This window comes from Cupriavidus sp. FW306-1B-F12B (genome assembly GCF_058781795.1).
Map to the genome: position 1 here is coordinate 1 of NZ_JBYSXC010000022.1, position 56189 is coordinate 56189.

General features: G+C 66.7%; 51 protein-coding genes (1 of these 51 running past the window's edge). 16 read left to right on the forward strand and 35 right to left on the reverse strand.

The window, feature by feature from the left end:
- From AC3WLE_RS28075 to AC3WLE_RS28085, 3 genes are all read right to left on the reverse strand, one after another.
- On the reverse strand, positions 1–840 hold an 840-nt coding region (locus AC3WLE_RS28075), incomplete at its 3' end, for a CheR family methyltransferase (protein WP_492363607.1).
- Positions 837–1313 (reverse strand): chemotaxis protein CheW, encoded by a 477-nt coding sequence (locus tag AC3WLE_RS28080; protein ID WP_492351581.1) that lies wholly within the window; start codon positions 1311–1313, stop codon positions 837–839. The genes AC3WLE_RS28075 and AC3WLE_RS28080, both read right to left, overlap by 4 nt.
- Positions 1314–1331: 18 nt before the next feature.
- Entirely contained in the window at positions 1332–2987 is a 1656-nt protein-coding gene (locus tag AC3WLE_RS28085) for a methyl-accepting chemotaxis protein (RefSeq protein ID WP_492317312.1), read from the reverse strand.
- 245 nt (positions 2988–3232) lie between these two features.
- Between AC3WLE_RS28085 and AC3WLE_RS28090 the strand changes: the two genes are divergently transcribed.
- Both AC3WLE_RS28090 and AC3WLE_RS28095 read left to right on the forward strand, forming a co-directional pair.
- A complete protein-coding gene (locus AC3WLE_RS28090; RefSeq protein WP_492356072.1) occupies positions 3233–4561 on the forward strand; it encodes a putative bifunctional diguanylate cyclase/phosphodiesterase in 1329 nt (442 codons plus the stop codon).
- A gap of 288 nt (positions 4562–4849) precedes the next feature.
- Positions 4850–7615, forward strand: a complete 2766-nt coding sequence (locus AC3WLE_RS28095) for a DUF6600 domain-containing protein (RefSeq protein ID WP_492356036.1) — start codon at positions 4850–4852, stop codon at positions 7613–7615.
- A 103-nt stretch (positions 7616–7718) separates the two neighbouring features.
- Here AC3WLE_RS28095 and AC3WLE_RS28100 read toward each other — a convergent pair whose 3' ends face one another.
- The 7 genes from AC3WLE_RS28100 to AC3WLE_RS28130 form a co-directional block, all read right to left on the reverse strand.
- On the reverse strand, positions 7719–8891 hold the full coding sequence (locus AC3WLE_RS28100; RefSeq protein ID WP_035824303.1) for an ABC transporter substrate-binding protein: 1173 nt from the start codon (positions 8889–8891) through the stop codon (positions 7719–7721).
- A 114-nt stretch (positions 8892–9005) separates the two neighbouring features.
- Entirely contained in the window at positions 9006–9713 is a 708-nt protein-coding gene (locus AC3WLE_RS28105; protein WP_112776469.1) for an ABC transporter ATP-binding protein, read from the reverse strand.
- Positions 9700–10464: an ABC transporter ATP-binding protein gene (locus AC3WLE_RS28110; protein WP_492317315.1), complete on the reverse strand. Its 765-nt coding sequence runs from the start codon at positions 10462–10464 to the stop codon at positions 9700–9702. Before AC3WLE_RS28110 ends, AC3WLE_RS28105 begins: the two co-directional genes overlap by 14 nt.
- The gene (locus AC3WLE_RS28115) at positions 10457–11488 is read right to left on the reverse strand and encodes a branched-chain amino acid ABC transporter permease (protein WP_492356035.1); all 1032 of its coding nucleotides are present in this window, start codon (positions 11486–11488) and stop codon (positions 10457–10459) included. The genes AC3WLE_RS28110 and AC3WLE_RS28115 overlap by 8 nt, the downstream gene beginning before the upstream one ends.
- Before the next feature lie 13 nt (positions 11489–11501).
- The gene (locus AC3WLE_RS28120; RefSeq protein ID WP_492317317.1) at positions 11502–12365 is read right to left on the reverse strand and encodes a branched-chain amino acid ABC transporter permease; all 864 of its coding nucleotides are present in this window, start codon (positions 12363–12365) and stop codon (positions 11502–11504) included.
- 847 nt (positions 12366–13212) lie between these two features.
- Entirely contained in the window at positions 13213–15201 is a 1989-nt protein-coding gene (locus AC3WLE_RS28125) for a thioredoxin domain-containing protein (RefSeq protein WP_492317318.1), read from the reverse strand.
- 212 nt (positions 15202–15413) lie between these two features.
- Complete coding sequence (locus AC3WLE_RS28130; RefSeq protein WP_492317437.1) at positions 15414–16181, reverse strand: ParA family protein; 768 nt, start codon at positions 16179–16181, stop codon at positions 15414–15416.
- Between the two features lie 255 nt (positions 16182–16436).
- Here AC3WLE_RS28130 and AC3WLE_RS28135 point away from each other — a divergent pair, with 255 nt between their 5' ends.
- Together AC3WLE_RS28135 and AC3WLE_RS28140 are read left to right on the forward strand one after the other, a co-directional pair.
- Positions 16437–17384: a pseudouridine-5'-phosphate glycosidase gene (locus AC3WLE_RS28135; protein ID WP_492351576.1), complete on the forward strand. Its 948-nt coding sequence runs from the start codon at positions 16437–16439 to the stop codon at positions 17382–17384.
- 167 nt (positions 17385–17551) lie between these two features.
- On the forward strand, positions 17552–17890 hold the full coding sequence (locus tag AC3WLE_RS28140) for a penicillin-binding protein (RefSeq protein WP_492317320.1): 339 nt from the start codon (positions 17552–17554) through the stop codon (positions 17888–17890).
- Positions 17891–17986: 96 nt separating this feature from the next.
- On the opposite strand, the gene AC3WLE_RS28145 is transcribed toward AC3WLE_RS28140, so the two are convergent.
- From AC3WLE_RS28145 to AC3WLE_RS28155, 3 genes are all read right to left on the reverse strand, one after another.
- The gene (locus AC3WLE_RS28145; protein WP_492317321.1) at positions 17987–18427 is read right to left on the reverse strand and encodes a hypothetical protein; all 441 of its coding nucleotides are present in this window, start codon (positions 18425–18427) and stop codon (positions 17987–17989) included.
- A gap of 177 nt (positions 18428–18604) precedes the next feature.
- Positions 18605–18808, reverse strand: a complete 204-nt coding sequence (locus tag AC3WLE_RS28150) for a cold-shock protein (RefSeq protein ID WP_010812734.1) — start codon at positions 18806–18808, stop codon at positions 18605–18607.
- A 249-nt stretch (positions 18809–19057) separates the two neighbouring features.
- On the reverse strand, positions 19058–19432 hold the full coding sequence (locus AC3WLE_RS28155) for a PHA-granule associated protein 4 (RefSeq protein ID WP_492317322.1): 375 nt from the start codon (positions 19430–19432) through the stop codon (positions 19058–19060).
- Positions 19433–20452: 1020 nt separating this feature from the next.
- On the opposite strand from AC3WLE_RS28155, the gene AC3WLE_RS28160 reads away from it, so the two are divergent.
- Positions 20453–21022 (forward strand): phasin family protein, encoded by a 570-nt coding sequence (locus tag AC3WLE_RS28160; protein WP_492317323.1) that lies wholly within the window; start codon positions 20453–20455, stop codon positions 21020–21022.
- Between the two features lie 75 nt (positions 21023–21097).
- Here the strand turns inward: AC3WLE_RS28160 and AC3WLE_RS28165 are convergent, their stop codons facing one another.
- Positions 21098–21406: an EthD family reductase gene (locus AC3WLE_RS28165; RefSeq protein WP_492317324.1), complete on the reverse strand. Its 309-nt coding sequence runs from the start codon at positions 21404–21406 to the stop codon at positions 21098–21100.
- A 142-nt stretch (positions 21407–21548) separates the two neighbouring features.
- Here AC3WLE_RS28165 and AC3WLE_RS28170 point away from each other — a divergent pair, with 142 nt between their 5' ends.
- The gene (locus tag AC3WLE_RS28170) at positions 21549–21752 is read left to right on the forward strand and encodes a hypothetical protein (RefSeq protein ID WP_010812739.1); all 204 of its coding nucleotides are present in this window, start codon (positions 21549–21551) and stop codon (positions 21750–21752) included.
- A 75-nt stretch (positions 21753–21827) separates the two neighbouring features.
- On the opposite strand, the gene AC3WLE_RS28175 is transcribed toward AC3WLE_RS28170, so the two are convergent.
- The 11 genes from AC3WLE_RS28175 to AC3WLE_RS28225 all read right to left on the reverse strand — a co-directional run bounded on the left by AC3WLE_RS28175 (position 21828) and on the right by AC3WLE_RS28225 (position 33671).
- Positions 21828–22418 (reverse strand): helix-turn-helix domain-containing protein, encoded by a 591-nt coding sequence (locus AC3WLE_RS28175; protein WP_492317325.1) that lies wholly within the window; start codon positions 22416–22418, stop codon positions 21828–21830.
- 57 nt (positions 22419–22475) lie between these two features.
- On the reverse strand, positions 22476–23792 hold the full coding sequence (locus AC3WLE_RS28180; RefSeq protein WP_492317326.1) for a M20 family metallo-hydrolase: 1317 nt from the start codon (positions 23790–23792) through the stop codon (positions 22476–22478).
- A gap of 15 nt (positions 23793–23807) precedes the next feature.
- The gene (locus tag AC3WLE_RS28185; RefSeq protein ID WP_492356034.1) at positions 23808–25112 is read right to left on the reverse strand and encodes an amidase; all 1305 of its coding nucleotides are present in this window, start codon (positions 25110–25112) and stop codon (positions 23808–23810) included.
- Between the two features lie 15 nt (positions 25113–25127).
- Entirely contained in the window at positions 25128–25841 is a 714-nt protein-coding gene (locus tag AC3WLE_RS28190) for an ABC transporter ATP-binding protein (RefSeq protein WP_492317328.1), read from the reverse strand.
- Positions 25838–26620 carry an ABC transporter ATP-binding protein gene (locus tag AC3WLE_RS28195; RefSeq protein WP_492317329.1) on the reverse strand — a complete coding sequence of 261 codons (783 nt, stop codon included), beginning with the start codon at positions 26618–26620 and terminating at the stop codon, positions 25838–25840. Before AC3WLE_RS28195 ends, AC3WLE_RS28190 begins: the two co-directional genes overlap by 4 nt.
- Positions 26617–27828 (reverse strand): branched-chain amino acid ABC transporter permease, encoded by a 1212-nt coding sequence (locus AC3WLE_RS28200; RefSeq protein ID WP_492356033.1) that lies wholly within the window; start codon positions 27826–27828, stop codon positions 26617–26619. The genes AC3WLE_RS28195 and AC3WLE_RS28200 overlap by 4 nt, the downstream gene beginning before the upstream one ends.
- Positions 27815–28744: a branched-chain amino acid ABC transporter permease gene (locus AC3WLE_RS28205; protein WP_492356032.1), complete on the reverse strand. Its 930-nt coding sequence runs from the start codon at positions 28742–28744 to the stop codon at positions 27815–27817. The genes AC3WLE_RS28200 and AC3WLE_RS28205 overlap by 14 nt, the downstream gene beginning before the upstream one ends.
- An 81-nt stretch (positions 28745–28825) precedes the next feature.
- Positions 28826–30001, reverse strand: coding sequence for a branched-chain amino acid ABC transporter substrate-binding protein (locus tag AC3WLE_RS28210; RefSeq protein ID WP_492317331.1), 1176 nt, complete (start codon positions 29999–30001; stop codon positions 28826–28828).
- A gap of 432 nt (positions 30002–30433) precedes the next feature.
- Entirely contained in the window at positions 30434–31381 is a 948-nt protein-coding gene (locus AC3WLE_RS28215; protein WP_492356071.1) for a tripartite tricarboxylate transporter substrate binding protein, read from the reverse strand.
- Positions 31382–31434: 53 nt separating this feature from the next.
- The gene (locus tag AC3WLE_RS28220; RefSeq protein ID WP_492356031.1) at positions 31435–32445 is read right to left on the reverse strand and encodes an NADPH:quinone oxidoreductase family protein; all 1011 of its coding nucleotides are present in this window, start codon (positions 32443–32445) and stop codon (positions 31435–31437) included.
- Positions 32442–33671 carry a CaiB/BaiF CoA transferase family protein gene (locus AC3WLE_RS28225; protein ID WP_492340408.1) on the reverse strand — a complete coding sequence of 410 codons (1230 nt, stop codon included), beginning with the start codon at positions 33669–33671 and terminating at the stop codon, positions 32442–32444. Before AC3WLE_RS28225 ends, AC3WLE_RS28220 begins: the two co-directional genes overlap by 4 nt.
- 89 nt (positions 33672–33760) lie before the next feature.
- On the opposite strand from AC3WLE_RS28225, the gene AC3WLE_RS28230 reads away from it, so the two are divergent.
- Positions 33761–34735: a LysR family transcriptional regulator gene (locus tag AC3WLE_RS28230; protein WP_492340409.1), complete on the forward strand. Its 975-nt coding sequence runs from the start codon at positions 33761–33763 to the stop codon at positions 34733–34735.
- Positions 34736–34764: 29 nt separating this feature from the next.
- Here AC3WLE_RS28230 and AC3WLE_RS28235 read toward each other — a convergent pair whose 3' ends face one another.
- The gene (locus tag AC3WLE_RS28235) at positions 34765–35739 is read right to left on the reverse strand and encodes a Bug family tripartite tricarboxylate transporter substrate binding protein (RefSeq protein WP_492351572.1); all 975 of its coding nucleotides are present in this window, start codon (positions 35737–35739) and stop codon (positions 34765–34767) included.
- 332 nt (positions 35740–36071) lie between these two features.
- Between AC3WLE_RS28235 and AC3WLE_RS28240 the strand changes: the two genes are divergently transcribed.
- Entirely contained in the window at positions 36072–36374 is a 303-nt protein-coding gene (locus AC3WLE_RS28240; RefSeq protein ID WP_492317333.1) for a DUF1330 domain-containing protein, read from the forward strand.
- A 132-nt stretch (positions 36375–36506) separates the two neighbouring features.
- Here the strand turns inward: AC3WLE_RS28240 and AC3WLE_RS28245 are convergent, their stop codons facing one another.
- Positions 36507–36998 carry a polyhydroxyalkanoate granule-associated phasin gene (locus AC3WLE_RS28245; RefSeq protein WP_492317334.1) on the reverse strand — a complete coding sequence of 164 codons (492 nt, stop codon included), beginning with the start codon at positions 36996–36998 and terminating at the stop codon, positions 36507–36509.
- A 364-nt stretch (positions 36999–37362) separates the two neighbouring features.
- Between AC3WLE_RS28245 and AC3WLE_RS28250 the strand changes: the two genes are divergently transcribed.
- Entirely contained in the window at positions 37363–37842 is a 480-nt protein-coding gene (locus AC3WLE_RS28250; RefSeq protein ID WP_492356030.1) for a carboxymuconolactone decarboxylase family protein, read from the forward strand.
- Between the two features lie 4 nt (positions 37843–37846).
- Positions 37847–38257, forward strand: coding sequence for a cupin domain-containing protein (locus AC3WLE_RS28255; protein WP_492356029.1), 411 nt, complete (start codon positions 37847–37849; stop codon positions 38255–38257).
- A 72-nt stretch (positions 38258–38329) separates the two neighbouring features.
- Here AC3WLE_RS28255 and AC3WLE_RS28260 read toward each other — a convergent pair whose 3' ends face one another.
- The 3 genes from AC3WLE_RS28260 to AC3WLE_RS28270 form a co-directional block, all read right to left on the reverse strand.
- A complete protein-coding gene (locus AC3WLE_RS28260; protein ID WP_492356028.1) occupies positions 38330–38830 on the reverse strand; it encodes an Ohr family peroxiredoxin in 501 nt (166 codons plus the stop codon).
- Between the two features lie 17 nt (positions 38831–38847).
- Positions 38848–39606 (reverse strand): SDR family oxidoreductase, encoded by a 759-nt coding sequence (locus AC3WLE_RS28265; RefSeq protein WP_492356070.1) that lies wholly within the window; start codon positions 39604–39606, stop codon positions 38848–38850.
- Positions 39607–39750: 144 nt separating this feature from the next.
- Positions 39751–40767 (reverse strand): GlxA family transcriptional regulator, encoded by a 1017-nt coding sequence (locus AC3WLE_RS28270; protein ID WP_492356027.1) that lies wholly within the window; start codon positions 40765–40767, stop codon positions 39751–39753.
- A 371-nt stretch (positions 40768–41138) separates the two neighbouring features.
- On the opposite strand from AC3WLE_RS28270, the gene AC3WLE_RS28275 reads away from it, so the two are divergent.
- On the forward strand, positions 41139–42158 hold the full coding sequence (locus tag AC3WLE_RS28275; RefSeq protein ID WP_492317440.1) for a LysR family transcriptional regulator: 1020 nt from the start codon (positions 41139–41141) through the stop codon (positions 42156–42158).
- Between the two features lie 37 nt (positions 42159–42195).
- Here AC3WLE_RS28275 and AC3WLE_RS28280 read toward each other — a convergent pair whose 3' ends face one another.
- Positions 42196–43131 (reverse strand): LysR substrate-binding domain-containing protein, encoded by a 936-nt coding sequence (locus tag AC3WLE_RS28280; RefSeq protein ID WP_492317338.1) that lies wholly within the window; start codon positions 43129–43131, stop codon positions 42196–42198.
- A gap of 119 nt (positions 43132–43250) precedes the next feature.
- Between AC3WLE_RS28280 and AC3WLE_RS28285 the strand changes: the two genes are divergently transcribed.
- On the forward strand, positions 43251–46817 hold the full coding sequence (locus AC3WLE_RS28285) for an indolepyruvate ferredoxin oxidoreductase family protein (RefSeq protein WP_492356026.1): 3567 nt from the start codon (positions 43251–43253) through the stop codon (positions 46815–46817).
- A gap of 39 nt (positions 46818–46856) precedes the next feature.
- On the opposite strand, the gene AC3WLE_RS28290 is transcribed toward AC3WLE_RS28285, so the two are convergent.
- On the reverse strand, positions 46857–47474 hold the full coding sequence (locus AC3WLE_RS28290; RefSeq protein ID WP_492317340.1) for a LysE family translocator: 618 nt from the start codon (positions 47472–47474) through the stop codon (positions 46857–46859).
- Between the two features lie 52 nt (positions 47475–47526).
- Positions 47527–48150 (reverse strand): FMN-binding negative transcriptional regulator, encoded by a 624-nt coding sequence (locus AC3WLE_RS28295; protein WP_492317341.1) that lies wholly within the window; start codon positions 48148–48150, stop codon positions 47527–47529.
- A gap of 83 nt (positions 48151–48233) precedes the next feature.
- On the opposite strand from AC3WLE_RS28295, the gene pdxR reads away from it, so the two are divergent.
- Positions 48234–49808, forward strand: coding sequence for a MocR-like pyridoxine biosynthesis transcription factor PdxR (gene pdxR, locus AC3WLE_RS28300; protein ID WP_492356025.1), 1575 nt, complete (start codon positions 48234–48236; stop codon positions 49806–49808).
- Here the strand turns inward: pdxR and AC3WLE_RS28305 are convergent.
- Positions 49786–51885: a TonB-dependent siderophore receptor gene (locus AC3WLE_RS28305; RefSeq protein WP_492340411.1), complete on the reverse strand. Its 2100-nt coding sequence runs from the start codon at positions 51883–51885 to the stop codon at positions 49786–49788. The genes pdxR and AC3WLE_RS28305 overlap by 23 nt on opposite strands.
- A gap of 203 nt (positions 51886–52088) precedes the next feature.
- On the opposite strand from AC3WLE_RS28305, the gene AC3WLE_RS28310 reads away from it, so the two are divergent.
- The 3 genes from AC3WLE_RS28310 to AC3WLE_RS28320 all read left to right on the forward strand — a co-directional run bounded on the left by AC3WLE_RS28310 (position 52089) and on the right by AC3WLE_RS28320 (position 54931).
- Complete coding sequence (locus AC3WLE_RS28310) at positions 52089–53015, forward strand: IclR family transcriptional regulator (protein ID WP_492317344.1); 927 nt, start codon at positions 52089–52091, stop codon at positions 53013–53015.
- Positions 53016–53047: 32 nt separating this feature from the next.
- The gene (locus AC3WLE_RS28315) at positions 53048–53860 is read left to right on the forward strand and encodes an SDR family oxidoreductase (protein ID WP_492317345.1); all 813 of its coding nucleotides are present in this window, start codon (positions 53048–53050) and stop codon (positions 53858–53860) included.
- 96 nt (positions 53861–53956) lie between these two features.
- Positions 53957–54931 carry a Bug family tripartite tricarboxylate transporter substrate binding protein gene (locus AC3WLE_RS28320; protein WP_492317346.1) on the forward strand — a complete coding sequence of 325 codons (975 nt, stop codon included), beginning with the start codon at positions 53957–53959 and terminating at the stop codon, positions 54929–54931.
- A 66-nt stretch (positions 54932–54997) separates the two neighbouring features.
- Here the strand turns inward: AC3WLE_RS28320 and AC3WLE_RS28325 are convergent, their stop codons facing one another.
- Positions 54998–56189, reverse strand: the 3' portion of a protein-coding gene (locus AC3WLE_RS28325) for an MFS transporter (protein ID WP_492353288.1). 200 nt of this gene lie beyond the right edge of the window; the window shows 1192 of its 1392 coding nt (coding positions 201–1392); the start codon falls outside the window, past its right edge; it ends in the stop codon at positions 54998–55000.

Sequence of the window (56189 nt, forward strand, 5' to 3'; positions counted from 1 at the left end):
GGCCGCGTGCACGGGCGCACGCGGCGCCGCCCTGGCGGCGGGCACGGCGGACGGCTTGCGGAAGGCAAAGGTCAGCGGCAGGCCGACTGGCTCCAGGCCCTGCGCGCTCAGCACGCTGGCCTCGGCCGGCCCGACAAAGAGAATGCCGTCGGCAGCGGCCAGCCGCGCCAGCGTCTGCACCGCATGCCGCTGCCCCGGCGCGTCGAAGTAGATCAGCAGGTTGCGGCAGAACACGAAGTCATAGGGCGGCTCGCCGGCCAGCAGGCCGGGATCGACCAGGTTGCCCTGCAGCAGCCGCACCTGCGCGCGCACGCGTGCATCCAGCACATAGCCGCTGGGCGTGGCCGTGAAATAGCGGTCGCGGAAATCCAGCGGCGCGCTGCGAAAGGCGTTTGCGCCGTATTCGCCCTGGCGTGCGCGGGCCAGCGCGCGGGCGCTGATGTCCACCGCATCGATGGCAAAGCGGCCCGCCGGCACGCCCGCATCGAGCATGGCCATGGCGATCGAGTAGGGCTCTTCGCCGGTGGAGCAGGGCAGGCTCAGCACGCGCAGGGTGCGCCTGCCGTCGGCAAAGGCGCGCTCGGCGGCAAGGCGGCCCAGCGCCAGCAGCGCTTCGCGATGCCGGAAGAACCAGGTCTCGGGCACCACCACGGCCTCGATCAGGGCCTGGAATTCATCGGCGGTGCCGTGCAGCAGGTCCCAGTAGGCCTGGGTGTCCGGCGCCTGCCGTGCCTGCTGGCGCTCACGCACGGCGCGTGCCACCGCGCCAGTGCCGATGGCGCCCGCATCCAGGCCGATGCGGGCCTTGAGCAGGGCCTCGATGTGCGTGGCAGTGCTCATGCCGCGGCCTCCCCGGAGGTGTCGGCAAACAGCATGGCATGGACGTCGTCCGGCAGCAGGGCATCGACCTGCACCCACTGCAGCAGGCCGCGCGCGTCGTGCCGCACCGGCCCAAGGTAGCGCGGGCTGGCTCCGGCGATGCCGCCGTCGACAAACGATTCCACCGGGCAGCGCAGCGTCTGGGTGGCCGATTCCAGGCGCAGGCCCAGCAGCCGGCCGGCCTCGCCGCCATGGCGGCGGTAGTGGACCAGCACCGTGCGCGTGCTGGTGCGCAGCGCCGCCGGCACGCCGGTGGCCAGCGCCGGCAGGTCGATCACCGGCACCGGCTGGCCGCGGCGCTCCATCAGGCCCGCCACCCAGGCCGGCGTGCCGGGGATCTGCTTGAGCCGCGTGAGCGGCAGCACCTCGGCCACCTCGGCGGCATCGAGCGCATAGTGGTCAGCGCCGAGGCGGAACAGCAGGAAGAGTTTCATGGCGGCGGGGCGCAGGCCCTAGACCTTGAAGCGCGAGACGCCGCTGCGCAGGTCGTTGGCCACCAGCGTCAGTTCGTCGATCGCCTGGCTCGACTGGCGCAGCGACTCCACGGTCTGCTGCGCGGCCTCGGACAGCTGCATCAGCGCCTGGTTGATCTGCTCGGCGCCGCCGGCCTGGGCCTGCATGCCTTCATTGACCATCAGCACGCGCGGCGCCAGCGACTGCACCTGCGCGATGATCTGCGACAGCTGGTCGCCCACCTGCGTGACCTCGGACATGCCGCGGCGCACTTCCTCCGAGAACTTGTCCATGCCCATCACGCCCGCCGACACCGCCGACTGGATCTCGCGCACCATCTGCTCGATATCGTAGGTGGCCACCGCGGTCTGGTCGGCCAGGCGGCGGATCTCGGTCGCCACCACGGCAAAGCCGCGGCCGTATTCGCCGGCCTTCTCGGCCTCGATCGCGGCGTTCAGCGACAGCAGGTTGGTCTGGTCGGCCACCTTGGCGATGGTGGTCACGACCTGGTTGATATTGCCGGCCTTTTCGTTGAGCGTGGCCAGCTTGGCATTGACCGAGCCGGCGGCGTCCATCACATGCTGCATGGTGCCTTCCATGCGCGACAGCCCGACCTGGCCGGTGCCGGCCAGCCCGGCCGCCTGCTCGGCGGCGCTGGAGACTTCATGGATGGTGCGCACCAGGTCGCGCGCGGTGGCCGAGATCTCGCGCGAGGTCGCGCCGATCTGGGTCGTGGTGGCGGCGGTTTCGGTGGCGGTGGCCTGCTGCTGGCGCGCCGTCGCGGCGATCTCGTTGACCGAGGTGGTGACCTGGATCGCGGTACGCTGGGCCTGGCCCACCAGCGAGGTCAGCTCGCCCGTCATCTGGTTGAAACCTGCCTCCACTTCCTGGAATTCGTCCTTGCGGCGCAGCGCCATGCGCAGGCGCAGGTCGCCGCCGCGGATGCCGGACAGCAGGCTGACGATCGACTGCATCGGCACCGTGATCGCGCGCAGCAGCAGGTAGCCGCAGACGATGGCGACCACCAGGGCCACGATCAGTGCCGCTTCGATGCCGATCTTGGCCGCATTGACGGCGTCGTCGATGCCGCGCGCCGCCCGCGCATTGACCGCGCTGTTGTCGTCCACCAGGTGCTGGGCCGCCTTGCGCGCCTCGACCCAGCGGTCATGCGCTTCGCCGCGCAGCGCTGCCGCGGCTGCGGCGCCGTTCCACTCGCCCTGGCGGGACAGCGCCTGGGCGGCCTGTTCGTAGCGCGCGCGCACGTCCCGATAGGCCCTGAAGGCGGCGCGGTCTTCGTCGCGCGTGATCGAGGTCTCGTACTGCTGCTCGACCTTGTCGAGCCGGCTTGCCGCGTCCTGGCCCTGTTGCTGGAAACTGCGCCGCTCGGCCTCGTCGGCGGCATTGATGGTCTGCCACGCCAGCACGTACCGCTCGCCCCAGATGCCGCGGATGCCGGTGCTGTGGTTCAGTCCGGGCAGCGCGTCCTTCAGCATCAGCGTGGTTTCGCGCTCAATGGCGCTCAGGCGGGTGTAGGAGACAACGCCCATCAGTGCCATGACAAGCAGGATCAGCGAGAAGCTTGCCAGGATGCGCGTGCGGATGGTCCATTCGTTCACGGTGTGGTCCCGGTGATGTTCTTGTTCAGGAGCGGCCATTCCCCGCAAAGCCGCCTCAGGGGCGCCTCTCGGGGTAGCAAGGGGCAGCGCGGCGGCGGCGGGCGGCCTCGATGCGCGGTAGGGTACTGTAAGCCGGGAGCCGATTCAACGCGCAATGCGGCGCCGTTGCGCGGGCGCATAGCCATTCCCGCCACAATCGGAACTGCTTGATTTTTTCCAAGTTTTCGTCACACTTGCTAAATTGCTAGCGGGTAACAATGTCGACAATTACAGATGGGGCAGGGATGGTGGCCAAGTCGGGGGCGAAGGCGACTGGCGCCTCGCCAGGCTCGGATCTCGATCCGCTGACCGGCGTTGACAATCGCCAGGGATTTCTGAAGCGGCTGGAGGCACGCCTGCAGAGCGAGGCGGTGCCCCGCTGTGCTTTGCTGTTGATCGGCATTGACGATTTCCGCGCCTTCAACGACATGCACGGGCATGCCGAAGGCGACCTGATCCTGCAGCGCGTGGCCCGCCGCCTGCGCGACGCCTCGCCGCGCGACGCCGCCATCGGCCGCATTGGCAGCGACGAGTTCGGTGTGCTGCTCCCCTCCATTGCCGATCCCACGCTGGTGCGCCATGTCGGTGCGGCGATCCTCTCGATGCTGTCCTCCCCGCATGAGAACGCGGGTGGCCGCCACCATGTGCTGGCCAGCATCGGCGCCTGCGTGATCCCCGCCGCCGGCGAACAGGGGTCAGACGTGCTGGCCGCGGCCAGCCTGGCGCTGGCCCGCGCCAAGCACGACGGCGGCCGCACCATCCGCTTCTTCAAGCCGCAGATGCGCTCGGACGTGACCACGCGGCTGTCGCTGGTGCAGGCATTGCACGAAGCCTATGCCCAGCGCCAGTTCGAGCTGCTGTACCAGCCGCAGGTCGACCTGCGCGACGGCCGCGTGCACGGTGCCGAGGCGCTGATGCGCTGGCGCCATCCGACCCGCGGGCTGCTGGCGCCGGCCGCCTTCATCGACGCCCTGGCCGGCAGCAGCATCGCCAGCGATGTCGGCATGTGGCTGCTGCAGACCGCCTGCGCCCAGGCGCGCGCGTGGTCGCTGGCCTTTCCCCAGCCGCCGCGGGTGGCGATCAACCTGTTCGCGGCCCAGCTGTCCGAAAGCCGGCTGCTGACCGAGGTGCGCCACGTGCTGCGCGCGCTGGAACTGGCCCCGGGCTGCCTGGAGATCGAGATCACCGAAACCATCGCGCTGCAGCAGGGCGACGAGGTCGCGGACCAGCTGCAGGCGCTGCGCCGCGACGGCGTGACGCTGACCTGCGATGACTTCGGCACCGGCTATGCCTCGCTCAGCTTCCTGAAGTCGTTCCCGGTGGACCGGCTCAAGATCGACCAGTCCTTTATCCGCAACGTGACCGAAGACCCGGTCGATGCCGCAATCGTGCGCTCGGTGATCAACGTGGGCGCAAGCCTGCACATTGGCGTGGTCGCCGAAGGCGTGGAAACGCCCGAGCAGCGCGACTTCCTGCTGGCCAACGGCTGTCATGAGGCGCAGGGCTACCTGTACGGCCGCCCGATGCCGGCCGAGCGCCTGACCGAAATGCTGCGCCAGCAGTCCGGCCGCTGAGCCGCTTCCGCCCCCGTTTTGCCCCCCGCCCTGTCAGGGAAGTTGTTTCCACCTTTGACGGCGAGCCTGCCCGTCCCGGGCACCCGCTGACCCCCCGCCCGCCCGCAGCCTGCCTGGGATAGCGGTCCTGCCTGCGCGGCATGGCCGCATGGCGAAATACGAACTTACAAAGTCTGCCGCGCCGGGCGTGCCGCGGCTTCCGGGGCAATGTATGGTGACATTAGGGTTGCCGCTGACATCGGCCGGCCGCTCCGGTGCGTTATGCGTTTTGTCCTGGTCCTGACTTCCATGTTCGATCCTTCCCAATCTGTCCCCCCTGCTCGTGGCCAATTCCGTGGCAGGCTGGCGCTGACGGCCCTGGCCGCCGCCGCCGGCCTGGCGGTGGCGGCTGCTGCACTGGCCCAGGTGCCGGCCGGCCCCCCCGGCGAGGCCTATCTTGATGCGCCGGCGACTGACGGCCAGTACCAGCAAGCCGATCCTTCCTCGCGCATTGCCACGCTGACCGCCGTCGACGGCAACCTCAGCTTTGCGCCGGCAGGCTCGGATGACTGGGCTGCCGCCGGCCTGAACCGGCCCTTCACCACCGGCGACCGGCTCTGGCTGGACTACGGCGGCCGTGCCGAGCTGCATGCCGGCACGGTGGCGGTCCGGCTGGGCGGCGCCACCGCGGCCAGCATCCTGAACCTGGACGACAGCGCCACGCAGGTCAAGCTGACCCAGGGCACGCTGCAGCTGCGCGTGCGCGCGCTGCCGCCGGGCCAGACGGTCGAGGTCGACACCCCCAACCTGGCCTTCGTGCCGCGCGAGCCGGGCGACTACCGGCTGGACGTGGCGCCTGACGGCAGCACCACCACCGTGACCATGCGCCACGGCAGCGCCGTGGTCTACGGCGACAGCCGCTCGATCGAGCTGCAGCGCGGCGACCGCATGCGCTTTGCCGGCACCGACCTGGCCGACGCCGGTGGCGGCGGCGCGCCGGAAGACGCCTTCGACCGCTGGACCGCGGCCCGCGACGCGCGCGAAGACGCCTCGCAGTCCGCCCGCTATGTGCCGCGCGAGATGCCGGGCTACGCCGCGCTGGACGGCTACGGCGACTGGCAGGAAGACCCCGGCTACGGCGCGGTCTGGTTCCCGCGCGTGGTCAGCGCCGGCTGGGCGCCCTACAGCGTCGGGCACTGGGCCTGGATCGCGCCGTGGGGCTGGACCTGGATCGATGACGCGCCCTGGGGCTTCGCGCCCTCGCACTACGGCCGCTGGGCCTATGTGGGCTCGCGCTGGGGCTGGGTGCCGGGCCCGCGCGTGCGCCCGTGCTACGCCCCCGCGGTGGTGGCCTTCGTCGGCGCCAGCGGGCCGAACTGGAGCGTGCGCATTGGCAGCGGGCCGGGCGTGGCCTGGTATCCGCTGGGGCCGCGCGACGCGTACCGGCCGGTCTATCGCGCCAGCCCGACCTATGTCGCCCGCATCAACCGCGTCACCGTCAACAACATCGTGATGGGCGACCGCCGGCCGCCGCCTTACGCCAACCGCAACGTGCCCGGCGCCATCACCGGCATGCCGGCACGCAATTTCGTCGAAGGCCGCCCGGTGCGCGGCATGCATCGCGACGAATGGCGCAACCTGCCGGCAGGCGAGGCCAGGGGGGCGCCGCCGGTGGCACCGGTCAAGGGCAGCCTGGTGGGATCGGCCCCGATGCGGCCGCTGCCGCCGCAGGCCCGCCCTGGCTTCGAGCGCCAGGCCATCGCCGCCCGCCCGCCGGGGCGGCCCGCCACGGACGACCTGGCCCGCCGCTTCGCGCGCGAGGGCGGGGTGGTGCCCGGCGCCGGCCCGGCCTGGCGTGGCGGCAATGAACGGCGGCCCGGGCGCGAGGTGCAGCGCGCGCCCGATGTGCGCATGAGCCAGGCAGCCATCGCCGCGCGCGACCAGGCATCTCCGCAGCCGCGCGCCGGCCGCGGCGATGCCGATGGTCCCGCGCGTGGCGATCGCGGCGATCGCAACTATTCGAACGCCCCGGGCGAACCCTGGCGCGGCAACGGCCGCGGCCAGAGCAGCCGGCCCGACGAAGCCCGCGGCTTTGTTGGCCAGCCTGGCCAGCCGGGCGGACCGGCCGACCCGCAACGGCAGGCGCAGGGCATGCAGCGCGAACAGCAGCAGGCTTTGCAGCGCCAGCAGATGGAACAGCAGCGGGAACAGCAGCGCGCGCTGCGCGAGCAGCAGCGGCAGGGGCCTGATCTGCAGCGGCAACAGCAGGAGGAGGCGCGGCAACGCGACGCCCAGCAACGGCAGTGGCAGGACCAGGCCCGCGACCAGCAACGCCAGCAGGATCAGCAGCGCATGCAGCAGCGCCAGTGGGCGGATGGACAGGACCGTCCCGATCCGGCGCGGCAATCGCAGGAAATGCAGCGGCAGCGCTTCGAGCAGCAACGGCAGATGCAGGAAGCCCAGCAACAGCGCCAGATGCAGGAAGGCCAGCAGCAACGTCAGATGCAGGAGTCGCGGCAGCGCCAGGCGCAAGACGCCCAGCGCCAGCAGATGGAGCAGCAGCGCCAGTCCGAAGCCCAGCAACGCCAGGCCGCCGACCAGCAGCGCCAGCAGGTGGAGCGCCAGCGCCAGATGGCCGAGCAGCAGCGGCAGGGCCAGGAGATGCAGCGCCAGCGTTTCGAGCAGCAGCGGCAAATGCAGGAGGCGCAGCAGCGGCAGGCCGAGGCGGCCCAGCGCCAGCAGATGGCACAGCAGCGGCAGATGCAGGAGCAGCAACGCCAGGTGCAGGAGCAGCAACGGCAGCAGGCCATGCAGCGCCAGCAGGCGGAACAGCAGCAGCGTCACATGCAGGAGCAGCAGCGTGCCGCGCAGGAGCAGCAGCGTGCGATGCAGGAGCAGCAGCGGCACCAGCAGGACCAGCAACGGCAGATGCAGGAGCGCCAGCGGCAGCAGATGGAGCAGCAGCGCCAGCAGCAACAGCAGCAGCAACAGCAACAGCAACAGCAACAGCGCGCCCAGCAAGAGCGCGGCCAGATGGAGGCGCGCAACGGGCGCGACGGCGATCGCCGGCAGTAGCACGGCCCGCTTGACGGAGCGCGGAAGGCAAAAACCCCGGCAGGCCTCGCGGCCTGCCGGGGTTTGTTCTTGCGCGGTGCCGCGCGCGGCGCCGCGGCCTGGCTTACTTCGCCAGTTCCGACAACCGGACCTGCGAGATCTTGCCGTTCTGCACCCAGCCGACGATGGTGTCGGCCATCGACCCGCCCTTGGCGTCGATGCCGTCGACTTCGTTGGGGTTGACCTCCTTGGCCAGGCCCTTGACCGCGTCGGGCATTTTCGCCCGGATCGCGGCCGCGTCGCTGGTGGTGCCGGCCAGCTTCATCGCACCGGCCAGCGCGTACACCATGGTGTAGTTCAGCGACATCTCGGTGGTGGCATCGCGCCCGTCATGCAGCTTCTTGTACTTGGCGTTGAAGTTCTGCGCGGCGGGGCGGCTGTCGTTGACCAGCGGCAGCACGCCGATGGAACCCTCCAGCATGCCCAGGCCGTTGGTGACCTTGGCCATTTCATCCATCTTGGCCTGGTCCATCACGATAAAGCCGCCCTTGAAGCCCAGCTCGCGCGCCTGCTTGACCACCAGTGCGGTCGGCTCCGACGGGCCGCCGACGAACATCACGTCCGGCTTCTCGCTCATCGCGCGCGACACGCCGCTGTAGAAGTCGGTGGCCTTGGTGTATGACATCGGGTTGTTGGCCACCACCTTGCCGCCGGCCGATTCCCACGCCGGCACGAAGGCCTGCACCCAGGCCTTGGCGTAGTCGTGGTCGGCCGGGGCCAGCGCAACGTTCTTGCCGTAGCGCTTCATCTGCGCCTTGACGAAGGGCTCGATATAGCCGGTGTACGCGGGCGGGATGCGGATGGTCAGCTTGTTGCCGGCGTCGGTGATGCGCGGCACGCTGGAGTAGGCCATCACCAGGAACTTCTCCTGCTCATTGAAGGCCTGCAGGGCGAAGATGCCGCCCGAATGCGGGACGAACACCGCCGGGGTCTTGTGCTGCTGCACCAGGCGGCGGCCGTTGATGGCGGCCTCGGCGGGCGAGTACTTATCATCCAGCGCCACCACCTCCAGCTTGACCTTCTTGCCCTTGACTTCCAGGCCGGACGCATTGATCTCGTCCACCGCCATCTGCACGCCCGACAGCACGTTCTTGCCATACAGCGCGGCACCGCCGGACAGCGGGCCGGTATAGCCGATCTTGACCACTTCCTGTGCCAGCGCGGTGCCAGAGGCGAGCATGGCGGCCATTGCAGTGGCGGCCAGCGGGAAGATACGGCGCATGATGTTGTGTTGCATGTGTTGTCTCCTGAAAGTACTGCGCTTGTTATGTCTGCTATCCGTTGACGACCGCTCGGCTTGCTCCCCTCTCCCGCAAGCGGGAGAGGGGGCACACAGTCGGTGATTCCGGTGCTACCCCCCGATATACGCCTTCCGAATCCCCTCATCCTTCAGCAACGTATCCCGGTCCCCTTCCATGACGATGCGCCCGCTCTCGATCACATAGGCGCGGTGGGCGATCCCCAGCGCCGCGTAGGCGTTCTGCTCGGCCAGCAGCACGGTGGTGCCGGCGCGGTTGATGCGCTGGATGATCTCGAACATCTGCTTGACCACCAGCGGTGCCAGGCCCAGCGACGGTTCGTCGAGCAGCAGCGCGCGCGGGCGGCTCATCAGTGCGCGTCCCAGCGCCACCATCTGTTGCTGCCCGCCGGACAGCGAGCCGGCCGCATCGTCCTTTTTCTGCCGCAGGATCGGGAACAGTTCATAGACCTCGTCCAGCGTCTTGCGGATGCCCGCGCCGTCGCGCCGATGCACATACGCACCGAGCACCAGGTTCTTCTCCACGCTCATCGCCGGGAACAGCTTGCGGCCCTCCGGGCAATGCACCAGCCCGGCCTGCACGATCTGCGATGGCTTCATGCCCGACAGCTCGCGCCCGTCGAAGCGCATGCTGCCGCCGCTGATGCGGTGGATCGCGCTCATCGCCAGGAAGATCGAGCTCTTGCCGGCGCCGTTGGCGCCCAGCAGCACCACCAGTTCGCCGGCGCCGGCGTGCAGGGTGATGTTGTCGAGGGCGCGGAAGCTGCCGTACGACAGCGAGACGCGTTCAAGCTGCAACATGGTCGGCTCCCAGGTAGGCCTCGATGACATGCGGATCCTGCTGGATCTGCGCGGGCGTGCCTTCGGCAATCTTCTCGCCGTAGTTCAGCACCATGATCTTGTCTGCCAGGCGCATGATCATGTCCATCTTGTGTTCGATCAGGCAGACGGTCTTGCCATGGCGCACCATCTTGCGGATCAGCTCGGCCAGGCCCACGGTCTCTTCCGGGTTCACGCCGCCGGCAGGTTCGTCGAGCAGCAGCAGTTCCGGGTCGGTCGCCAGCGCCAGCGCAAAGGCCACGCGCTTGCGCGCCTCTTGCGTGATATCGGCGGCGACCTCGTGCGCCAGGTGCGACAGGCCGACGAAGTCCAGCGCGGCTTCGGCCTTGTCGCGGCACAGGCGCTCTTCTTCACGCAGGCGGCGCGTGTTGAACAGCACGTCGCGCAGGCCCGAGTGGATGCGCAGGCGGTGGCCGACGATCAGGTTGTCGAGCACCGTGGCGCGGTCGAACAGCGCCGTTGCCTGGAAGGTGCGGGCCACGCCCAGGCGCGCGATCTGGTCGGCGCGCAGGCCGGCCACGTCCTGGCCCTTGAACAGGATCTGGCCGGAGCTGGGCGCATGCGTGCCAGCCACCAGGTTGAAGAAGGTGGTCTTGCCGGCGCCGTTGGGGCCGATGATGGCGTTGATATGGCCTTGTTCGAGGGTCACCGAGACATCGTGCACCGCGGTCAGGCCGCCGAATTTCTTGGTCAGGTTGCGGATCTCAAGCATGGTCGGCTCCGGCGCGGGTGGTCGGGACAGCGGTGGCGGGTTGTGCAGGGGGCTGCGCCGCCAGCTTGCCGCGCCGTTCGGCCGCGGCCTTGCGTGCCTGCTTCTTCAGCCAGGAACCCACGATGCCGTCCGGCACGAAGATGATCAGCAGGATCAGCACCGGGCCGAACACCAGCATGCGGTAGTCCTGCATGAACTGCAGCGACTGCGTGATCCACGGCACCAGCACCGCGCCCAGCAGCGGCCCGAAGATGGTGCCGATGCCGCCCACCAGCATCGACATCACCATGTCGAAGGTCAGGTCGGTGCGCGCGATGTCCGGTCCCAGGAAGCGCACCTGCCCGGCGTACAGCGCACCGGCAAAGCCGGCGTAGCCCACCGACAGCACGAACGACAGCACCTTGGTGCGCATCAGGTTGATGCCCAGCGCCTCGGCCAGGGCGTCGCTGTTGCGCACCGCCATGAAACTGCGGCCCAGCAGCGAGGTGACGATGCGGTGCATCAGGAAGGTGCCGGCCGCCAGGAAGAACAGCACCAGGTAGTACTGCGCCTGCACGCTGTCAAAGCTGAGCGGCCCGATCGCCGCCGGCACCGGGATGCCGATCAGGCCCACCGTGCCATGCGTCAGGCTTTCCCACTTCTCGATCAGCAGGTAGATGATGTAGCCCACGCACATGGTGAAGATCGAGAAGTAATGGCCCTTCAGGCGCAGCGACACCACGCCGATCACATAGCCCAGCACCATGCAGATCACGCCGGCCAGCACGAAGGCCAGCCAGAACGGCACCTGGTGGTCCACCGTCAGGATGCCCAGCGTATAGGCGCCGATGGCCATGAAGCCGCCATGGGCCAGGTTGAGCTGGCCGGTGTAGCCGGTGATCAGGTTCAGCCCGAGCGTGGCGATGGCATAGATGAAGGCCAGCGTCATCACGGTCAGGTAGTAGCTGTTGGGCGTGATCAGCGGGAAGGCGATGGCCAGCGCCAGCAGCAGCGTCCAGCCGGTTTTTCCTTGCAGTGCTTTCATTGTGTTGTGCTCCTCAGGCCGTCTTGCCGGCAAACAGGCCCTGCGGCCGGATCGACAGGATCACCACCAGCAGCACGAAGGCGATGATGTCCTTGTAGTCGGTGGAAACGTAGAAGCCGCCGAAGCTCTCGGCCATGCCGATGATCAGCCCGCCGACGATGGCGCCGGGGATGCTGCCCATGCCGCCCAGGATGATGATGACGAAGGCCTTGGTGATCACCAGGTTGCCCATGCTGGGGTAGACCAGGTTGATCGGGGCGTAGAGCGTGGCCGCGATTGCGGCCAGCGCGCCGGAGATGGCAAACACCAGCAGGGTCACGCGGGTGGCGTCGATGCCGACCAGCGCGGCGCCTTCGCGGTTCTGCGCCATGGCCATGATGGTGGCGCCGGTCATGGTGCGCGTCAGGAACAGGTGCAGCATCACCATCAGCGCAAAGGCGGCGCCGATGATCAGCAGGCGCTGCAGCGGTGCGGTCAGCCCGAACACGTCGACGATCTGGCCATAGGGCGTGGGCATGCGGTGGAAGTCCGCGCCCCACAGCGCCTGCGCGCCGGCTTCCAGGAACAGCAGGATGCCGATCGCGGCGATCATGTCGTGCAGCTCGGGCGAGTTGCGCAGCGGGTGGAACACCAGCCGGTCGGCAGCCATCGACAATACGGCCACCACCAGCGCCGCGCCCAGCATCGCCAGCCAGTAGTTCACGCCCAGCGATGTCATCAGGAAGTACGACACATAGGCGCCAGCCATGTAGAAGGCGCCATGCGCGAAGTTGGGCACGTGCAGGATGCCATAGACCAGTGTCAGGCCAAGTGCCACCAGGCTGTAGACGCCTCCCAGCGTCAGGCCGTTCAGGAACTGTTGAAGGAACAATGCCACAGGGGTACCTCGTGCGGTTCGGGAAACCAGGCACGCAGCGGCAAAGGCCGTGCGTGTTCCGTCGCGGCGGCGCCAGGCGCGGCCACGGTCAGGAAGTCGGGGGTGGAACTCAGGCGGGCGGCAGCGCCGGCTCGCGCGCGGTGATGCGCGGGCGGGATGGCCTGGCCCAGGGCGCGCCGTGGCGGTCACGGTGCGGGTGTGCAGATGTGTGTTGCAGGTACTGCATGGTTGTCTCCTGTGCGATGCGGCACGCTGGCCGCCCGGCGAGCCGGGGCACTTGGCCGCGTCGGCGTGGACGGCGGCGTTGCGACCCGGTGACGAGGTGTCGGGAGTATTCCCGCACGATCGTTCGTTTTCACTGACTTTTGCATAGGCGTCGCGGCATCGTCAAGGAAAGCGGCGGAGTATTCCGCACCGCGAAATAGCAGTTGGCGCGTCTCCGGGTAAGCCCGGAGGCTTGCCCCGCCATCCATCGACAAGGCCGATGACCCCTATGCGTTCCCTGCATGGAGAGCAGCCCGCCATTCCTTGGTTGCTGACTTCATTGATGCGACTGCGGATTGCGTGCCCAGCACGTCCTGCGTTCTTTTTGAGAGCATCGCGCAGGCTTCCGTCTGCCGTGGCGGTTGCCTGGTCGGCTTCCTTTATCGCGTGGGCGCTGGTGTAGAAAATCCTAAAAATCAAGAGGAAGGACAGTTCTGTAAAGAGGCCACCCTTCGCCGCTGGTGGCGAACGATGTTTTCGATCGGCCACTACGCTGGGTGCCCGCTGCAGCAATGTCGTGCTTCCTAAATTCCGAGTCTTGACGGGACGCTGCTGGCGGCCGCTCTCTGCAGCATCGCGACAGTTACCCCACGCAGCGCTCAAGGAGCGCCTGGCCGCTGGTTACCGGTGCAGCACAGGTGCGATGCCGGCACACGTAGGCCGCCGGCAGGCCGTTGACCGGGTGCCGCCCCTGGCCGACTGGAACGTCTTCGGCAAATGCGAGGACGCGTGCCGGGAGGTACGTGCGGTGAACGCTCTCGACAAGCGCGGCGGCAGCCGCCTTATCGCCGGCAAGAATGATCCCGAACGGGCCGCGCTGTGCGAAATCCCTGGCGGCCAGGAGGTGCACGAAGCCGGCCGGGGCCGCGGTGGCGGCAGTCCGGTAGTGCTGGAATTCGTGCTCGGCAAGCTCGTGGTAGCGATCCTGGCCGGTCAGTTCATGCAAGCGCAAGCAGGCAAAGACGCTGGCTGACATGCCGGACGGCCAGGCGCTGTCGTACGGCGCCCGGGGCCTGTGCACCAATGGCTCGCCATCATGGGGCGTAAAGTACAGTCCGTCGTCCCAGAACTTGTCGAGGATAAGCGCCACGAGTTCGACCGCGCGATCGAGGTATCGCTTGTCGAAGCAGGACTCGTAGAGGTCAAGCAGAGCGTTGGCCAGGAAGGCATAGTCTTCAAGGAACCCCGGCACCCTGGCTGTGCCGTCCTTCCAGGACCGGTACAAGCCGCCGTCCGGCATGGTGAGTTGGTCCTGGATAAAGCTGGCGGCACGCCTTGCGGCGGCGAGGTGTGCTCCGTTGCCGGTCGCCTGGTAAGCCGCACAAAGTCCCTGGATCATCAGACCGTTCCAGCCGGCGAGGATGTTGTCGTCGCGGCTGGGGCGCACGCGTTGGGCACGTGCTGCAAATAGCCGCTCGCGCCAGCGTTCGAGTCGCGCCTCCTCCTGGGGAGTCAGCGTGACCGCCCGGTGGAGCACCGATCTGCCGGCTTCAAAGTTCCCGCTGTCGGTCACGCCGTAGGCGCGACACGCGAGGGCGCCCTCGGATTCGCCCAGCACCGCCTTCACCTCGGCCGGTGTCCAGACATAGAAGCGGCCTTCCTCGCCTTCGCTGTCGGCATCTTCGCCGGCATAGAAGCTGCCATCGGGGTGCGTCATGTCGCGCAGGATGTACGCGATGGTTCCCTCGAATACACGGCGCCAGGCTTGCTTGCCGCTCAGCCGGTAGGCGTTGGCGTACAGCGCGACGAGCTGGCCGTTGTCGTAAAGCATCTTTTCGAAGTGGGGCACCGCCCAGCGTTCGTCGACGCTGTAGCGGGCGAACCCACCGCCGAGCTGGTCATGGATGCCACCGGCCGCCATGCCGTCGAGCGTGCGCTCCAGCGCTTCAAGCAAGGTGGGTTCACCGGTACGTTGATGGATGCGCAACACGAGGTCGTAGGCGCTTGCGTTGGGAAACTTCGGCGCTCCGCCCAACCCGCCATGGGTCGGGTCCGTATTCCGTGCCATGGCGCGGGCTGCTTGCGCGGGCAGGTCCTCGACCTCGGTGGCGGCACGGCCCGGGTCCGCTTCGTCTAGCTGTCGGAACCCCTGCCGAAACTGCTCGACAGTTTTGCTCAGCTCCTGGCGGCGATGCCTCCAGGCTTCGCTCAGGCTCAGCAGCACACGCTCGAACCCTGGGCGACCGTAGCGATCATCCGGCGGAAAGTAGGTGCCACCGAAGAATGGTTCTGCTTGCGGCGTCAGGAACACCGTGAGCGGCCAGCCGCCGCCCTGTCCCATCATCTGCGGGACCTTCTGGTAAATGTCGTCGAGGTCGGGACGCTCCTGCCGATCGACCTTGATGCTGATGAAGCGCTCGTTCATCAGGCCGGCGATCCGGGGATTCTCGAACGATTCGTGCGCCATGACATGGCACCAATGGCATGCGGCGTAGCCGACGGAAAGCAGAACCGGTTTGTCGTCGTCGCGGGCGCGGAGAAAGGCCTCTTCGCACCAGGGATACCAGTCGACCGGATTCTCTGCGTGTTGTCGGAGGTAGGGTGACGTTTCTGAGGCGAGCCGGTTTCCCATCACAGTCTCCAGCCTGGTGCGGTAGGACAACTGTGGCGCAGAACAAGGCCCCCGGCAAGCGATCAGCGCGCCACTGCCACGCCGGCGCCCGGGAGTGCCGGATCAGGCATTCCGTCGTTCAATGTCCGCATAGCCTGGGCGCGCATGTCGCTGGCTCACGCCGGCAGTGCCATTGCGTGGGGAAACCGATTTCAGCGCGTCTTGGCGACTCTTCAGCCAGCCAGCTCGCGGTGCAACGCCACGTATTCCTGCGCCAGCTTGTGGCGCGGATCCAGATGGATCATGGGGGTGGCATGCTGGTGCGATTCGCGGATCTTCACCGATGCAGACAGCCGCGATTCAAGTACTGGCAGGCCCTCGCTTACCAGTTCGTCGACCAGTTTCTGCGGCAAGCTCGCTCGCGGCTGGAACTGGTTGATCACGATCCCCTCGACCTGCAGCCCGTCGTTGTGGTCCTGCTGGATTTCCTTCACGTTATCGAGCAGCGTGTAGAGGGCACGGCGCGAGAAGTCATCGCAATCGAACGGGATCAGGCAGCGCTCCACGGCGATCAGTGCCGAGCGGGTATAGAAATTCAGGGCCGGTGGCGTGTCGATGTAAATGGCGTCATAGACTGCCTCCAGCTCGAGCAGGGCGTCGCGTAGCTTGTAGATCTTGTAGCGCGATTCGAGCTTGCCGTGGAGGGAATCCAGGTCAGGATGCGCGGGCATCACATCGAGGTTCTCGAACGGCGTCGGGTGGATAAAGGACGTAAATTCCACCGGCCTGAAGTTGTAGGTCAGGGAGGTCTCGAAAAAATTCGCCGCGGTCGGACTTGCCTCCGCGGCTTGCGCGCCAAGCAGGTACTGGGTGGAGTTGCCTTGTGCATCCAGGTCAATGACCAGGGTGCGCAAGCCCTCGCTGGCGCTGATCGCCGCGAGATTGCATACAATGGTCGATTTTCCGACCCCACCCTTCTGATTGAACACGACGCGCCGCATATGCCCCTCTGGAGAGAATCGATCCGAAGGCGGCAGCATACCTTAGCGTGAGGTTCTCGGCAGCACCCCGCCTGGCTATGACAACGATTCCGGGGCCGCGATGAGGTGGCGCCTGCGGGCAGGCGGGTGCCAGCGTCAGCCGTCCGATTCCTGCTCGCTGTACCATTGGCGCGTTGAGGTGGTCCCGCGCTTGGGCACCTCGTGGACCAGCCGTGAGCTGCACACCATGCGGCTCACGCCACCGAAAGCATCGACATGGTTGCCGACCTTGCCCGCTCCTGGTTGACCTTCAGTGCGCCCGTGGCCGCTGCACAGGCTGCCGGCCGCCCGCTCGTGGCGCTCGAATCCACCATCATCGCCCACGGCATGCCCTACCCGGAGAACGTTCGCACGGCGCGCAAAGTGGAGGCCCTGATCCGCGACCTGGGCGCCGAGCCCGCGACGATCGCGCTGATTGGCGGGCGAATCCGCATCGGGCTTTCGAACGACGAGCTGGAGCTGCTCGGGCGCTCGGAGCGGGTGCACAAGGTGAGCCGCCGCGACCTGCCAGCCGTGCTGGCCGGCGGCGGGCTCGGCGCCACGACCGTGGCCGGCACGATGATATGTGCCGCGCTGGCGGGCATCGAGGTCTTCGTCACCGGCGGGATTGGCGGTGTGCACCGCGGTGCGCAGGAGACCTTCGACATCTCGGCCGACCTGCAGGAACTGGCCAGGACCTCGGTGGCGGTGGTCTGTGCCGGGGCGAAGTCCATCCTGGACATCGGACTCACGCTGGAATACCTGGAAACACACGGCGTGCCGGTGCTCAGTTGCGAGCAAGACAATGTTGCTGCGTTCTACACGCGCGACAGCGGCTTTCGTGCTGACTTCAGGCTGGACGACGCGGCGGAGCAGGCACGCTTCATCCGCACCAAGTGGGACCTGGGCCTGGCGGGCGGCGTGGTGTTGAGCACACCGGTGCCGCAAGCGGCAGCGATGGCGTCCGGGGAGATCGACGCGCTGACCCAGCAGGCGCTTGCCGAGGCCAGGGCGCAGGGAATCACCGGCAAGGCCGTGACGCCTTTCCTGCTGGCTCGCATCAAGGCGCTGACGAGCGGACGCAGCCTGGCGGCAAACATCGCACTCGTGAAACACAATGCCGAGGTAGGGGCAAGGCTGGCGCTGGCATTGGCACGCGCGGGGCGCGGGGCGGACGCAGCCTAGCCAGGTGAGCAGGCCGGCATCCGCAGGGTGCGGGCGCGCACCTGGCAAGCTGTGTCTGTGCGCCAATGTCGCCTAATCTTGTGTCTTAGCGATCAGCGAGTGGAAGACTCGCCTGAAGTCGCAGCGCGTACACTTTCGATCCGGGGCTGACGGCAGGAGTCATCATCATGCGACTCTCACTAATAGTCAGCGGCGCCATGCTGGCGCTTTCGGCATGTACATTGGAACCGGCCGGAACAGGCGCCTTTACCGTCATGGGGCCGGCCAGCTTCGATCGCACCTTCACGGCGGCTGCCGGGGCCATGCGTGACCAAGGCCTGGCGATCAGCGTCGAGGACCCGGTCAATGGCGTGGTTGTCGGCAGCCTGGATACCAGGACGGTGATGGCCGGGGTTCACCAGCAGGCAGACGGCCACGTGCGCGTGGAATTCGACGGCATGGCTGCACACGATCCGGCGTTGATGGCGCGCATTTCGCGCAGCTACAACCGCCGCATGGGCCGCTGAAGGGCGTCAGAGGCGTCCAGAATCCGCCGTGCGATGCCGTCAAGGGCGCGACGGGATGGACGCCCAAATGACGGGCGCCATCGCGCGTCGCCGCGCTCAGTCGTGGTGGCGATGCTTCTTGTGGCCCTTGTGCTTGCCGCGATTGCCGTTCTTGTGGTCATCGGCATAGTTGTTGCGCGACACATTGCCGCCCAGCGCCGAGCCCGCTGCACCACCGGCCGCGGCACCGACGATGCCGCCGGTTCGGCCGCCCACGGCATTGCCTGCCGCCGCGCCGGCACCACCGCCCAGCGCGCCACCCACGATGGCGCCGGTTCGTTCCTTCTTGTTGGCAGTCACCGCGCCGCCCGCGCCGCCGCCCACCGCGCCGCCGACCACGGCACCTGTGCTGCCGCCCAGTGCGCCACCGACGGCCGCGCCCGCGGCGCCGCCCAAGCCGCCGCCAACGGCGTTCTTCAGGTCATCGGCCAGCGCCGGTGTGGTGGCAGCGGTCAGCAGCAGGGTCAGGCACAGCGCACGAAGTGGTTGTCGAGTCATGTTTTTCCTCAAGGGGGATGGTTGGCGATCCGCCGATGGGGGGGTTTACACGGAGCGGTCCGTGGCGCAGGAAACAGCGACCCCCGGGATGGAGCCGCCACGAGCCGGAAAACAGAAAAGCCCTTCACAATTCGTGGAGGGCTTTTTCAATTCAGGCCGTCATGCGGCGCAGGGCGACTATAGCGGGCGAATCTTTGACGCTTGTGGGCCTTTCTGACCTTGCGTCACTTCAAATTCCACTCTCGCACCTTCCTCCAGCGATTTGAACCCGGTGCCCTGGATTTCGCTGTGATGCGCAAACAAGTCCTTGCCGCCATCATCCGGCGTGATGAACCCATAGCCCTTTTCACTGTTAAACCATTTCACGATGCCAGTCGCCATCTCGTCCTCGAAATTTGGTGCACACAGGTTGCGTGTTGAGAAACCCCGCCCCGGAATCGCCGCGTCGCCAAAATATGGTTGAACGCGGTACGGCGCGCCGAAACCCTAGCATACCGAAGAGGAGGGCGGGCAGCATCTGCGGGTTAACCTCTGGGTCGGAGCGCAGATGATGAGGCGGGCGAGTCGCGGTATGGGCTGAGTGCGCAAATTTCCGACCGCGGAATCCGGGAAAATCCCCTCGATCCAGCCTTACTCAGACCAAACGGCATCGACGTCCCGCAGCAGGTGCCCGGCCAGGATGTAGTCGCCGGCCTTCATGGCCTTGGTCTCCAGGGCAACCAGCTCGTTGGCTGCGAGCTGGTCCAATGCAAACTGGCAGTAAAGGTTCCGTTGCCGGAAGGACACCTTCGGCCGGCTGAGGCCGGCAATGAGCGCCGCGAGGGACTTCACGGCAATGCTCTCGTGTCCGCGATATTCCACCCGTATCCCTACCTTGTTACCAAGGCGCCCGAGCTCAATCGCATCCTGCCAACCTGACTCATAGTCGAGCTCGACCAGCGCGACCCCCTCTGCCTCCAGGAGCCTGATGGCTTCCCCTTTGGTTCCAGCCCGAGCCGTTGTCATTTCTGCCTCCACTCACACCTTCCCGCGCGCGGGTCGCCGGTCTGGTTCAACGTGCTACTGAACTCAACTCAACGTCGCCCCGCTCACCTTGACTCTTGGCTTCAGATTTGGAGTCAAGATCCAGCTTAATTCTGACGTAAGAAAAATCTAAGTCAATATAGAATCGCCCTGTAGTCCTGCTACCACCCGCGCAACCGCTCCGGCGACGCGGGTTCTTTTTTTGACACCGAGCGGTCCCCATTCGGCCTGAAGCTCAACGCCTTTTCCCCAGTAGCGACATATTGGTAGCAGACCTCGGCGAGTGGTGCTAATGCAAGCCGTCCGGCCGGTCGGCGAATGGCTGCTCCTGAACCTGGATGCATATCATGTTGCGATATTCGTTGAGCCGCCGCCGCGCACGTTTTGGCAAAGGAAAAAATGCCGGGGATTACGGCAGACATGCTTCCAATCGTATTGAACACAAGGTGGCGAGCAACTAAGATGAACGTTCCGGGTGCGAGACCAAGCACCCGCCAGCCAGAACCTCGCGTCCGAGGCGAAACAAGCGGCCTGTGCAACTCAGGCCGACTGTCACGGACGGTAGTGAAGTCCCGTAGCAAAAGTACACCTACAGCTTGGGAGACGACTGTGCTGAGTCATCATGAATTCGCCACGCTTGTGCTGGTAAGCGGCAGCTCCGACCCAATGGAGCTTGACCGCGCGGATATGGACGCGCTGCTCGCGCATCAACTGGTTACGCTTGAGCGCCTCGGGCCAAACCACAGCCGCCCTCGGGTGACAATCCAGGGCTACGCTTTTCTGAAGGCCGTCGACCAAGTTCGCGCAAGGGAAGGTCGAGCTCGCCAAGCCTCCTTATGAGCGTATGCCTTAGCTGGTAGCGCCTGCCGGCGTTGGTGCGCTTTCGCCTGATCGGCGTGGCCTGCCAGAGTCGCGATGCAGCAATCGTTATCCACTCGATTTCCGTCCCGTCGGAGCTCCATCGGATGGCTCAGGTGGCGGGTCGCACTTAGGAGACGCAACATGACTCAGTGGTCCCCCGAGCAATTCATGAAGGTCCAGATGGCAGGTATCGAAGCCTTGACCGGGCTGACCGGCAAGGCCTTTGAGGGCTTCGAAAAACTGCTGGAGTTGAATCTGCAGACGATGAAGACGGCGCTGGCTGATTCACGAGAAGGCGCAAAGAAGGCGCTTTCAGTCAAGGACCCGCAAGAACTGGTCGAACTGCAAATCGAGCTATTCCAACCCGCGGCCGCCAATGTATTGGCGTATCGCCGTCAACTGTACGAAATCCTCGCCGCCACCCGGGCGGAGTTCGAGAAAGTCGCCGAGGTTCAATACACGGCAGGCAAGCAGGGTCTGAACGACTTCCTTGGCAGCGTGGTGAACCAAACACCTGCCGGCACGGCGGCGGCGCCATTTGCTGCCTGGCAGGAGGCCGTCAACGCGACCACGACGCTCTATGAGTCGATGCAAACGACGGTAAAACAGGCCGCGCAAGTGGCCGAGAGCAGTTTCAATACTGCTGCGCAGGTGGCCTCGAAAGGCATGCAACGTCGTGCATCCCACGCCTCAAAGGCAGCTGCGAACTAAGTCGGCCTTGGCTCCTGAGGGAGCCAGACGAGGTGGAGCGCTGGGGGCGGTCATGTGCTTTGCACCGCCGCCGGCCTAAACTTCCTTCGTGTCGAATATAAGCATGTCAACGCCGGCCTGGGCAAAATTGGCCAGGTCAGCTGCTGCTGCGGCGCCCTCAGGCGAAGCCATCGCCTGCTGGAGCGCCGGCAGCGAATCGAAGCTCAGCACCGCAACCAGGTGAAACGGCGAAGCACCGGCCGGGCTTGCAACCGGGCCGCTGCTGACCTCGTAGCGTCGCAGGCCGGTGATCTTCTTTGCGATCGGAATATGGGTCGAGAAGTAGTATGAATCAAACGCCGCCGTGTCCGCAGGCTTCTTGTAAAGCACCATTAGCTTTGCCATCGTTGTTCCTCAAAACGTGGGTTTGATATAGCGCAAGCTTGCAAGTGTATCGTCCCTATAGCGGGTGAACCCATTTCTGTCAGAGGATCGGGCTGGCCAGTTTCTTCATGCTACGATTTTCCTATCTGAAGCGGAGGTCGTCATGACAATCGAAAGCTACCAGGGCTACATCGTCCGCGGCTTTGCCAAGCAGCTTGGCGATGGATCGTTCGAGGCATCCGGTGCGGTTGAGAAGGACGGCCGCATCGAGGAGGGATCGGATCCGTTGGGGTACTACCCCTCGTTTGAGCGTGCTGCGGCAGCCGGCATTGCCTGGGCGAAAGCGTGGGTAGATGATCACGGCTGAACCCTTCCGAACTCACCAAGGCCGGCTTGCAGCCTTTTGCGGCTAGGCCAAATCGTTTCGATCGTCCCACCTGTCTCAGAAGGTGGCTGGCGAGTTCACCCACAGCACCCTGGCCACCACGTCGCCCACATTGCGGTAGCCATGCGGCACCTGGCTGGAGAACGTGAAAGCATCGCCCGGGCCGATCAGGTAGACGTCGTCGCCGAGCATCAGTTCGAGCTGTCCTTCGAGCACGTAGCCCACTTCCTCGCCCTGGTGCTCGATCTGCCCGTCGCTGGCCTCGCCAGGCCAGACGATGTGGATGTTGGCTTGGAGCAGGCCGCCACGTTTGGGCAGCACCACGCGTTCGAGCGCGACGCCGCCGGCCCGGATCACAGGGCGTTCACCATGCCGCAGGATCGGCGACTGGTTTGGCTCCCCGTCGCTGGTCAGCGCGCCGATATTGGTGTCCAGCGCCACGGCCAGCCGGTGCAGCGTGGCAAACGACGGGGTGGCCAGCCCGCGCTCAATCTTTGAAATCAGGCTTTCCGAGCAGCCCGCCTTCCCGGCGAGCTGCAGCAGCGTGTAGCCGGCCACCAGCCGGGCGTGGCGCAGCTTGACGCCAAGCGTCAGGGTGGCCGACTTGCTGTCGGCCGCTTCAGGTGTGGGTTGCTCGGTCTTTGCCATGCAGGCTCGGAATTGATTGGACTTGGATCGGCCGCCAGGCGCCGTACGTCAATGTGTTCAGCGGCTGGCCAGTTCGGCGACAGTGTAAGCCAGTGCCTGGGCCCCAAGGAACAGGTCGGCACCTGCCGTATCTTCGGCGGCATTGTGGCTGATGCCCCCTTTGCTCGGCACGAAGATCATCGCCGTGGGGCAATGGTCGGCCAGGTACATGGCGTCGTGGAACGCGCCGGAGGTCAGCCGCATCGGCAGCGCGCGGCCGGCGTTGCCGCTGGCACGCGCGCAGGCGCGTTCGATGGTGCCCAGCATGGCCTCGGGGAAATGCGTCGGCTCGCGATGGAAGAAGCGCGTGACCGTAACCGCTTCGGGCGCATGCGCATGCCTGACGCACGCCGCGCGCAGTGCCGCTTCGGCGCGGTCCAGCGCGGCGTCGTCAAGGCAGCGCATATCGACCGTGAACGTGACGTGGCCGGGAATGGTGTTGACCGAGTTTGGCGCCACGCTCCAGCGGCCCAGCGTCAGGCGCAGTTCGGGAGTGCCGGGGGCGGCCGCATGGCGCGGCGCCAGCGCGTACAGGTCTTGCGCGATGGCCACGGCCGCGGCCATCGCATCGCATCGTACCGCCATCGGCGTGGTGCCGGCATGGGCCATCGTACCCGTGCATTCCACGCGGAACCAGCGCACCGCCTGGATGCCGGTGACCACGCCCAGCGGCACATTTGCGCCTTCCAGCACCGGCCCCTGTTCGATGTGCAGTTCGACGCATGCCGCCATGGGCCGCGCCATCGGCACCCTGTTCACGTCGTGGCTTTGCGCCAGCGCGGCATCGAGCGCCTCGCCGAAGCGGATGCCGGCCGCGTCGGCCACGTCGCGATAGCCTGCCAGCCGGGCCGGTTCGACGAAGGCGCTCGAACCCATCGCGCCGGGACCGAAGCGGCTGCCTTCCTCGTTGGTCCAGGACACGACCTCGATGGGGCGCAAGGTCTCGATGCCGGCCGCGTTGAGCGCAGCAATCACTTCCAGGCCGGCCAGCACGCCGTACGCGCCGTCGTACTTGCCGCCCACCGGCTGGGTATCGGCGTGGCTGCCGGTCAGCACCGGCGGCAGGTCTTCGCGGCCGGGGCGGCGGAAGAACAGGTTGCCGCAATCGTCGATGCCGACGGTGCAGCCCAGCGCGCGTGCCTGGTCGATCAGGTGGCGCCGGGCGGCCAGGTCGGTCGCGGTCAGCGTTTCGCGGGAAACGCCGCCGTCGTGGCGCAGGCCAAAGCGGGCCAGGGCTGCCAGCGATGCGGCCAGGCGCCCGGCGCCCACATGATCCTGCGCGCGTTCGGCAATGGCTTGTGCGTTGACGAGGGTGGGCGGGTTCGATACGGTCAATTTGGTCTCCAGATATCAGGCAAGGCTGGTGCCAAGCGCCTGCTCAAGGCGATGAGCCACGCCGAGCACGCGGGCATCGGCATGGCGCGGCCCGGTCACGGTCACGCCAACCGGCATGCCGGTGGCGCCGGTGCCCGTCGGCACATGGACGCACGGGGTGCCCAGCAGCGACCACATGCGGCAGAAGATTGGATCGCCGGTGGCGCCCAGGCCAGCTGGCGCTTCGCCTTCGGCGCTCGGGGCCAGCACGACGTCGAATCCGGCCATCGCCATGTTGAACGCCGTGCGCGCCGCTTCCGCGTGGGCCAGCGCGAAGTGGAAGCGCTGGCCGGTGACGGCGCGGCCCGCTTCGAGCTGGCGCGCGAAAGCCGCGCTGAAGCCTTCTGCGTGCTCGCGTGCTTCCGGCGCGAATGCGGCGAGTGCCTCGAATGCCATGATGTCCATTTGGGCTTCAGTCAGCCCGTGGCAAGCCTGAGGCAGGTCGAAGTCGCGCACCGTGCCACCGATGCATTCGAGCGCACGGATCGCGGTGTCCAGCGCGGCTTGGGTATCGGCACTGGCGCGTTCCCAATGCGGCGTGCGGCAAATGCCAATGCGCAGCGGCGCGTGGTGTAGCGTGGACGCGTCCGCTACCGCGGCATCGCGCGCCAGGGTGCCGATGAAGAGGGCCGCGTCGTCCACGCGGCGGGCCAGCACGCCCACCGAATCCAGGCTCGGTGCCAGTGGCTTGATGCCGGCCAGCGGCAGCGTGCCATGGGTGGGCTTGTAGCCCACCACGCCGCAATAGGCGGCCGGCCGGATGATCGATCCCGCGGTCTGTGTGCCGAAGGCCAGCGGCACCATGCCTGCGGCGACGGCGGCGGCCGATCCGCTCGACGAACCGCCGGGGGTGCGGGGCCTGTCCGCCGGCGCGCGCGGGTTGCGGGTCGGCCCCGGCTGAAACGTGGCGAATTCGGTGGTGACGGTCTTGCCGACCACGACCGCGCCCGCCGACCGGGCCAGTGCCACCGCCGCCGCATCCACGCCCGGCCGATGTCCGGCGTATATCGGCGAACCATAAGTGGTCGGCATGTCGGCGGTATCCATCAGGTCCTTGACGCCAAGCGGGACGCCCGGCAACGCGCCTGACGCGCCGCCGGCATCCAGCCGCCGCGCCTGCGCCAGGGCGGTGTCGGCACCCACATGCTGCCAGGCCAGAATGCCTGAGTCTTGCGCCGCAATGCGGGCCAGTGCCGCACGGACCACCGCTTCGGCGCTCAGTTCGCGCCGGGACACCATCTGCGCCAGGGTGCGGACCGGAAGATCGAGGAAGTCGTCCATCGCCTGTTCTCCAGGTCAGCCGAAATAGGCCGCGCGAACCTCATCGTTCTCGCGCAGCGCCTGCGCGGTGCCCTGGGCCACGACACGGCCCTGGCTCAGCACATAGCCCTGGTGTGAGATGGCCAGCGTCTGGCGCGCGTTCTGTTCCACCAGCAGCACCGTCATGCCCAGTTCGTTGATCTGCTGGATGACCTTGAAATTCTCCTTCACATAGAGCGGCGACAGGCCCAGCGACGGCTCGTCGATGACCAGCAGCCGCGGCTGCGCCATCAGTCCGCGCCCGATCGACACCATCGCCTGTTCGCCGCCGGACATGGTGCCGGCGAGCTGGCCCGCGCGCTCGCGCAGCCGGGGGAAGATCGTGTACACGCGCTCGATGCGCTCGCGCACCCTGGCCGGGTCCGCCTCAAGGAAGGCGCCCAGCGCAAGGTTTTCAGCCACCGTCATGCGCGGGAACACCTTGCGGCCTTCGGGAATGCAGGAGATGCCGCGTGCGATGATGTTGTGGGTCTTCTCTCCCGCGATGTCCGTGCCGTCCCACAGGATGCGCCCCTGGCGCGGCGGCGTCAGGCCCAGGATCGAGCGGATCAGCGTGCTCTTGCCGGCGCCGTTGGCGCCAAGGATGCAGGTGATCTTGCCCGGCGGCACCTCGATCGAGACATCGTGCAGGACGTTGACCTTGTCATAGCCCGTGGTCAGCCCTTCCACGCGCAGTGTGCTGTCGCTCATGCGGCTTCCTCCCCCAGATAGGCGGTCTGCACGTCGGGATCGGCGGTAATCTCGGCGTAGGTTCCCTCGGCAATCTTCTTGCCGTAATTCAGCACGATGCAGCGGTCGGTGATGCGCTCGATCACGTTCATTTCGTGCTCGATCAGCACCACCGACAGGTCCTGCAGCTTGCCGCGCACCTGCAGGATGTCGTCCATCAGCTCGTGGGTCTCGTCATGCGTCATACCCGCCGAAGGCTCGTCGAGCAGCAGCAGGCGAGGGCGGCTCATCAGGGCCCGGCACACCTCGATGCGGCGGCGGTCGATCATCGTGAACGTTTCCACCGGCTCGAACAGCCGCGCCACCAGCGGCGGGCTGAAGATGCCCAGCAGTTCGCGCACCGACTCCACGTAGCGTTCGTACTCGGCGCGGAACGCCTTGCGCCGGAACAGGTTGAAGACCAGCCCGTGCCGCATGTTCTGGTAATCGCCGATCACGATGTTGTCGAACACCGTCAGCGGCAGCGACAAGCGCGAACGCTGGAACGTCCGCGCCACGCCGCTGCGGTAGATCTGCTGCGGCGTCTTGCCGATGACGTTGTTGCTGTCATAGGTAATGGTTCCGGCGCTGGCCTTGTACAGCCCCGTCAGCACGTTGAAGAACGTGGTCTTGCCGGAGCCGTTGGGGCCCAGCAGGCCCAGGATCTCGCCACGGCGGATCTCGAGCTGGAGGTTGTCCAGCGCGGTCAGGCCGCCAAAGCGCATGGTCAGGCCGCGCACCTGGATCATTGCGTCGCTCATTGCGCATCCTCCCGGGGAAAGAACAGGCGGGTCTTGCGCGGCATCAGGCCGTCCGGGCGGAACAGCAGGATGGCGATGACCAGCGCCGCATAGAACAGGAAGCGGTATTCCTGGATGAACTGCAGCTTTTCGGGCAGCACCAGCACGATGATGGCCGCCGGCACCAGGCCCACCACGTTGCCGAGGCCGCCCAGGATCACGATCGACAGCATCAGCAGCGAGTCGGCGAAGGTGAAGTTGTTGGGCGCCACGAACGCAGTGACCATGCCGTAGACACTGCCGGCGATGCCGGCAAAGAAGTTGCCGAGCATGAACGCAATCACCTTCCACCGGGCGATGTGCAGGCCGAACGCGGCGGCGGCGGTCTCGTCGGTGCGCACCACGTCCATCGCCAGGCCTACCCACGAGCGCTCCAGCGCCTTGACCACGGCAAAGGTGCCCGCGCAGATCAGCAGGCTCAGCAGCGCATAGCTGGCGTAGAACGACACGTCCACGCCGAACAGTGTCACGCCCTCATTGAACGCGAAGCCGAACAGCGTCATCCCGGGAACCTGCAGCCCCTGCGGCCCGCCCAGCACGTCGTTGACCTCAAGGAAGGTCTTGAACAGGATGCCGAACGCGATGGTCACCAGCGCCGCATAGTGGCCGCGCGTGCGCAGCACGGGCGCAACCAGCACCGAGCCGATCACGGCCGCTGCCAGGCCGGACAGCACGATCACCAGCACGTGGGGAATGCCCGTGTGCGTGGCCAGCACGGCCGTGGTGTAGGCGCCGATGCCAAAGAACGCCGCGCCCGCGAAATTGGACACGCCGGAAAACCCGAACTGGACGGTCAGCCCCAGGCAGGCGGTGGTGTAGAGCAGCACCGCGCACAGCATCAGCAGGACGAAATGGCTCTCATGGAACAGCGCGACCAGTGCCAGCGTGCCGGCCAGCGCCCATAGCCTGGACTGGCCTGGCCGCCGCGCTGCTGCCTGCTCCACGGCCTGCGTCAGGCCCAGCCGGCCCGCCGCGAACAGCGCGGCCCCGGCCAGCGCCAGCAGCACGGCTACCGCCAGTTGCGATTCCGCATGCAGGAAGAAGTAGAGATAGGCCACCATGGCGATGGCCGAGATGGCCAGCACCATGGCCGGGCGCCGCTGCGGGCCCTCGGCCGTGGCGGCGGAGGCCGCCGGCAGCGGCTTCGAGACGTTGTCAGACACGTTCACTGGCTTTCTCCGCGATGAGTCCGGTCGGCTTCCAGGCCATCAGCACGATGACCACGGCAAAGGCAAATACGTCCTTGTAGGCGCTCGGGATGTCGGGCACCAGGACCGGCAGCATGGCACTGCCCAGTACCTGCAGCGCCGCAAACAGGAAGCCGCCGAGGATGGCGCCGTAGATATTGCCGAGCCCGCCCAGGATGGCAGCGGCAAAGCCGATCACCCCGAGCAGCAGCCCGACGTTGAAGTTGATCTCGTTGTAGTAGAGGCCGTTCATCACGCCCGCCAGTGCCGCCATGGCGGAACCCAGCGCAAACGTGACCAGTACCACCACCTCGAAGTTGATGCCCATCAGCCGGGCCGTTTCGCCATCCTGGGCCACGGCACGAATGGCCATGCCAAAGCGCGTGCGGGTGATCAGCAGATGCACGCCGAGGATGATGGCCACGCCGGCGGCCAGCAGGATCAGGTTGTCCGCGCGGATGGAGAGCGCGCCGATGGTGAACTCGCCAGCGGGCAGCAGCGCGGGAAACGGCTTCGGGTTCGAGCCGTCCGGGTAGAACAGCCGGACCGCCTCACGCAGCACCGTGCCCAGCATCAGCGTGGCCAGCAGCGTGTTCAGCGGCGGCGCACGGCGCAGCGGCAGGATCAGGACGCGGGCGATGCCGGCGCCCAGCAGGCCGGTCACCGTCACCGCGCACACCACGATGGCCAGCAGCTGCAGCCACGGGGAATCCACGTGCATCGCCACCACGCCGGCTGATGCCGCCAGCCCGGCAAACGCGCCCACCATCAGCACATCGCCATGAGAAAACTTGATCACGTCGAGCACGCCGAAGAACAGCGTGAACCCTACCGCCACCATTGCGTAGATCATCCCGAGCATCAGCCCGTTAAAGACATACTGCCCTAATACACTCATCGGTATCCCCCGAATTCCGGATGCCCAGGCGGGCGCGGGGCCGGGCGGGGGGCAGGCGCGCCCCGAACCCGGCCGCCATGCTTACAGGCCGGTCAGCTTCTTCTTGCCCTTGCCGTAGGTGCTGTCTTCCCAGATCACCCACTTGCCGTCTTCCACCACATACTTGGTGATCAGCGGCACCACGTTCTGGCCGTGGTCGTCGAAGGTGACCTTGCCGATGATGGTGTTCACGTCCCTGGTGCCGTTCAGCACATCACGCACCTTCTTGCGGTCCGGGCCCACCTTTTCCACGGCGTCCATGATCAGGTTGGCCGCGGCAAACGCAAACGGTCCGTACGCTTCGGGCGGTTCACCGTATTTCTGCTGCGTGTAGCGTTCCATGAAGAACTGGCCGCCCGCCAGCTTCTCTACCGGCGCGCCTTCGATGAACGCCAGCGAACCCTCCGACAGCGACTTGCCCACGCCTTCGATATAGGCATCGGACTTGATACCCGACGTGCCCTCGAACTGGGCCTTGATGCCGAGCTTGTCCATCTGCGTGCGGATGCGCACGCCCAGCGGCGTGAGGCCGCCGAAATACACCACGTCGGGCTTCAGTTCGCGGATCTTGGTCAGCTCCGTGGTGAAGTCCTGCTGATCGGCTGTGACGCCGAACGTGCCGACGATGGTGCCGCCGTCCTTCTTCAGGAACTCGCTGAAATACTTGTTGTGGCCCTTGCCGTAGTCGGTGGTGTCATGGATGATCGCCCACTTCCTGTAGCCCAGCCCGGTCATGAATTTGGCCGCCACTTCGCTCTGGTTGATCATCGTGCCGTTGACGCGATGGATCTCCTTGAACTTGTTGCCGTAGGTGACCTCGGGCAGCACGGCGCCCCACACCACGGCGGGCATGCCGAAGCGGCTGTAGACGCCCACTGTGCCCATGGCCACGGCCGAGCAGAAGTGCGTCACGCCGGCAACAATGGACTTGTCCGCCGCGATCTTGGTCGCCACCTGCACGCCGACGTTCGGCCGGCATTCGTCGTCCTGCACCACCAGTTCATAGGTGTACCTGGCCTTCGGGTCCGCATTGCGCAAGCGCACGGCCAGGTCCGCGGAATTGCGTCCGCCCAGGCCGATCGACGACACGCCACCGGTCAGCGGACCGACAAAGGCAATCTTGACGACATCCTTGGCCTGCGCCGGTGCTGCCGTCAGGACCATTCCGGTCGCCGCGGCTGCCATGGCGGCGGCTACTGCAGTGTGTTTCTTGCGCACTCTCTTTCCCCCTGGGTTGCATGGACAAATTGGACGAACCGCTGGCGCGGCGTCACCGACCCGAACCGATGCAAGGCGCCCGCGGACGCCCGGGAAAGCTCTTGGAAAGCTGCCTGCACCATATTCAAGTCACTTGAATACTATGCAACAGACATGCCAACCTTCAACGAGCGAAAACCCGTAGCTTGGATGGGGGGCTGGGGAAATGAGGGGAGCCCGTGCTCAATCTGGGCGCATGGGCGCACGGTTGCGGTGCGCCGGGGAGCAAAACAAGGGAAGAAACATAGGGCCGTACGTAGGTGCTGTTTGGAGCACTTCCATTGCATCTCGCAGGCACCCACACAGATGCAGGTAGCGGTAGGTAGTGATGGCCGCCAACCGCGCGTCTGGCCGACACCCGGCATCGGCCAGCCCTGCGGCAACCGCCGTGCGCTACTGGTCTGCCTTCGCCCCCGACCGCCGCACGATTTCCGCCCATTTCCTGCCTTCGGAAGCGTTGTAGCGGGCAAAGTCGCCGGGTGAAGAGCCGACCGGCTCGGCGCCCATGTCGGCATATTGCTGCCGCACATCGGGCCGTTTCAGCGCGCTGGCCGCATGCGCGGCCAGCTTTTCCACGACCGGGGCCGGCGTGCCGCGCGGCGCCCACAGGCCGTACCAGGTGCTGATGTCGAAGCCGGGCAGGCCGGACTCGGCGACAGTGGGCACGTTTGGCAGCGCGCTCGCGCGGCGCGCGGTGGTCACGGCAACGGCACGCAGCTTGCCGGACTTGATGAAGGGCATCGCCGACGGCATGGAATCAAACATCAGCTGGATCTGGCCGCCCATCAGGTCCGTCAGCGCCGGCGCGCTGCCCTTGTACGGCACATGCTGCATCGGCACCTTTGCCGCCAGCTTGAACGATTCGCCGGCCAGGTGCTGGGCCGAGGCATTGCCCGCCGAGCCGAAGTTGAGCGCACCGCCCTGGCTATTGGCGTAGGCGATCAGGTCCTGCACGGTCTTCACCGGCGATGCGTTGTTGACCACCAGCACCAGCGGCACGTCGGCCAGCTGCGTGATCGGCACGAAGTCCTTGAATGAGTCATAGCGCATCTTTGGCTGGATGCTGGGGTTGATCACATGCAGCGAGGCATTGGCCAGGATGGTGTAGCCGTCGGCGGGCGCGCGCGCCACGGCTTCGGCGCCGATCATGCCGCTGGCGCCGGGTTTGTTGTCGACCACCACGCTCTGGCCCAGGCTCTCGCCCATCTTGACCGCGACCACGCGCGCGAGCAGGTCGGTGGGGCCGCCGGCGGGGTAGGGCAGCACCATGCGCACGGGATGCTGCGGAAAGTCCTGCGCGCCCGCGGCGGCCGGCAGCGCGGCAGCGGCTGCCGCCAGCATCAGTGCGGCGCGCAGCCGCGGCCACGCAGGAAGTCGTTTCTGGTATCGGGTGTTCACGTCTCTGTCTCCTTGATTTTTATCGCTACCTTGCCCACCACCTGGCGGGATTCCAGCGCGGCCAGGGCGTCGCCCAGGCCGGTGATCGGATAGACCGCGGATACGGTCGGATCCAGCTTGCCCTGCGCGGCCCAATCGAACAGCGTCGCCATGACCTCCTGCAGCGCCGCCGCATGCTCGGCCCGCTCGTTGGCGGGCGTCCAGCCGATGTAGCGGCCAAAGAAGAACCCGTGCAGCGTGAGGTTCTTGACCAGCAGCAGGTTGACCGGGGCCTGCGGGATGGTGCCGCTGGCAAAGCCGATGCTGAGGATGCGTGCGTTCGCCGCCGCCGCGCGCAGCGCCTGGCTGAACAGGTCGCCGCCGACCGGGTCCACCACCACGTCCGCGCCACGGCCGTCCGTCAGCGCCTTGACCGATGCCGCCAGGTCCGCCGGGGCCAGCGCGTGCGTGGCGCCGCGCCGTAGCGCGTCGGCACGCTTGGCCTCGGTGCTGGCGCAGGCGATGACGGTGGCGCCGAGCTGGCGCGCAATCTCCACGGCGGCCAGGCCGACACCGGCCCCGGCGCCAAGCACCAGCACCGTGTCATCCGGGCGCAGCGCGGAGCGCCACACCAGCCCGCAATACGCCGTGCCATAGGAAATCGGGATCGGCAGCGCAGCCTTTGACGGCAGCACATCCGGGACGCGGTAGACGGTGTACTCGGGCACGATGACCTGCTCGGCAAAGCAGCCCCAGTCCGCGATCGCCACCACCCGGTCGCCGGGACGCAGCCGCGTGACCGCGTCACCGCAGGCCACCACGCGGCCGACCGCTTCGGTGCCGGGCACGAAGGGCAACGGGGGGCGGCGCTGGTACTGGCCGGCGATCATCAGGCCGGTGGCATGGCTGACGCTGGCGTACTCGACGGCAATCGTGACCGCATGCGGGTCGGCCAGCGCCGGTTCCGGAATGGCCTGCAGCGCCACGTCCTGCACGCCGCCGAACTGCTTGCAGACAAGCGCCTTCATTGCGCACCTGCCTTGGCCGCCGGGGCCGCCGCCTGTCGCACCACACCCTGCTGCAGCCATGCGTCGATGGCCTGCTGGCCGAAGCCGGCCTCGTGCAGGACCTGCACGGTATGTTCGCCGTTGGCCGGCGCCGGGCCGGCTGGCCGGCGCATGTCGCGCGCCGGGATGCCGGCGAAGGGCAGCGGTCCGAGCCCCGGCTGCGTGATTGTCTGGAAGGTCTGCCGGTGTGCCGCCTGCGGGTGCGCCAGCACGTCGTCATAGCTGCGCACCGGGGCATGCAGCACGTCGTGCCGGCTGAGGATGTCTTGCCATTGCGCGGTCGTGCGCGTGGCGATCTGCTCGGCCATGTGCTGGTTCAGCAGCGCGGCGTGGGCCATGCGCGCCGCATTGTCGGCAAAGCGCGGGTCTTCCAGCCAGTCGGTGCGGTCCAGCGCATGACATAGCTTGGCGAACTGCGCGTTGTTCAGCGCCAGCAGCGTCACGCTGCCGTCGCTGCTGGCATAGACGCCATTGGGCGCGCTCACCGGCCCGGCGGCCGCCGGGCCACCGATGGCATGCTCGAGCAGGTTGTTGGCCTGCAGCGCACAACAGGCATCGAACAGGTTCAGCTCGACGTGGCCGCCGCGCCCGCCGCGAAAGCGCCGGCACAGCGCCGCGGCGCAGGCCTGGGCGGCATAGAGGCCGGTGGCGGCGTCGGCCAGCAGCATGCCGATGCGGCGCGCGCCACCGTCGGCGCCACGGTTGGCGAACATCAGCCCGGAGTCGGCCTGCATCACCGAGTCCGAAGCGGGATAGTCGGCATAGGGACCATCCGGGCCATAGCCGCTGATCGACACATAGACCAGCGCGGGCCGTCGCGCGGCCAGTGCCGCATAGCCCACGCCCAGCCGTTCCGCCACCTGGGGGCGGAAGTTCTGCACGACGATGTCGGCCTGCAGCGCAAGCCCGAGCAGCACTTCCTTGCCCGCGTCAGTGGTGGCGTCGACGCAGACGCTGCGCTTGCCGGCGTTATAGGCGATCGCCAGCGCGCTGGTATCGCCGCGCACGACCCCGACCTTGCGGCCCCAGTCGCCCGCGGGCGGCTCGACCTTGATGATTTCAGCGCCTTGCTGCCACAGGATGTGCGCGCAGTACGGGCCGGCAATGCCCTGGCTGATGTCCAGCACGCGCAGGCCGGCGAAGGGCAGGTGGGTGTCGGACAGGTCGGAAGCGGGCAGTGCGGACATGGCGTTCGAAAGGTGGGTAAGCAGGAGGTTTATGCTAGGGTTGGCTTCCTGCCAGGACAATCCCTCGATTGTGCCTACGGTGTTGACTCATGATTGACAATAATTTCGATCTCAACCTGGTGCGGCTGTTCGTCACCATGGTCGAGTCGCGCACGCTGACCGCCGCCGCCGAGCGCAGCGGCATGACCCGATCCAACGTATCGCGCCGCCTGAAATTGCTGGAGCAGCACCTGGGCGCCCAGTTGATGCGCCGCACCACGCGCCATGTCGAACTGACCGAAGCGGGCCAGTTGCTGTACGCGCATGGCTTGCGCATGCTGGACGAGCTGCAGTCGGCCAATACCTCGATCGACAGCCTTGGCCAGGTGGTGCGCGGCGATGTGCGTATCCGCCTGCCCACGGGATTGGGTCATCTCTACCTGACGCCATTGCTGCTGGAATTCGCGCGCAACTACCCGCAGATTTCGCTGCGCGTCGTCATCAACGACAACATTGGCGACCTGATCCCGGCCGAGGTCGACGTGGCGCTGAAGATCACCTCGCAGCCGCCCGATGACCACGTGGCGCGGCGCATCTGCGATGTCGGCTGGTGCCTGTGCGCGTCGGCATCGTTCCTGGACAGCCACGGGCCGATCCGGACCGTGGCCGACCTGGAACGCTGTGACATGATTGCCCCCGCATCGCTGGGGCGCCGCTTTACGCTGAAGATATGGCTGGCGGGCACGCCGATGACGTTGCGCGTGTCGCCCCGGATCCAGTCAGGCGACTATCCGTTCCTGTTCGAGTCGGTGATGGGCGGGCTGGGCGTGGCCCTGCTGCCGCGCTATGCGGTCTGGCGGCAACTGCAATCCGGACAGATGCGCGAGGTGCTGGCCGAGTGCGAAGCCGAAGGCGTGGGCGACAGCGTCTACATGCTGACCGCGCCAAACCGCTATCCCACGCTGGCAACGCGAACGCTGATGGACTTTATCCGCCTGCACCTGGAGCGGCAGGCAGAGAACTGGGGGCGCCGCAACCTGCCTGCGGCAACGGCCAATGAAAGCCGTGCCGCCCCGGCGTCCTGACCGATGGGGCGGCATGGCGGGCGCAGCGATTACTTCTCCTGCATCCTGGCGGCCTTGACGATCTCGCCCAGCCGCTTGCGCTCTGCCTCGACAAACTTCACGAAGTCCGCACGCGTGCCGCCGACCGGCTCGATGCCCACGGCTTTCAGCTTGGCGGCGGCGGCCGGGTCCTTCATGGCCTTGTCCACCGCGGCGGCCACCTTGTCCAGGATGGCGTCGGGCGTCCCCTTGGGGGCATGGACGCCGGCCCAATGCGCGATCTGCAGGTCCGGGAAACCTTGCTCCACCGCGGTGGAAAGCTGCGGGTAGGCCGAGATGCGCTGCGTCCAGGTGGTGGCGAGCGCCTTGAACTTGCCATCGTGCAGGATATGCGGAAGGGCGATGATGCTGGCCTCGGAGGTTCCTTCCACCTGGCCGCCCAGCACTGCCGTAGTGCTTTCCGACCCGCTCTTGTAGGGCACCGGCTGCAGCTTCGCGCCGTACTTCACATTCAGGATCTCCGCCACGAAGTGCGGGGTGCTGCCGGTTCCCGCGGTCGCGAAGTTGAAACCGTTCCCCTTCTTTGACGCCTCGACGAAGTCGCGCAGATCCTTGTAGGGCGCGTTCTTCGGCACCACGATGACCGAAGGCGCAAGGCCGATCATGGCCACCGGGACCAGCGCGTCATCCTTGAACGGCATGGACTTCTTGATCATGCTGTTGGAGATGACGCCGGCTGCGCTGATCAGGAAGGTATAGCCATCCGGCGCGCTCTTGGCCACGATGTCGGCGCCCACGGTGCCGCCCGCGCCGGGCCGGTTCTCGATCAGCACGGTCTGGCCCAGCGCCTTGGTTGCGCCCTCGGCCGCGGCGCGCGCCATCAGGTCATTGGCGCCGCCGGCGGCAAAGGGCACGACAAAGCGGATCGTCTTTGCTGGCCACTGTTCTTGTGCGCAAGCCGGGGCAACTGGGATGAGGGCTGCTGTTGCCAACAGGCCCAGGGTGAATCGGTTTTTAATGGTCAAGGCATGTCTCCGTCCGTGGATGTTGATATGGGCTGGTGAGTGCTACGAGAACCAGTCCATGCCGTGCTCGCGATTGAATGCTGTGGCGATCTGCATTTTACCGGCGCTGCGCCCAGCAGGCTTGACCGCTTACGGAGGCCGTGATCCTTGGACTTGCGCCAGCACCGGGTGATGCCGATGCTGGCCATCGGCGCCGAGCATGCGATTCCTGGAGGCGGGGTGGGCAGGGCAGGCGCGTGGTGGTTGATGGGGATCTCGCTCGCGTCCCGGCCTGTACTGGCGATTGTGGCAACTACAATCAAGCGGGGAACGACCGCAGATAGGAGCGTGCCATGGCTGCATACCTGATTGCCGATGTTGACGTCACGGACCCCGCCGTTTTTGAAGAGTACAAACGAGACGTACCCGCTACCGAGGTGCGCTATGGTGGGAAATATCTGGGCCGTGGCGGTGCAACCAAAGTGCTCGAAGGAGACTGGCAGCCGCATCGTCTCGTCATCGTCGAGTTCCCGGACATGGATGCCTTGATAGCCTGGTATGACTCGCCAGAGTACGCGCGCCTCAAGGCGATACGGGAAAGGTGTGCGACAACAAGGATTATCGCGCTGGAAGGGGTCGCGGCCGTCACCGTCTAGGAAATCGGCGCAAGCGTTGCCGGGGTCTGGCCTCGACCGGGTCGGCCTGGTCGGCGGTTTCCTGTTCGCGCGCCCGCGTGCGGGTGCTGTCTGATTCGTTCCGTGGCGATGCAACCGCGGGCCTGGCGCCCTTCACGCTGCACTCAGGCGCTTCGCATTCGCCATCGCACGGCCGTGGATCGGCGCGAGGATCTGCTGCATCAGGTTTGTCGCCAGGTCTGCCAGCTGCAGCGGGTTGCCGGGGAACCCGGCGGCCAATTGCAGAAGGTCGGCGTGGCGTTCGAACCATTGCGCGGCGGATCGACTGGACGCCAGCGTCGCCGCGGCCGCGGAGGTCGCCCAAAGATGATCGCTGGTGTCCTTTGCGAGGGTCATGGTCAGGTTGATCCATCCCGAACCCATGGCAAGCAACGATTCAGACGCGGCCTCTCCCTTCTCAATGCTCATCAGGCTGAATTCGCGCTGGTCCTGCTCGTCAGGCGCCGGACCGGCGATCGCCATGCGCGTGGTGCGAATGCTGACGACATGCATTGCTGCCTGGAGCAGTTCGCACATGTCACTAAAGAGGCGGGAGGCGTTTGCGGAAACGTCGAGGACAGGCTGCGGAATAACGGAGGAGGGCACGCGGGTTTTCCTTCGGCATCCGCTGAAAAACGGACACCTGGCAAATTCTTGGGAGGCGAGCGGCGTCCGGGTCGCTTTTCGAAGGCGTGGCCGGCCGGCATTCCTCCAAGCATAGGTGCATTTATGTTGCATTGCACCATTTCTTTTGGTTTTCTGCGCTGGATCGGGCACGACACGACAGGACCCGGCTTCCTCCAAGCCGCGCCACGCCAAAGCGCTGATTGGTGTCGAAGCCTCAACAGTGTGGGTACCTTGGCGCGCCTACCGCGGTGCGCCGCCGCGGCCTACGATTTGCTCCATGCCGCGGCACGCGGTGATGAGTGCCCCGGCATCCCTTCACATTCTCCATCCCTCAGGAGCCGTCATGACCCAACGCGTGAATGCCATGAAGCAGTCCCCCGAACTCTTCAAGAAGTACCTGGAGTTCAGCACCCTGCTGCAGGTCAGCGCGATCGAACCAACCATCCGTGACCTGGTCGAGATTCGCGCTTCGCAACTCAATGGCTGTGCCTTCTGCCTGGACATGCACGTCAAGCAGTCGCGCATCCATGGCGAGCGAGAGCTCCGCCTTCACCATGTCGCGATCTGGCGCGAATCGACGCTGTTCCAGCCGCGCGAACGTGCCGCGCTGGCGTGGACCGAGGTGCTGACCAACATCCCGGCGCACGGTGTGCCGGATGACCTGTACGAGCGCGTGCGCGCGCATCTGTCGGAAAAGGAACTCTCGGACCTGACCTTTCTGGTCATGGCCATCAATGGCTGGAACCGGCTGAACGTGGCCTTCCGGACCGTGCCGGGCTCGGCCGACAAGGCCTATGGCCTCGATAAGGCAAAGCTGGAGTGACATCATGAAGATCACCAGAACGCTGGGCATGGCCCCGCTGCTGCTTTCCGTCCTGCTGGTGGCGCAACCGGCCATGGCTGCGCCGCCAGAGCCCAAGGTGACGCTGCTGTCGACAGAGGCGCTTCCGGAATATCCCGGCAAGGAGGTGCAGATGATCGTGGTGGAATACCCGCCCGGCGGCGCCGACCCGGTGCACCGCCATGACGCGCACGGATTCGTCTATGTCCTTGAGGGCAGTATCGTGATGGGTGTCCGGGGCGGCAAGGAAGTCACGCTCACTGCCGGGCAGACCTTCCACGAAGGCCCTGACGATATTCATACTGTCGGGCGCAACGCCAGCAACACCAGGCCCGCGAAGTTCATGGTGCTGTTGCTGAAGAACAAGGGCGCTCCGATCCTGATGCCAACGAAGTAGCACATTGGCCGGCTGCGGATGCGATCCCGAAGGTTCAGGGATCGCATCCTCGGGCCCGTCGTTGCGCGCAGCTCAGTCAACCACCGCCACGACGCTGACGATGCCCTGCCTGGCCATCTTCACATAGGGGCAGAAGCGCTCGGTATTGCGCACCAGTTCTTCCGCCACCTGTCGTTGCACGCCAGGCATCCTGACCCGGATGTCCGTGGCCAGCGCGAAGCCGCCGTCAACGGGATCGCGGCCGAACGCTATCTCCACTTCCACTGCGAGGTTGTCGACGCTGACATTGGATCGCTGGGCCAGCAGGTACAGCGCCCCATGAAAGCAGGCGGCGTAGCCCGCGGCGAACAACTGCTCGGGATTGGTGCCGTGGCCGGGGCCGCCCAGCGCCGCCGGCAGCCGCAGGTCGACGACAAGATTGCCGTCATCGGAACGCGCCACGCCCGAGGCGCGGCCGTGTCCGGTTTCCCCGCCCGAGACGGTGACGGTGGTGGTGTAGAGGGCGTGGAAGCCCTGCCCGCGATACTTGTCGAGCAGGCTCAGCGGGGGGGCTTGCAGCCCCTTGTTGTCCATACGGCCCGCCCGCGTTGTCAGGCCTTCGGCTTCTGGCTCTGTCGCAGCCACGCTTCGAAACTGGTCTTGCCCAGGCGTGCCGGGCCTTCCGGTACCAGCGTATCGTCTTGCAGTTCGGCTCCGAAATAGCGGGCCTTGCCATCGACGACAACCTTGCGCGGATCCTTGGTGGCATCGAGATAGCGTTGCACGAGGTCGCTCAGGTGGAAGCGTTCCGGCCCGGCGATATCGACGATGCCGTTGACGGGACCGGCAAGGGCGTGGTCCGCCACGGCCTCGGCCACGTCATCCGAGGCAATCGGCTGGATCGATGCGGAAGACAGGCGCACGGAATCGCCATCGGCGCCCGAATGGACGATGCCGCCAAGGAATTCGAGGAACTGCGTGGAGCGGACAATGGTGTAAGGGATGCCGGCGTTCCGGATCAGCGCTTCCTGCGCGATCTTGCCGCGGAAGTAGCCGCTTTGTGAGAGCTTGTCCGTGCCGACCACTGACAGCGCCACATGGTGCGCGACACCGGCTGCCTTCTCCGCCGCCGCAAGGTTGCGGCCCGACGTCTCGAAGAAATGCAGGACGGCATCATCCGCGAACGATGGCGAGTTGGCCACGTCCACGACAACCTGCGCCCCGGCAAGTGCCTGGCTCAGGCCTTCGTCTGTCAGCGCATTCACGCCGGTCTGCGGAGACGCGGCAACGACTTCATGGCCTTGCCCGGCAAGCCGGGCGACGACCTTGCTGCCGATCAGGCCAGTACCTCCAATCACAACGATCTTCATCATGCACCTCGATTCTGGTGGAAGGGATGGGCATTCAACCCATGTCCCATGCTAGGCGAAGGGGTGCAGTGACGGTAGCGCCGGCGGCGGACGCATGGTGTTTCCCGTTCGGCACCAATGGTGCGGCCGGGTTGTGGCGTTTTCTCAGCCGGTCACCCTCGACCGATACTCGCTGGGCGAGAAGCCCAGGTTGCGCTGGAACGTAAGGCGCATCCGTTCCTCGCTGCCGAAGCCGCACTGCCTTGCGATCTGCTCCACCGGCAGATGCAGGTCCTGGAGCAGCCGGCGTGCGGCTTCCAGCCGGAAATGCTCAACCCCCTTGGCCGGGGTGCGCCCGGTCTTCTGCTTGTACACCCGGGCAAAGTTGCGGGGGCTCATTCCGACCTGTTCGGCGAGCTGTTCCACTGACAGCCCTTCCCGTGACAGGTTTTCGATGATCCATAGATGGAGCGCCTCGAACAGCGGCACGTGCCGGCTCTGCGCCAGCAGGATCTCGCTGATCTGTGGCTGTGTGCCCGGCCGCTTGATGAAGACCGCCAGCTCCCTGGCCGCGCTCAGCGAGATATCGTGGCCATAGTCGTCCTCGACCAGCGCAAGCGCCATGTCGATGCCGGTGGTCACGCCGGCCGAGGTCCAGATGCGGTCCTGGCGGACGAAAATGGCGTCCCGGTCCAGTTCGACCGCGGCAAAGCGCGCGCGGAACTGCGCATGCATCGCCCAGTGCGTGGCAGCGCGCCTGCCGTCAAGCAAGCCCGCTTGCGCAAGCAGGAAGGCCCCGCTGCAGACCGAGGCAACGCGGCGTACATGTCCGGCGGCCTGCTGCAGCCAGGCGACCAGCGAGGAGGCGCTGTCGAGCACCCTGACCATCTCGGGGGCACCCGGGAGGATGATCGTATCGATGTGCTGCAGATCGATTTCCGAGAGCGCCATGGCCTGCACGGCGGTGCCTTCGGCCGAGGCAACCAGGCCGCCGTGCTCGCTTGCCAGATGGCTCCGGTAGCCGGCGAATCCCCGTTCGCGTGCGTACCGGGAGGCAGCCCAGAACACGGTTTGCGGTCCGGTGAGATCCAGCAGGCTCATGTCCGGGAAGGCCACGAACAGAAGATGGCGCGGCGGGTCGTCAATTGTCCGGGAAGAGGGCGCAGGCGCAGAGGGAACCATGGCAGGGATCTTGAAAGTCGGTGGATGTTATGCCGCTGGCGCGATTCCGCGCAAGACATGTTGCCGGCAGGCACCCGCGGTGCGACGCCATCGCCACGGATCGCACCCGAAGGCTTTGTGGGCCGGCTCGTTCCGCTCCTCATGTCTGCATTGTCGCCGTTCGCGCCGGGCCGGCTGGCAGAAAACCAGGGGCATCTGTCATTTACCCGGGCATGGCGTGTCACTACGATCATGCCATGGTTGTGCACCGCACAGCGTGGACTCTCATTCGTTGCGCCGCTCCGAAAGGCATTGACATGGACATCGTCGTTCCAGACGTTCGCCCGGCGTCCCCTGTCAACCGCGGGGGGGCGGATAGAGACGTAACCGGTATGCCGCAGCGGGGCTTTCGCCCCGGCCCGCCGGATCGCGCGGACGGATTGTCCGCCAGTTTCGCGGCAAGCTACGCCGGCATCATCGCCTTCATGGCGGTCGCCACCGAGGGCAGCTTCTCCAAGGCCGGAGAGCGGCTGGGCATCGGCCGCTCAGCGGTCAGCCGCAATGTCCTGAAGCTGGAAACGCAGCTGAGCACCCGGCTGTTCCTGCGCACCACGCGCACCACCCAACTGACCCGCGAGGGCGAGCGCTTCTTCGAGAACTGCCACCAGGGCGTGGCGCATATCGTCGAGGCCATGAACGACATGCTGGAACTGCGCCTTGGACCGCCAAGCGGCCTGCTTCGCATCAGCGCGACGGCCGGCTTCGGGCGCAAGGTGGTGGCGCCGCTGCTGTCGAGGTTCTCGGCGGCTTATCCGGACATTTCCCTGGACCTGGTGCTCGATGACCGGCCAACGGACTTCGCGGCCGGGAGCATCGACGTCGCGTTCCGCAATGGCCGCATCGAGGATTCAAGCATCGTTGCGAAGCAGCTGATCCCGATGCAGATGGCTGTGTGCGCGTCTCCTGCCTACGCGGCGCGGCATGGACTACCGTCGACGCTGGAGGATCTCGCCCGGCACGAATGCATCAACACCCGCATCGCCGGCGCGCGCATCCTTGAATGGGAATTCAAGGTCGAGGGGCATGTGCGCAAGGTTGTGCCTGCCGCAAGGCTGACGTTCAATGACCCTGAGCTGGTGCTGGCGGCGGTGCTCGACGGGCTGGGCATCGCGCAGATGGCGGGCTACCAGGCCTGCGACCGCATCGCCCGCGGCGAACTGGTCATCGCCATGGGACGGTATGCGCCTGACGACCGCGGGCATTACATCTGTTACCTCAGCCGCCAGCACCTGCCCTCGCGCATCCGCGTTTTTGTTGACTTCATGACTGAAGAGATCCGGGCGCTCAATCTGCATTGCCTGGCGGATTTCTACACGGACTACTCGACGACAAGCTACCGGTCCTTCAGATAGCGTTGTTGTAAGGGCGCGGGCAATCGAATGTCCCGCCTCAGCTCCCGCACGCGTGAATCAGGAACTCCCTCAGCGCATCCGCCGGCTTGCCCAGCTTGCGCCCGGGCTGCCACAGCATGCCGACCTCCATGTCCGGCACCGCATTGGCAATCGGGCGGGCCTCGATCTGCTTTCCTTCCAGTGACCACGGGCGATACACCATGTCGGACAGCACAGTGACGCCGAAGCCATGCGCCACCAGCCCGCGCAGGGCCTCCATCGAGCCGGTCCGGAATGCGACCTTGGGTGCGAGCCGGTGGCTGCGCCAGTAACGCAGCGTGGATTCCTCGGCCTCGTCCACGGTGATGAGGATATACGGATAGGCCGCAATATCGCGCAGCGAAGGCCGCTCCACGGCCAGCAGCGGATGGCTGGACGAAGTCCACAACTGGCGCCGGGATCGCATCAGCGTATGGCGCCGGAAGCGCTGGGGCCGCTCCAGGTTCGACAGCAGCGCGATGCCCAGCTCGATCTCCCCCGCCAGCACGGCCCGCTCGATATCGGGCCGGTCCATGTCGAGCAGATCCAGTTCGATGTCCGGGTAGTTGGTGCGAAAGCGCGCCAGCAGCCCCGGCAGGAAGTAGCCCAGCACTGTATAGGAGGCGGCCAGGCGCACGCTGCCCTGCAACCCATGCACCTGGAAGCGCGGCTCGCGCAGCGCATCCTCGACCGAATCCAGGATCTGGCGGGCGTGCTGGAAGAAGAGGTGGCCTTCTGCCGTCAGCGTCACCCCATGGGGCCGGCGCTCGAACAGGCGTACCGCCAGGCGCTGCTCAAGCGCCAGCACGGCATTGGTGATGGCCGACTGCGAGACATGCTCGGCGGTCGCGGCCATCGAGAATTGCCCGGTCTCCGCGGCCGCGACGAAGTAGCGGAACTGCCTCAGCGTGACTTCCTTGGCCAGTCTTTCCGAGCCTTCGCGCGCCTTGAACATGGGAATCTCCGAGTTATCCGTTTTTCGGATATCAGGTGTTTGAATTCATGATTTTACGATGACGGCACGGATTTCTAAACTGCTCCGGATACAAGAGAACAAGCACGGAGACTGAGATCGTGAATGCCCCGCTGAACCCCGCCTTGCTCGAAGCCCTGGCCAGCGCCAGCCTGGACGACAAGTACACCCTGGAGCAGGGCCGCGTCTACATGAGCGGCGTGCAGGCCCTGGTCCGCCTGCCAATGCTGCAGAAGGCGCGCGACCGCGCCGCCGGCCTCAACACCGCCGGGTTTATCTCGGGCTATCGCGGCTCGCCGCTGGGCGGCGTCGACCAGGCATTGTGGAAGGCCAAGCAGCACCTGGCTGCCAGCGACGTGGTGTTCCAGCCCGGCGTCAACGAAGACCTTGCCGCGACCGCCGTCTGGGGCAGCCAGCAGGTCAACCTGTTCCCCGGCGCCACGCGCGACGGCGTGTTCTCGATGTGGTATGGCAAGGGGCCGGGCGTGGACCGGTCCATCGACGTGCTCAAGCACGCCAATTCGGCCGGCTCGTCGCGCCATGGCGGCGTGCTGCTGCTGGCCGGCGACGACCATGCCGCCAAGTCCTCCACCGTGGCGCACCAGTCGGAGCACGTGCTGCAGGCCGCCGGCATTCCGGTGCTGTACCCCGCCAATGTGCAGGAGTACCTCGACTACGGCCTGCATGGCTGGGCCATGAGCCGGTATTCCGGCCTGTGGGTGGCAATGAAGTGCGTCACCGACGTGGTGGAGTCGACCGCCTCGGTCGAGATCGATCCCGAGCGCGTGCAGATCGCGCTGCCGCAGGACTTTGTCATGCCGCAGGGCGGCCTCAATATCCGCTGGCCCGATTCCCCGCTGGAGCAGGAAGCGCGGCTGCTTGACCACAAGTGGTATGCGGCGCTGGCCTATGTGCGGGCCAGCCGGCTCAATCGCGTCGTGCTCGATTCGCCGAACGCACGCTTCGGCATCATGACCGCCGGCAAGGCGTACCTGGACGTGCGCCAGGCGCTCGCAGACCTGGGTCTGGACGATGACACCTGCGCCCGCATCGGCATCCGCGTCTACAAGGTGGGTTGCGTGTGGCCGCTGGAGGCACACGGCGCCCGTGAGTTCGCCACCGGCCTGGAAGAGATCCTGGTGGTGGAAGAGAAGCGGCAGATCCTCGAATACGCGCTCAAGGAAGAGCTGTACAACTGGCGCGAGGATGTGCGGCCCAAGGTCTTCGGCAAGTTCGACCAGCGTGGCAACGATGGCGGCGAGTGGTCGGTGCCGCGTGGCAACTGGCTGCTGCCCGCGCACTATGAATTGTCGCCGGCGCTGATCGCCAAGGCCATCGCGCGCCGGCTGGAACGCTTTGACCTGCCGGAAGCGGTGCGCGCACGCATTGCCGCGCGCGTGGCGCTGATCGAGGCCAAGGAGCGCGAGGCCGCGCAGCCGCGCATCGCGGTGGAGCGCAAGCCCTGGTTCTGCTCAGGGTGCCCGCACAATACGTCCACGCGCGTGCCGGAAGGCTCGCGTGCGCTGGCCGGCATCGGGTGCCACTACATGACCCTGTGGATGGACCGCAATACCGACACCTTCAGCCAGATGGGCGGCGAGGGCGTGGCCTGGACCGGCCAGATGCATTTCACCGGCGACAAGCACGTGTTTGCCAACCTGGGCGACGGCACGTATTTCCACTCGGGGCTGCTGGCCATCCGCGCATCGATCGCGGCCAAGGCCAATATCACCTACAAGATCCTGTTCAATGACGCCGTGGCAATGACCGGCGGGCAGCCCATCGACGGCGTGCTGACGGTGCCGCAGATTGCGCACCAGGTGCTGGCCGAGGGCGCGAAGAAGCTGGTCGTCGTCACCGACGAGCCGCAGAAGTATGGCGACGGCGCCATGCTGCCGTCCGGCGTGACTGTGTTCCATCGCGACCAGCTCGACGCCGTCCAGGTCGAGCTGCGCGATACCGCGGGCGTCACCATCCTGATCTACGACCAGACCTGCGCGACCGAGAAGCGCCGCCGCCGCAAGCGCGGCACCTATCCTGACCCGGCCAAGCGCGCCTTTATCAACGACGCGGTCTGCGAGGGCTGCGGCGATTGCTCGGCCAAGTCCAACTGCCTGTCGGTGGAGCCGCTGGAGACCGAACTCGGGACCAAGCGCAAGATCAACCAGTCGTCGTGCAACAAGGATTTCTCCTGCGTCAACGGCTTCTGCCCGAGCTTTGTCACTGCCGAGGGGGCGCAGGTGCGCAAGCCAGCGGCAGCGGGCGGCAAAGGCACAGGCGCCGACTTCGAGGCGCTGCCGCTGCCGCGGCTGCCGGCCCTGGAGCGGCCGTACGGCGTGCTGGTCACCGGCGTGGGCGGCACTGGCGTGGTCACCATCGGCGGCCTGCTGGGCATGGCATCGCACCTTGAACGCAAGGGCGTGACCGTGCTCGACATGGCTGGCCTGGCACAGAAGGGCGGGGCTGTGATCAGCCACGTGCAGATCGCACCGGGCCCGGACGACCTGCATGCGACGCGTATCGCGACGGGTGAGGCACGCCTGGTGATCGGTGGCGACGCCATCGTTTCGGCCTCGCCCGAGGTGCTGTCGAAGGTCCGGCATGGCCTGACCGCCGCCGTGGTCAACAGCGCCAACACGCCCACCGCGGAATTCATCAAGAACCCGAAGTGGAAGTTCCCCGGTGCCAGCGCCGAGCAGGACCTGCGCGCCAGCGTGGGCGATGCCTGCGCGTTCTTCGACGCCAGCGCATGGGCGGTGACCCTGCTGGCCGACGCCATCTACTCCAACCCGCTGTTGCTCGGCTTTGCCTGGCAGAAGGGCTGGATCCCGCTGCAGCGTGAAAGCCTGCTGCGCGCGATCGAACTCAATGGGGTGTCGATCGACAAGAACCGGCTGGCATTCGAATGGGGACGGTATCTCGCGCATCATGGCGAGGCGGCGCTCAAGGCGCACTTGCCGGGTGCTCCGGCGGCCCCGGCCGCACAGGTCGTGGCAATCCCGCAGACGCTCGACACCCTGATCCGCAAGCGCGAGACGATGCTGGCCGATTACCAGAACACTGCATATGCCGGCCGCTACCGCGAGGCCGTCGAGCGCATCCGCGCAGCGGAGCAGCAACTGGGCCTCGACCGCAAGCTGCCGCTGACCGAGGCCGTGGCCCGCAACCTGGCCAAGCTGATGGCCTACAAGGACGAATACGAGGTGGCGCGCCTCTACGCCGATCCCGCCTTCCTGGACAAGCTGCGCGCCCAGTTCGAAGGGGAGCCCGGCCGCGACTACCAGCTCAACTTCTGGCTGGCGCCGCCGCTGCTGGCCAAGACCGACAAGGGCCACCCGGTCAAGCGCCGCTTCGGTCCGCGCACGATGACGGCATTCCGCTTGCTGGCGCGCCTGAAGGGGTTGCGTGGCACGGCGTTCGATGTGTTTGGCAAGACTGCCGAGCGCCGCGCCGAGCGGGCGCTGGTCAACGACTATCTGGCCATGGTCGACGAGTTCGCAGCGTCCCTGAGCGCGGACAACGTCGACACCGCGCTGGCGCTTGCCGCGTTGCCGGAGGATATCCGCGGCTACGGCCACGTGAAGGAGGCCAGCATGGATGCGGCGGCAGTACGGCGGGAGGCGTTGCTGGCGCAGTATCGCGGCGCGGCCCGGCGGGCTGCTGCTTGAGAGGCGGGCGGTTCGAGCCCTGCGCCGAACCGCCCCTGTCTATGCCTCGCGCCGGGCCAACGCCAGGAAGGCGCCCAGGCCCAGCATCGTGACACCCGACATCCGGGTCATCAAGCGGGCGCGAGCTTCGCGGGCGGCGCCGGACTTGAGCAGACGATGCGCGGCAAACACGATAACAACGTCGACCAGCGTATTGAGCGCGACGCAAATGCAGCCCAGCAGCACCAACTGCGGCACCAGAGCTTCGCTCGCCGAGACAAACTGCGGCAGGAACGCCAGAAAGAACAGCGCCGTCTTGACGTTCAGGACCTCGACCATGATGCCCTCGACCAGAGCGCGGCGCGCACCTCTGGATGGCATGGCTTCGAGCGTGACCGGCGCCTGCTTGCGCATCAGCATGCGAATCCCCAGGTACACCAGATAAGCAGCACCCAGATACTTGAGCAGGTTGAATGCCACGGCCGACTGGGCAATGACCAGCGACAGGCCCAAGGCTGCCGCGAGCACATGAAGCAAGCCTCCGAGGGCGGCGCCGAAGCATGAAGCCAGGCCCTCGGATCGGCCGCCAGCCACCGTTCGTGCAACGACATAGGCGATTCCGGGGCCGGGGGTGATGGCGAGAACGATGGCAGCGATCAGGAAGGGGAGGAATGACATGGTGTGGTGTTCGTCAATGGTGAGGAAAAGCTGAGCGCGGGCCGGGGGCAATTCAGCCAGCCTTGCGCATGGACTGCGCAAGTTCGCCATACCCCCGCGCCTCCAGGGTCTCGGCGGCACCGAGGCGGTCCCGCAACTCCCTGTTCTGGCTGAGCTTGACCTTGCCCACCAGCGAAGTGACGGCGATCTCGATGCCCACGATGTTGCGCAGCATGCTGTCGATGTACTCCGGCGCGGAGTCCCCCATCTTCCAGGGCCTGGGTTCGGCTGCCTCGTGTCGCCGTGTCAGGCGCGCAACCAGGCGGCGAACAAAACGCTCGTCGTCATGCACGGTGATCGTGCCGTGCGCGTGTACCACCTCGTAGTTCCAGGTCGGCACCTGGCGGTGCGCCTCATGCTTGCTCGGGTACCAGTTGGGCGAGATATAGGCCTCGGCGCCCCGGAACACGACCATGACCGGCGAGCCGGTGGGGCAACGCTGCCAAAGCGGGTTCGCGCGGGCCACGTGGGCTGTGAGCACGCCGTGAGTTCCCTCGCCGGGATCGAACTCGAACGGGATGTGGTCGGCATCCAGTCCGGCGCTGCCTTGCGTAACCAGCATCCCCAGCGGGTGCACGCGGATGATGCGGCCCAGTTCCTCTGGCCGGTTTTCAGCAAAGTGAGCAGGAATATACATGGTGGGGAATCGGAAGCGATGGAATGCTCGATACTCTCGCCGACAACTGGCACAATCGGAAGGTCCGGTTTTCATGATTCTTTATGGGCCAGTCACGCCAGCCAGCCGGTACCCGTGCCGGAGCCACGGGCGCGGGGCGCCGCATCTACGATCTTCTGCGTGCCCAGATCGCGGACGGCACCCTGCCGCCGGGCGCCCGGGCGCCGTCCACACGGGCGCTGGCGTCCGAGTTGGGGGTGTCGCGTACCACTGTCACCGCCGCCTACGAACAACTTGCTGCCGAGGGCTTCCTCGTCACGGCGGTGGGGCGGGTGGCCCGAATCGCCAGCCCCCTGGCGGCACCGGCACCAGCCGCGATGAGCGCAGGCCGGCGCGCCAGGTCCGCCCCAACCCTGTCCGGATTCGGGCGCCGCGTGGCGGGACTCGGCATGCCGGCACCGCTGCAGGCTGAACCGGTTCGTTTCGACTTCCTGTATGGGGCGGTGGCTTCGCGGGACTTCCCAACCCTGGCCTGGCGGCGTGCCTACCAGGCCGAACTGCTGCGCCAGCAAAACAGCCTGTCCTATGCCCCGCCCGAAGGTGAGGCGTCGCTGCGACGCGCCCTCCAGGGCTATTTGCGGCGTGCCCGGGGACTGGCCTGCGAGGCCGAGCAGGTTCTGGTGGTGCATGGCTCGCAGCAGGCCATCGACCTGTGCGCACGGCTGCTGCTGGATGCCGGCGACGCCTTTGCCTTCGAAGATCCCGGCTACCTGATGGCGAGGCGCTGCTTCGAAGCCACCGGCGCCAGGTGCCAGGCCACGCCGGTGGACGGGCATGGCCTGGATACCGCCAGCCTTCCCCAGGACGATCGTGTGCGCCTGGTGTACGTGACACCGTCGCACCAGTTCCCACTAGGGGGCGTGCTGCCGATCGGCCGGCGCCTGGAGCTGCTGCAATGGGCGCAGCGCCACGACGCCTGGATCATCGAGGACGACTACGACGGGGAGTTCCGCTACGGCCAGCGCCCGATCGACACGCTGCGCTCGATCGACACCGACGGCCGCGTGATCTACGTCGGCACTTTCTCCAAGGCGCTCTCGCCGCAACTGCGGCTCGGCTACCTGGTGCTGCCGCCTGAGCTGGTGCCGGTGTTCCGGCAGGCCAAGCGGCTGGCCGACCGCCATGCGCCCGTGCTGGAGCAGCGCGTGCTGGCAGCGCTGATCGAAAGCGGTGCCTACGAACGCCATGTGCGGCGCATGCGCCGGGAAAACGAGCGCCGGCGAGCGGCCTTGCTGGATGGCGTCGCACGTTTCCTGCCAGCGGACGCGGAAGTCTGCGGTACGGCGGCGGGGCTGCATGTGGTGCTGTGGTTGCCGTCGCTGCGGCCCCGCGACGAGACAGCGCTGGTGGCCGCTGCGCGCAGCCAGGATGTGGGGGTCTACCCGGTATCACCGTTGTTTGCAGGGGCCCGGCCGCACGGACAGCGTCGAGCGGCCGGGCTGGTGCTCGGTTATGCGAGTTTGACGGTGGAGCAGATTCAGCGGGGGATGCAGATTTTAGGGGTGGTGATTGCGGCGATGGGGCGGGCGCAAGGCCAGCCAAATCAGCTTGATGGCCGCCTGCCTACTGGTCAGGAGGCTCCAGGCGGGGGCCGCATCAATAGTTCATCGTCACGTTGAGCATGGCCACCCGCGGATTGCCCACTGGTAGCACGTTGTTGTTCAGGCCGCCCGCGTAGTACATTTTGTCGAACACGTTCTTGACGTTGAACGCCGCGCGCCAGTGCGTTGCCACGTAGCCGACGGCAAGATCGGCCACCGCGTAGCCCGGCACGGTGTAGTTAAAGCTGTAGCCGCGCTTGGCGCTCTCGCCGCGCACGCCGGCACCGACGTACCAGCCGGCCAGCGCGCCGCGGAAGCGGTACTGGCTCCAGACCGAGAAGCTGTGCCGGGGCACGCTGTTGAGCGGCTTGCCGACGTTCGCAGCCGTGGTGTCTTCGGTGACTTCGCTTGCGATGTAGGCATAGGCGCCCGAAACGCTGAGGCCATTGCCGAGATCCTGCGTCAGCTCCATTTCCAGCCCGCGCGAACGCTGTTCGCCCACGGCCACGCTGAAGCCTGTGTTAACCGGATCGGTACTGAGCACATTGGTGCGGGTCAGGTCGAACGCGGCCAGGGTCAGCAGGCCGGTCTTGTCCGGCATGTCGAACTTGATGCCCACTTCGTACTGGCGGCCCTTCTCGGGCTTGAACGTGGCGCCGTTGACGTCGGTGCCGGCGTTCGGCAGGAACGAAGTGGCGAAGCTCAGGTACGGACGCGCCCAGTGCGTCAGGTCGTACATCACGCCCGCGCTGCCGGTGACGGCGTTGTCGTCGTTGCCGGTACGCGACCGCGCCAGCCGGTCCGTCGTGCTCGTCTGCGCGGATTCGTAGCGCACGCCGCCGGTCACGGTCCAGCGCTCGGCGATACGGATCTGGTCGCGCAGGTAGAGACCAACCGCGTTTAGCGTGTCGGTCGCGTCCAGGCTATAGGCGGACGGGCAGTTGATGCTGGCGCCATAGACCGGGTTATAGACGTTCAGCGCTGCCACGCGGCATGTCTTCTGCAGGCGGTCTTCCTTCGTATGGCGGTAGTCGATGCCGAAGGTCACGCTGTGGGCATGCCCCGTGAACGCGAAAGTCCGCTGCACGTTAGTGTCGACACCGAACGAGTCCCCCGAGAAGCTCTGCTGCGTGCCACTGCGGTTCATCGCCTGGCTGTTGACGGCCATGGTGCCGGCCGACACCAGCGTGCCGGTCAGCGACGACGTCTGGTAGCGCAGGTTCTGGTTCAAGGTCCAGCCGGAGTCGAAGCGGTGCGTCAGCGCGTAGCCGATGCGGTTTTGCTCGCCGTCATAAGACGGCGCATTCGGCTCGCCGATGAAGCGGTTGCCCGGCACCACGCCATTGCGGTTCGGCACCAGGGTGCCATTCACTGGCAGGCCCTGCTGGCGCACGTAGTTGCGTTGGCTGTGGCTGGTCAGGATCGTGAAGTCCGTGCGCGTGCCAAGGTCGAGCGTCAGCGATGGCGCGATCCAGCGGTTGCGATACCAGACGTAGTCGGTCGGATCGTCGCTGTTCATCATCAGCGCGTTCAGGCGGAACGCGGCCTTGCTGTCCTTGGCCAGCGGCGTGCCGACGTCGACCGTCGCCTGCCGGAAGCCGTAGTTGCCGACGGTCAGGCCCAGTTCACCGAACAGTTCGGCACGCGGGCGCTTGCTGACCATGTTGACCAGGCCGCCCGGCTGCACCGCGCCGAACAGGATCGAGGCCGGTCCCTTGAGCACTTCCACGCGTTCCACGCCGAACAGCTCCTGCGCCACGCGGTTGTTGCTGTCGACGAGCAATCCGTCGGCAAAGATCGATTCCGATGCACGCTGGCCGCGGATGATGAAGTCGTCCCAGCCGCGCCTGCCATAGACGTTGGTGACCACGCCGGCTGAGTTCTGCAGTGCGTCGCTGAGGTTCTGTGCCTGCTGGCTGTCGAGCAGCTCGCGTGTGATGACGGTGATTGACTGCGCGGCGTCGGCCGCTGACTGATCCGACTTGGTCACTCCGGCCGGCCGCCGCGTGCTGAAGCCGATGTCAGTTTGCCCGTCGGCGGCGGCGCTGACCGTCACGGATGGCAGCGTGGTGAGATCTTCGGCGGCGTGGGAAACAACGGGAGGCAGGAACAGGCAACTGACGGCGGCGGGTATGGCAAGACGGCGGACAAACATGGCGGCCCAGGGCGAAAGCAACGAAAGTGGCGCATCATAAATGAGAATGGTTTGTATTTACAAGAAATTCGTCCGGCAAAAGTCGCACTAACTTACTGATTCGTATCCATCAACGGCGTTTCTAGCGCACATGCTTTCCCTACATAGCGGTCCCTGCGCAGCCCCGTTGCTGCTATCAATGTTCTCTTCCCGGCCGCCTGCCCATGAAACGCACCACCACCATTCCGACCCCGCCGCCCGATGCCGCACATATCCTGGTGCCGGCCGACGCGCAGGCGGGCCATGCCTGCGCCGACGACCGCAACTTCGTCACCGCGCTGGCCCGCGGCATGGAGTTGTTGCGCGCCTTCGGCCCGCAGGACGATTACCTGGGCAACGCCGAGTTGTCGCGGCGCACCGGCATCCCGCGCCCGACCGTGTCGCGGCTCACCTACACGCTGGCCACGCTCGGCTATCTCACCTACATCGAAGCCACTGAGAAGTACCGGCTGGGGCAGGGCGCGATGGTGCTGGGCCACCGCTATGTAGGCGGCGCCGGCATCCGCGAGATCGCGCAGCCGCTGATGCAGTCGCTGGCGTTTGCCTCCGATTGCACGGTGGCACTGGCCATGCCGGACCGGCACGCCATGGTCTACCTGGAAAGCTGCCAGCCGCGCGGGGCGCTGGTGATCCGGCTGGCGCCGGGCGCGCGCCTGCCGATGGCCACCTCGGCGATCGGCCGCGCCTGGCTGGCGGGGCTCGATGCCGATCACCGCGAGGCCGCGCTGGCCGAACTGGCGCGCCACTATGGCTCGCGCTGGCCCGCCGTGCGCACCGGCATCGACCGTGCGCTGCGCGACCACGCACGGCGCGGCTTCTGCGTGGCGCATGCCGAATGGGACCGCACCGTCAGCGGCGCCGCCGCGCCGCTGCGCCTGGCGGGCAGCAGCGAGGTGCTGGCGTTGAATATCGGCGGGGCCGCGACACGGCTGTCGCCCGAGATCCTGGAAAGCAACCTGGGCCCGCGCATCCGCGAACTGGCCGAGACCCTGCAGGCGCGGCTGTGGCAACCCGGCGGCGCGCGCGCGACCGCCCGCTTTGCTTCCGCGCAGCCGGACCCTGATACCCATACCCACGCGTCCAACGCATGACGCGGGCACTGAATTCAACGAGGAGACAACCCATGGAAGTACGCAACAAGACCGTCGTGGTGACTGGCGCGGCCACCGGCATCGGGCGCGCGCTGGCGCTGGCCTTTGCGCAGGCCGGCGCGCGCGGCGTGGCCGTGGCCGACCTGAACGCGGCCGGGGCCGCCACTGTTGCCGCCGAGGTCCAGGCCGTGGCGCCTGCGTGCCAGGTGTTCGCCCAACCGGTCGACGTGGCCGATGCCGCCGCCGTGCAGGGCCTGGCCGACGAGGCCACGCGCCGCTTTGGCCAGGTCGACATCTTCTGTTCCAACGCCGGCATCATCCTGCGCAAGGGGCTGGATGCGAGCGCCGACGAGTGGCAGCGCATCTGGGAAATCAACGTGATGGCGCATATCCACGCGGCCAGGGCGGTGCTGCCGCAGATGCTGGAGCGCGGCGACGGCTACTTCATCAACACGGTGTCGGCAGCGGGCCTGCTGTCGCAGATCGGCTCGGCGCCGTATGCGGTGACCAAGCACGCCGCCATCGGCTTTGCCGAGTGGCTGTCGATTACCTACGGCGACCGCGGCATCAAGGTCAGCTGCATCTGCCCGCAGGGCGTGCAGACCAACATGCTGTTCGGCGAGAAGGGCGAGCGCAAGGGCTTCCTGCAGGAAGGCTCGGTCACCACCGAGCATGTCGCAGCGGTGACGCTGGAAGGGGTGGCCGACGAGCGCTTCCTGATCTTGCCGCACCCGGAGGTGCTTGAGTACTATCGCCGCAAGGGCCAGGACTACGACCGCTGGCTGCGCGGCATGCGCCGCCTGCATGACAAGGTGATGCAGGAGTTCGGCGGCATCGCGGTCTGAAGGCACGAGTAGTCCTGGCAGGTTTCGGCGGCGGCGTTGGCCGCCGTCTTCACAATGCGGGCAGCCATGCAGCCGCCGGCAACAGGAGGAAAATCCATGCGTTTCGGTACCGTTGCCGCGGCAGTGCTCGCCGCGTCCGCCCTGGTGAGCGCGCCCCCCGCGCTGGCACAAGGCTACCCCGCCAAGCCGATCCGGATCGTAGTCGGCTTCCCCAGCGGCGGCGCGCCCGACACGCTGGCGCGCATCGTCTCGGAAAAGATCTCGCCCTCATGGGGCCAGCCGGTGGTGGTGGACAACAAGCCGGGCGCGGGCGGCAATATCGGCGCCGAAGCCGTGGCGCACGCGCCGGCCGACGGCTATACGCTGGCGTTGGGCACGGTCGGCACGCACTCGATCAACGGCGCGCTGTACAGCAAGATGCCATACGACATGGTCAAGGACTTCGCCCCCGTGGTCCTGATCGCCTCGACGCCGAACGTGCTGGTGGTCAATCCCGGCGTGCCGGCAAAGAGCGTGGCCGAGTTGATCGCGCTGGCAAAGTCCAAGCCGGGCGGCCTGACCTTCGGCACCCCCGGCGTCGGCACCTCGCCGCACGTGGCCGGAGAAATGTTCAATTCGATGGCCGGCGTCAAGATCACGCACGTGCCCTACAAAGGCCGCGCCATGGCCATCCCCGACCTGCTCGGCGGCCATATCACCATGATGTTCGACAACCTGCCGTCGGCCCTGCCCGTGGTGCGCGAGGGCAAGCTGCGCGCGCTGGGCATTACCAGCGCGAAGCGCTCGGCCTCGGCACCGGATATCCCGACGCTGGCCGAGCAGGGCTTGCCTGGATTTGAGGCCGATTCATGGTTCGCCGTGTTCGCGCCGGCCAATACGCCCAAGGATGTAGTGGCCAGGCTCAACACTGAACTCAACCGCATCTTCACGCTGCCCGATGTGCAGGCGAAGCTGAAGACGCTGGGGCTGGATCCGATCCTGGGCACGCCGGAGAAACTGGCGGCGTACCAGCGCCAGGAGATTGCAAAATGGGCGCGGGTGGTGAAGGAATCGGGGGCGAAGGCAGAGTAGGCCGTTAAACCCAGAGAGGGTTTGCTCCCTCTTCCGCTTGCCGGAGAGGGAGCACGCAAGCGCTGATCAGGCGTCCGGCTCCACCGCCCCCCGCGCAGGCTCCGCGCCGCTGGCATCGCGCAACCTGCTCAGGCTGATCAAGGCCCCCAGCGCCGCCACCACTGCCGCCAGATACAGCGCAATGCGCGCCGCGCCGGTCGGCGTCAGGCTGAACAGCAGCGCCACCACCGCTGTGCCGCTGGTCTGCCCCAGCAGCCGCGTGGTCGCCTGCGCACCGCTGGCGCCGCCGCTGCGCTCGGGCGGCGTGGCGCCGATCATGGCGCGGTTGTTGGGGGACTGGAAGAAGCCGAAGCCCGTGCCGCACATTGCCATGCGCCAGACGATGTCCAGGCTGCCGGCGTCCGGGCCCAGCGTGGCCAGCCCGACCAGCCCGCCCGCCAGCATGGCCAGCCCGATGCCGGCGAGGATGCTGGCCGGATAGCGGTCCGACAGCCGGCCCGATACCGTGGCCATCACCGCCACCATCAGCGGCCAGGGCGTGATCAGCAGGCCGGTTTCCTGCAGGGAGCGGCCGAGCTGGTATTCGAGATAGAACGGCAGCGCGATAAAGGCCAGCATCTGCGTCATGAAAGAGCAGAACGAGGTGCCCACTGCCAGCGTGAAGGAGCGGCTGGCAAACAGGTCCACCGGCACCAGCGGCGCGGGGCGCCCGTGCTGGCGCCGCACCAGCAGCCAACCCAGCGCCACAGCGGCGGCCATGCCGGCGGCGCCTGCGATGCGCCAGCGGGCGTGGCCCAGGCCGTCGACGCCGAGGATGAACATGCCGAACACCAGCGCCGACAGCAGCGCGCTGCGGTAGTCGAACTCGCGCGGCTGCGGCGGCGTCGCCGGCAGCGAAGTGCGGCTCAGCACCAGCGCGACGATGGCCACCGGCACGTTGACCGCGAACAGCCATTTCCAGCTGGCGACCGCCAGGATCAGCGCGCCCAGCGACGGGCCCACGGCGATGGTCACGCCGACCACCAGCGCGTTCAGCCCGATGCCGCGGCCCAGGCGCGTGGGCGGGTAGATAAAGCGCACCAGCGCCGTATTGACGCTCATGATGCCGGCGCCGCCGATGCCCTGCAGCACGCGCGCGGCCACCAGCATCGGCAGGTTGACCGCCAGCGCGCACAGCAGCGAGCCCAGCAGGAAGGTGGCCAGCCCCGCCCGGTACACGCGCTTGTAGCCAAGGATGTCCCCCAGCGACGAGAGCGGC

Coding starts and splice junctions, on each gene's coding strand:
- AC3WLE_RS28140 (WP_492317320.1), top strand. CDS start 17,552: ATGCGACTCTCACTAATAGTCAGCGGCGCCATGCTGGCGCTTTCGGCA.
- AC3WLE_RS28305 (WP_492340411.1), bottom strand. CDS start 51,885: ATGTTTGTCCGCCGTCTTGCCATACCCGCCGCCGTCAGTTGCCTGTTC.
- pdxR (WP_492356025.1), top strand. CDS start 48,234: ATGGGCCAGTCACGCCAGCCAGCCGGTACCCGTGCCGGAGCCACGGGC.
- AC3WLE_RS28240 (WP_492317333.1), top strand. CDS start 36,072: ATGGCTGCATACCTGATTGCCGATGTTGACGTCACGGACCCCGCCGTT.
- AC3WLE_RS28150 (WP_010812734.1), bottom strand. CDS start 18,808: ATGGCGACTGGCATCGTGAAATGGTTTAACAGTGAAAAGGGCTATGGG.
- AC3WLE_RS28160 (WP_492317323.1), top strand. CDS start 20,453: ATGACTCAGTGGTCCCCCGAGCAATTCATGAAGGTCCAGATGGCAGGT.
- AC3WLE_RS28265 (WP_492356070.1), bottom strand. CDS start 39,606: ATGAAGATCGTTGTGATTGGAGGTACTGGCCTGATCGGCAGCAAGGTC.
- AC3WLE_RS28130 (WP_492317437.1), bottom strand. CDS start 16,181: ATGCGGCGCGTCGTGTTCAATCAGAAGGGTGGGGTCGGAAAATCGACC.
- AC3WLE_RS28220 (WP_492356031.1), bottom strand. CDS start 32,445: ATGAAGGCGCTTGTCTGCAAGCAGTTCGGCGGCGTGCAGGACGTGGCG.
- AC3WLE_RS28110 (WP_492317315.1), bottom strand. CDS start 10,464: ATGCTTGAGATCCGCAACCTGACCAAGAAATTCGGCGGCCTGACCGCG.
- AC3WLE_RS28260 (WP_492356028.1), bottom strand. CDS start 38,830: ATGGACAACAAGGGGCTGCAAGCCCCCCCGCTGAGCCTGCTCGACAAG.
- AC3WLE_RS28085 (WP_492317312.1), bottom strand. CDS start 2,987: ATGGCCGCTCCTGAACAAGAACATCACCGGGACCACACCGTGAACGAA.
- AC3WLE_RS28315 (WP_492317345.1), top strand. CDS start 53,048: ATGGAAGTACGCAACAAGACCGTCGTGGTGACTGGCGCGGCCACCGGC.
- AC3WLE_RS28195 (WP_492317329.1), bottom strand. CDS start 26,620: ATGAGCGACGCAATGATCCAGGTGCGCGGCCTGACCATGCGCTTTGGC.
- AC3WLE_RS28255 (WP_492356029.1), top strand. CDS start 37,847: ATGAAGATCACCAGAACGCTGGGCATGGCCCCGCTGCTGCTTTCCGTC.
- AC3WLE_RS28225 (WP_492340408.1), bottom strand. CDS start 33,671: ATGTCCGCACTGCCCGCTTCCGACCTGTCCGACACCCACCTGCCCTTC.
- AC3WLE_RS28080 (WP_492351581.1), bottom strand. CDS start 1,313: ATGAAACTCTTCCTGCTGTTCCGCCTCGGCGCTGACCACTATGCGCTC.
- AC3WLE_RS28095 (WP_492356036.1), top strand. CDS start 4,850: ATGTTCGATCCTTCCCAATCTGTCCCCCCTGCTCGTGGCCAATTCCGT.
- AC3WLE_RS28185 (WP_492356034.1), bottom strand. CDS start 25,112: ATGGACGACTTCCTCGATCTTCCGGTCCGCACCCTGGCGCAGATGGTG.
- AC3WLE_RS28310 (WP_492317344.1), top strand. CDS start 52,089: ATGAAACGCACCACCACCATTCCGACCCCGCCGCCCGATGCCGCACAT.
- AC3WLE_RS28100 (WP_035824303.1), bottom strand. CDS start 8,891: ATGCAACACAACATCATGCGCCGTATCTTCCCGCTGGCCGCCACTGCA.
- AC3WLE_RS28280 (WP_492317338.1), bottom strand. CDS start 43,131: ATGTTCAAGGCGCGCGAAGGCTCGGAAAGACTGGCCAAGGAAGTCACG.
- AC3WLE_RS28250 (WP_492356030.1), top strand. CDS start 37,363: ATGACCCAACGCGTGAATGCCATGAAGCAGTCCCCCGAACTCTTCAAG.
- AC3WLE_RS28165 (WP_492317324.1), bottom strand. CDS start 21,406: ATGGCAAAGCTAATGGTGCTTTACAAGAAGCCTGCGGACACGGCGGCG.
- AC3WLE_RS28270 (WP_492356027.1), bottom strand. CDS start 40,767: ATGGTTCCCTCTGCGCCTGCGCCCTCTTCCCGGACAATTGACGACCCG.
- AC3WLE_RS28175 (WP_492317325.1), bottom strand. CDS start 22,418: ATGGCAAAGACCGAGCAACCCACACCTGAAGCGGCCGACAGCAAGTCG.
- AC3WLE_RS28275 (WP_492317440.1), top strand. CDS start 41,139: ATGCCGCAGCGGGGCTTTCGCCCCGGCCCGCCGGATCGCGCGGACGGA.
- AC3WLE_RS28145 (WP_492317321.1), bottom strand. CDS start 18,427: ATGACTCGACAACCACTTCGTGCGCTGTGCCTGACCCTGCTGCTGACC.
- AC3WLE_RS28295 (WP_492317341.1), bottom strand. CDS start 48,150: ATGTATATTCCTGCTCACTTTGCTGAAAACCGGCCAGAGGAACTGGGC.
- AC3WLE_RS28135 (WP_492351576.1), top strand. CDS start 16,437: ATGGTTGCCGACCTTGCCCGCTCCTGGTTGACCTTCAGTGCGCCCGTG.
- AC3WLE_RS28190 (WP_492317328.1), bottom strand. CDS start 25,841: ATGAGCGACAGCACACTGCGCGTGGAAGGGCTGACCACGGGCTATGAC.
- AC3WLE_RS28105 (WP_112776469.1), bottom strand. CDS start 9,713: ATGTTGCAGCTTGAACGCGTCTCGCTGTCGTACGGCAGCTTCCGCGCC.
- AC3WLE_RS28320 (WP_492317346.1), top strand. CDS start 53,957: ATGCGTTTCGGTACCGTTGCCGCGGCAGTGCTCGCCGCGTCCGCCCTG.
- AC3WLE_RS28215 (WP_492356071.1), bottom strand. CDS start 31,381: ATGCTGGCGGCAGCCGCTGCCGCGCTGCCGGCCGCCGCGGGCGCGCAG.
- AC3WLE_RS28090 (WP_492356072.1), top strand. CDS start 3,233: ATGGTGGCCAAGTCGGGGGCGAAGGCGACTGGCGCCTCGCCAGGCTCG.
- AC3WLE_RS28170 (WP_010812739.1), top strand. CDS start 21,549: ATGACAATCGAAAGCTACCAGGGCTACATCGTCCGCGGCTTTGCCAAG.
- AC3WLE_RS28115 (WP_492356035.1), bottom strand. CDS start 11,488: ATGAAAGCACTGCAAGGAAAAACCGGCTGGACGCTGCTGCTGGCGCTG.
- AC3WLE_RS28230 (WP_492340409.1), top strand. CDS start 33,761: ATGATTGACAATAATTTCGATCTCAACCTGGTGCGGCTGTTCGTCACC.
- AC3WLE_RS28205 (WP_492356032.1), bottom strand. CDS start 28,744: ATGAGTGTATTAGGGCAGTATGTCTTTAACGGGCTGATGCTCGGGATG.
- AC3WLE_RS28290 (WP_492317340.1), bottom strand. CDS start 47,474: ATGTCATTCCTCCCCTTCCTGATCGCTGCCATCGTTCTCGCCATCACC.
- AC3WLE_RS28155 (WP_492317322.1), bottom strand. CDS start 19,432: ATGACAACGGCTCGGGCTGGAACCAAAGGGGAAGCCATCAGGCTCCTG.
- AC3WLE_RS28125 (WP_492317318.1), bottom strand. CDS start 15,201: ATGGGAAACCGGCTCGCCTCAGAAACGTCACCCTACCTCCGACAACAC.